The organism is Kitasatospora sp. NPDC057738, from assembly GCF_042798815.1.
GTDB lineage: Bacteria > Actinomycetota > Actinomycetes > Streptomycetales > Streptomycetaceae > Kitasatospora > Kitasatospora lactacystinica.
On sequence record NZ_JBHVJT010000011.1, the window covers coordinates 74,401 to 127,852 of the forward strand.

General features: G+C 74.1%; 43 protein-coding genes. 23 read left to right on the forward strand and 20 right to left on the reverse strand.

Annotated features, from left to right (window positions below; genetic code table 11):
• Nucleotides 1-192: 192 nt before the first annotated feature.
• Both ACFVGO_RS08480 and ACFVGO_RS08485 read right to left on the reverse strand, forming a co-directional pair.
• Nucleotides 193-7,758 (reverse strand): LamG-like jellyroll fold domain-containing protein, encoded by a 7,566-nt coding sequence (locus tag ACFVGO_RS08480; protein ID WP_380631161.1) that lies wholly within the window; start codon nucleotides 7,756-7,758, stop codon nucleotides 193-195.
• A gap of 285 nt (nucleotides 7,759-8,043) precedes the next feature.
• Nucleotides 8,044-9,696: a phospholipase gene (locus tag ACFVGO_RS08485; RefSeq protein WP_380631162.1), complete on the reverse strand. Its 1,653-nt coding sequence runs from the start codon at nucleotides 9,694-9,696 to the stop codon at nucleotides 8,044-8,046.
• Nucleotides 9,697-10,162: 466 nt separating this feature from the next.
• Between ACFVGO_RS08485 and ACFVGO_RS08490 the strand changes: the two genes are divergently transcribed.
• Entirely contained in the window at nucleotides 10,163-10,657 is a 495-nt protein-coding gene (locus ACFVGO_RS08490) for a universal stress protein (protein ID WP_359903112.1), read from the forward strand.
• A gap of 226 nt (nucleotides 10,658-10,883) precedes the next feature.
• Here the strand turns inward: ACFVGO_RS08490 and ACFVGO_RS08495 are convergent, their stop codons facing one another.
• The 3 genes from ACFVGO_RS08495 to ACFVGO_RS08505 form a co-directional block, all read right to left on the reverse strand.
• Nucleotides 10,884-12,221: an MFS transporter gene (locus ACFVGO_RS08495; RefSeq protein ID WP_359903115.1), complete on the reverse strand. Its 1,338-nt coding sequence runs from the start codon at nucleotides 12,219-12,221 to the stop codon at nucleotides 10,884-10,886.
• A gap of 135 nt (nucleotides 12,222-12,356) precedes the next feature.
• Entirely contained in the window at nucleotides 12,357-12,713 is a 357-nt protein-coding gene (locus ACFVGO_RS08500; RefSeq protein ID WP_359903118.1) for a metalloregulator ArsR/SmtB family transcription factor, read from the reverse strand.
• Between the two features lie 155 nt (nucleotides 12,714-12,868).
• A complete protein-coding gene (locus ACFVGO_RS08505) occupies nucleotides 12,869-15,640 on the reverse strand; it encodes a SpaA isopeptide-forming pilin-related protein (protein WP_380631192.1) in 2,772 nt (923 codons plus the stop codon).
• A gap of 376 nt (nucleotides 15,641-16,016) precedes the next feature.
• Between ACFVGO_RS08505 and hcp the strand changes: the two genes are divergently transcribed.
• From hcp to ACFVGO_RS08520, 3 genes are all read left to right on the forward strand, one after another.
• Nucleotides 16,017-17,687: a hydroxylamine reductase gene (gene hcp, locus ACFVGO_RS08510; protein ID WP_359903121.1), complete on the forward strand. Its 1,671-nt coding sequence runs from the start codon at nucleotides 16,017-16,019 to the stop codon at nucleotides 17,685-17,687.
• The gene (locus ACFVGO_RS08515; RefSeq protein WP_359903124.1) at nucleotides 17,684-18,733 is read left to right on the forward strand and encodes a 2Fe-2S iron-sulfur cluster binding domain-containing protein; all 1,050 of its coding nucleotides are present in this window, start codon (nucleotides 17,684-17,686) and stop codon (nucleotides 18,731-18,733) included. Before hcp ends, ACFVGO_RS08515 begins: the two co-directional genes overlap by 4 nt.
• A gap of 194 nt (nucleotides 18,734-18,927) precedes the next feature.
• Nucleotides 18,928-20,400, forward strand: a complete 1,473-nt coding sequence (locus ACFVGO_RS08520) for an SPFH domain-containing protein (protein ID WP_380351530.1) — start codon at nucleotides 18,928-18,930, stop codon at nucleotides 20,398-20,400.
• A gap of 382 nt (nucleotides 20,401-20,782) precedes the next feature.
• Here ACFVGO_RS08520 and ACFVGO_RS08525 read toward each other — a convergent pair whose 3' ends face one another.
• The 3 genes from ACFVGO_RS08525 to ACFVGO_RS08535 form a co-directional block, all read right to left on the reverse strand.
• A complete protein-coding gene (locus ACFVGO_RS08525) occupies nucleotides 20,783-21,100 on the reverse strand; it encodes a beta/gamma crystallin domain-containing protein (protein ID WP_380351537.1) in 318 nt (105 codons plus the stop codon).
• A 525-nt stretch (nucleotides 21,101-21,625) separates the two neighbouring features.
• Nucleotides 21,626-23,086: a PTS transporter subunit EIIC gene (locus ACFVGO_RS08530; protein ID WP_359903133.1), complete on the reverse strand. Its 1,461-nt coding sequence runs from the start codon at nucleotides 23,084-23,086 to the stop codon at nucleotides 21,626-21,628.
• 31 nt (nucleotides 23,087-23,117) lie between these two features.
• Nucleotides 23,118-23,723, reverse strand: coding sequence for a MarR family winged helix-turn-helix transcriptional regulator (locus ACFVGO_RS08535; protein WP_380631163.1), 606 nt, complete (start codon nucleotides 23,721-23,723; stop codon nucleotides 23,118-23,120).
• A gap of 190 nt (nucleotides 23,724-23,913) precedes the next feature.
• Between ACFVGO_RS08535 and ACFVGO_RS08540 the strand changes: the two genes are divergently transcribed.
• The 6 genes from ACFVGO_RS08540 (at nucleotide 23,914) to ACFVGO_RS08565 (ending at nucleotide 29,906) form a co-directional block, all read left to right on the forward strand.
• The gene (locus tag ACFVGO_RS08540; protein WP_380631164.1) at nucleotides 23,914-25,113 is read left to right on the forward strand and encodes a cytochrome P450; all 1,200 of its coding nucleotides are present in this window, start codon (nucleotides 23,914-23,916) and stop codon (nucleotides 25,111-25,113) included.
• A 93-nt stretch (nucleotides 25,114-25,206) separates the two neighbouring features.
• Entirely contained in the window at nucleotides 25,207-25,404 is a 198-nt protein-coding gene (locus ACFVGO_RS08545; protein WP_359903142.1) for a ferredoxin, read from the forward strand.
• Nucleotides 25,401-26,600, forward strand: coding sequence for an NAD(P)/FAD-dependent oxidoreductase (locus ACFVGO_RS08550; RefSeq protein WP_380631165.1), 1,200 nt, complete (start codon nucleotides 25,401-25,403; stop codon nucleotides 26,598-26,600). The genes ACFVGO_RS08545 and ACFVGO_RS08550 overlap by 4 nt, the downstream gene beginning before the upstream one ends.
• 202 nt (nucleotides 26,601-26,802) lie before the next feature.
• On the forward strand, nucleotides 26,803-27,393 hold the full coding sequence (locus ACFVGO_RS08555; RefSeq protein ID WP_359903148.1) for a hypothetical protein: 591 nt from the start codon (nucleotides 26,803-26,805) through the stop codon (nucleotides 27,391-27,393).
• A gap of 174 nt (nucleotides 27,394-27,567) precedes the next feature.
• On the forward strand, nucleotides 27,568-29,466 hold the full coding sequence (locus tag ACFVGO_RS08560; protein WP_380631166.1) for an MFS transporter: 1,899 nt from the start codon (nucleotides 27,568-27,570) through the stop codon (nucleotides 29,464-29,466).
• The gene (locus ACFVGO_RS08565; protein ID WP_359903151.1) at nucleotides 29,463-29,906 is read left to right on the forward strand and encodes a MarR family transcriptional regulator; all 444 of its coding nucleotides are present in this window, start codon (nucleotides 29,463-29,465) and stop codon (nucleotides 29,904-29,906) included. The genes ACFVGO_RS08560 and ACFVGO_RS08565 overlap by 4 nt, the downstream gene beginning before the upstream one ends.
• A 148-nt stretch (nucleotides 29,907-30,054) precedes the next feature.
• Here ACFVGO_RS08565 and ACFVGO_RS08570 read toward each other — a convergent pair whose 3' ends face one another.
• Entirely contained in the window at nucleotides 30,055-31,248 is a 1,194-nt protein-coding gene (locus ACFVGO_RS08570; protein WP_380631167.1) for an enoyl-[acyl-carrier-protein] reductase FabV, read from the reverse strand.
• Nucleotides 31,249-31,489: 241 nt separating this feature from the next.
• On the opposite strand from ACFVGO_RS08570, the gene ACFVGO_RS08575 reads away from it, so the two are divergent.
• Entirely contained in the window at nucleotides 31,490-32,509 is a 1,020-nt protein-coding gene (locus ACFVGO_RS08575) for an LD-carboxypeptidase (RefSeq protein ID WP_380631168.1), read from the forward strand.
• Between the two features lie 48 nt (nucleotides 32,510-32,557).
• Here the strand turns inward: ACFVGO_RS08575 and ACFVGO_RS08580 are convergent, their stop codons facing one another.
• On the reverse strand, nucleotides 32,558-33,115 hold the full coding sequence (locus ACFVGO_RS08580; protein ID WP_359903159.1) for a GNAT family N-acetyltransferase: 558 nt from the start codon (nucleotides 33,113-33,115) through the stop codon (nucleotides 32,558-32,560).
• 78 nt (nucleotides 33,116-33,193) lie between these two features.
• Nucleotides 33,194-33,808: a hypothetical protein gene (locus ACFVGO_RS08585; protein ID WP_380631169.1), complete on the reverse strand. Its 615-nt coding sequence runs from the start codon at nucleotides 33,806-33,808 to the stop codon at nucleotides 33,194-33,196.
• Between the two features lie 352 nt (nucleotides 33,809-34,160).
• Between ACFVGO_RS08585 and ACFVGO_RS08590 the strand changes: the two genes are divergently transcribed.
• Complete coding sequence (locus ACFVGO_RS08590) at nucleotides 34,161-35,870, forward strand: cytochrome bc complex cytochrome b subunit (protein WP_380631170.1); 1,710 nt, start codon at nucleotides 34,161-34,163, stop codon at nucleotides 35,868-35,870.
• Here the strand turns inward: ACFVGO_RS08590 and ACFVGO_RS08595 are convergent.
• The 3 genes from ACFVGO_RS08595 to ACFVGO_RS08605 all read right to left on the reverse strand — a co-directional run bounded on the left by ACFVGO_RS08595 (nucleotide 35,836) and on the right by ACFVGO_RS08605 (nucleotide 38,762).
• Entirely contained in the window at nucleotides 35,836-36,231 is a 396-nt protein-coding gene (locus ACFVGO_RS08595) for a cytochrome c oxidase subunit 4 (protein ID WP_380631171.1), read from the reverse strand. The genes ACFVGO_RS08590 and ACFVGO_RS08595 overlap by 35 nt on opposite strands.
• Complete coding sequence (gene ctaD / locus ACFVGO_RS08600; RefSeq protein WP_380631172.1) at nucleotides 36,228-37,943, reverse strand: cytochrome c oxidase subunit I; 1,716 nt, start codon at nucleotides 37,941-37,943, stop codon at nucleotides 36,228-36,230. The genes ACFVGO_RS08595 and ctaD overlap by 4 nt, the downstream gene beginning before the upstream one ends.
• Before the next feature lie 177 nt (nucleotides 37,944-38,120).
• On the reverse strand, nucleotides 38,121-38,762 hold the full coding sequence (locus tag ACFVGO_RS08605) for an L-threonylcarbamoyladenylate synthase (protein WP_359903171.1): 642 nt from the start codon (nucleotides 38,760-38,762) through the stop codon (nucleotides 38,121-38,123).
• Between the two features lie 230 nt (nucleotides 38,763-38,992).
• Between ACFVGO_RS08605 and ACFVGO_RS08610 the strand changes: the two genes are divergently transcribed.
• On the forward strand, nucleotides 38,993-39,346 hold the full coding sequence (locus ACFVGO_RS08610; protein WP_380631173.1) for a hypothetical protein: 354 nt from the start codon (nucleotides 38,993-38,995) through the stop codon (nucleotides 39,344-39,346).
• A 60-nt stretch (nucleotides 39,347-39,406) separates the two neighbouring features.
• On the opposite strand, the gene ACFVGO_RS08615 is transcribed toward ACFVGO_RS08610, so the two are convergent.
• Both ACFVGO_RS08615 and ACFVGO_RS08620 read right to left on the reverse strand, forming a co-directional pair.
• Entirely contained in the window at nucleotides 39,407-39,562 is a 156-nt protein-coding gene (locus ACFVGO_RS08615; protein WP_359903176.1) for a DUF6131 family protein, read from the reverse strand.
• Between the two features lie 164 nt (nucleotides 39,563-39,726).
• On the reverse strand, nucleotides 39,727-41,247 hold the full coding sequence (locus ACFVGO_RS08620) for a threonine/serine exporter family protein (protein WP_359903179.1): 1,521 nt from the start codon (nucleotides 41,245-41,247) through the stop codon (nucleotides 39,727-39,729).
• Nucleotides 41,248-41,531: 284 nt separating this feature from the next.
• On the opposite strand from ACFVGO_RS08620, the gene ACFVGO_RS08625 reads away from it, so the two are divergent.
• Nucleotides 41,532-41,855 (forward strand): plasmid stabilization protein, encoded by a 324-nt coding sequence (locus ACFVGO_RS08625; protein WP_359903181.1) that lies wholly within the window; start codon nucleotides 41,532-41,534, stop codon nucleotides 41,853-41,855.
• A 271-nt stretch (nucleotides 41,856-42,126) separates the two neighbouring features.
• Here the strand turns inward: ACFVGO_RS08625 and ACFVGO_RS08630 are convergent, their stop codons facing one another.
• Nucleotides 42,127-42,789 carry a TetR/AcrR family transcriptional regulator gene (locus ACFVGO_RS08630; protein WP_380631174.1) on the reverse strand — a complete coding sequence of 221 codons (663 nt, stop codon included), beginning with the start codon at nucleotides 42,787-42,789 and terminating at the stop codon, nucleotides 42,127-42,129.
• A gap of 178 nt (nucleotides 42,790-42,967) precedes the next feature.
• On the opposite strand from ACFVGO_RS08630, the gene ACFVGO_RS08635 reads away from it, so the two are divergent.
• From ACFVGO_RS08635 to ACFVGO_RS08645, 3 genes are all read left to right on the forward strand, one after another.
• Entirely contained in the window at nucleotides 42,968-43,636 is a 669-nt protein-coding gene (locus ACFVGO_RS08635; RefSeq protein WP_380631175.1) for an SRPBCC family protein, read from the forward strand.
• Between the two features lie 162 nt (nucleotides 43,637-43,798).
• Nucleotides 43,799-43,972, forward strand: a complete 174-nt coding sequence (locus tag ACFVGO_RS08640; protein WP_359903189.1) for a CsbD family protein — start codon at nucleotides 43,799-43,801, stop codon at nucleotides 43,970-43,972.
• Between the two features lie 77 nt (nucleotides 43,973-44,049).
• Complete coding sequence (locus ACFVGO_RS08645) at nucleotides 44,050-44,250, forward strand: hypothetical protein (protein WP_359903192.1); 201 nt, start codon at nucleotides 44,050-44,052, stop codon at nucleotides 44,248-44,250.
• Nucleotides 44,251-44,391: 141 nt separating this feature from the next.
• Here the strand turns inward: ACFVGO_RS08645 and ACFVGO_RS08650 are convergent, their stop codons facing one another.
• Nucleotides 44,392-45,795 (reverse strand): FAD-dependent monooxygenase, encoded by a 1,404-nt coding sequence (locus ACFVGO_RS08650; protein WP_380631193.1) that lies wholly within the window; start codon nucleotides 45,793-45,795, stop codon nucleotides 44,392-44,394.
• Nucleotides 45,796-45,879: 84 nt separating this feature from the next.
• On the opposite strand from ACFVGO_RS08650, the gene ACFVGO_RS08655 reads away from it, so the two are divergent.
• Nucleotides 45,880-46,530: a TetR/AcrR family transcriptional regulator C-terminal domain-containing protein gene (locus ACFVGO_RS08655; protein WP_380631176.1), complete on the forward strand. Its 651-nt coding sequence runs from the start codon at nucleotides 45,880-45,882 to the stop codon at nucleotides 46,528-46,530.
• Between the two features lie 190 nt (nucleotides 46,531-46,720).
• Here the strand turns inward: ACFVGO_RS08655 and ACFVGO_RS08660 are convergent, their stop codons facing one another.
• Complete coding sequence (locus ACFVGO_RS08660) at nucleotides 46,721-48,721, reverse strand: LamG-like jellyroll fold domain-containing protein (RefSeq protein ID WP_380631177.1); 2,001 nt, start codon at nucleotides 48,719-48,721, stop codon at nucleotides 46,721-46,723.
• A 329-nt stretch (nucleotides 48,722-49,050) separates the two neighbouring features.
• Here ACFVGO_RS08660 and ACFVGO_RS08665 point away from each other — a divergent pair, with 329 nt between their 5' ends.
• From ACFVGO_RS08665 to ACFVGO_RS08675, 3 genes are all read left to right on the forward strand, one after another.
• Nucleotides 49,051-49,815 carry a GNAT family N-acetyltransferase gene (locus ACFVGO_RS08665; RefSeq protein WP_359903290.1) on the forward strand — a complete coding sequence of 255 codons (765 nt, stop codon included), beginning with the start codon at nucleotides 49,051-49,053 and terminating at the stop codon, nucleotides 49,813-49,815.
• Between the two features lie 139 nt (nucleotides 49,816-49,954).
• Entirely contained in the window at nucleotides 49,955-50,401 is a 447-nt protein-coding gene (locus ACFVGO_RS08670) for a DUF6343 family protein (RefSeq protein WP_359903201.1), read from the forward strand.
• Between the two features lie 129 nt (nucleotides 50,402-50,530).
• Nucleotides 50,531-50,755 carry a hypothetical protein gene (locus ACFVGO_RS08675; RefSeq protein ID WP_359903204.1) on the forward strand — a complete coding sequence of 75 codons (225 nt, stop codon included), beginning with the start codon at nucleotides 50,531-50,533 and terminating at the stop codon, nucleotides 50,753-50,755.
• 98 nt (nucleotides 50,756-50,853) lie between these two features.
• On the opposite strand, the gene ACFVGO_RS08680 is transcribed toward ACFVGO_RS08675, so the two are convergent.
• A complete protein-coding gene (locus ACFVGO_RS08680; protein WP_359903206.1) occupies nucleotides 50,854-51,090 on the reverse strand; it encodes a DUF6296 family protein in 237 nt (78 codons plus the stop codon).
• A gap of 146 nt (nucleotides 51,091-51,236) precedes the next feature.
• Here ACFVGO_RS08680 and ACFVGO_RS08685 point away from each other — a divergent pair, with 146 nt between their 5' ends.
• Together ACFVGO_RS08685 and ACFVGO_RS08690 are read left to right on the forward strand one after the other, a co-directional pair.
• Nucleotides 51,237-52,400: an AI-2E family transporter gene (locus tag ACFVGO_RS08685; RefSeq protein WP_380631178.1), complete on the forward strand. Its 1,164-nt coding sequence runs from the start codon at nucleotides 51,237-51,239 to the stop codon at nucleotides 52,398-52,400.
• A 249-nt stretch (nucleotides 52,401-52,649) separates the two neighbouring features.
• Nucleotides 52,650-53,384 (forward strand): sigma 54 modulation/S30EA ribosomal C-terminal domain-containing protein, encoded by a 735-nt coding sequence (locus tag ACFVGO_RS08690; protein ID WP_359903212.1) that lies wholly within the window; start codon nucleotides 52,650-52,652, stop codon nucleotides 53,382-53,384.
• Nucleotides 53,385-53,452 lie beyond the last annotated feature (68 nt).

The window sequence follows — 53,452 nt, forward strand, 5'->3', positions numbered from 1 at the left end:
GGGGTGTAAGGAAGGCGTTGTTGCAGGAGTAGCCACCGTTACCCATACCACCCCCGCCAGATGGGAAGCGGGGGCCGGGCGGAGGGGGGCAGGGGCGCGCCATCGACCACGCGCGGGCGCGGCGGACGGACCCGGGGTCCGGTCCTGGTGCGGGCGCCGCGGAACGGGCCCGCCCGCACCAGGACCTCGGGCTCAGGCCTCCACGCCGTAGTACTGGGCGAGGAACCCGATCACGTCGTCCGCGTGCGGGAGCAGCTCGGGCAGCTCCCGGGCGAGCGTCGTGCGGGTGGCCTCGGCCAGTTCGGGCAGTCCGGTGGCGGCGGACTTCACGTACGGGTCGAGGCGGCGGACGAGTTCGTAGTTGCTCTCCACGTCCAGCTGTCGCATGGCCTTCTCCAGCGCCGGCGCGTCGGCCGGCGGGATGTCGGGCAGGACCCGGCTGACGAAGGTGACCCGGTGCAGGACCCGCCAGCACGGCGGCTTGCGGTCGGCCTGTCGGGCCTGGCGCAGCGCCGCCGCGTTGGGGTCGTGTCCGTTCTCCAGCCAGACCGGGTCGACGACCTTGTGGAAGAAGCTGTCGAAGTGTTCGCTGTCCTCCCCGAGGTAGAAGCTGAGGAAGCGGTAGGCGTCCACCTTGCCCGGCACCTTGACGGGGTTGCCGTCCCGGTCGAAGACCGGGTTGCGGTCGGTGTCGTAGCTCTGCAGGTTGCCGCTGGGCGCGACCTCCACCTCCAGTCCGAAGGAGCGGGTGGCCTCCTTGCCCCGGGCCCGGGTGGCGGTCATCCCGCCGCCCACGGAGGCGTCGAGCTGGGCGCCGACGCCGATGCCGGCGATCTGGAAGGAGGTGCCGATCGAGGTGCCCACGGAGCCGGAGAGCGAGTACGAGCCGGCCGTGGTCTCGCTGACCACGTCGGTGGTCTCGGTGGTCTCGGCGAAGAAGCCCCCGGCGGCCGTCCACACGTAGGTGTTGACCAGGTCGCGCCGGGAGAAGCCCTGTCCGGTGGCGCTGTCGGCGGTGTCCCGGCCGCGGGCCGGCGAGGCGTCCGCGCCGATGGCGCCGCCGAGCACCCGGCCGGCCCGCTGGGCGAGCGGGTCGGGGGCGTGGGTCTCGGTGGAGACGCTGTCGTAGTAGCTGTGCAGGCGCTGCTGGTCGCGCTGGATGCGGCGCTTGAGCGCGTACGCCTCGCGGGGCTTGAAGTAGCTGTACTCGCCCCGTTCGCGGGCGCCCCGGTAGTCCGGGTCGGCGACCTTGCCGCGTTCGTCGAAGCCGACGGTGCCGTCCAGGGTGCCCTGCTTGGTGTAGCGCGGGTTGATCGGGAAGGGGACGACGTTCCAGTCCTTGGGGATGTCCGGGTTGGGCTGGATGCGGTAGGCGACGAGGGAGCCGGTGTGCGCCAGGCGCAGCGCGAAGACGTCGGCGGTCTGCGACTGGACGACGGCGAAGCCGGTGTTGGCCGGGACGTACCGCCGCCCGGCGGTGGGGTTGAGCACCCGGCCCGGGTCCTCCCAGTGGCCGGTGAGCGCGACCTTGGTGGTCCGGGCGGTGTTCTCGCCCTGGGAGACGGAGGTGTCCTCGGCCCAGCTGTTGGAGAACTCCAGGTTGCCGCGCACGCTCGCCGAGACGCCGCCCTTGGCGATGGACTTGGCGATGCCGAAGCCGAGCGGGGCGGTGATCATCCAGACGTCGACGTCGACCTCGTTGGAGAGCGCGAAGCCGAAGGCGGCGTCCACGCTGCGCTCCTTGGCGGAGGACAGCGAGCGGACGACCTGTTCGGCCTCGGTGAGTTTGACGGTGGAGGCGCCCTCGAAGGTGTCGCCGCCGGGGTCGGTCAGGCCCGCGGTGAGGTTCTCCGAGGGGATCGGCGGGGCGCCCTCGACGTAGCCGATCAGCTGGGGGTCGAACTGGATCTGGCTGACCCATTCGCTGACCAGTTCGCCGACCTTGTAGCCGGTGATCAGGTGCCAGCGGCCGTCCTGGAGGTAGCTGTAGGCGCGCTTGAGGACGCCGAACGCCTCGCCGCGCGAGCCGTACTGCATGTCGGCGTACTCGGCGACGGCCGGTGCGGCGCCGATGCTCTGGTGGAACGGGGTGCGCAGGCCGGCCAGGGCGGAGCGGACCTGGGCGGCGTCGTTGGAGACCGGCGCGCTGGACAGCACGGTGCGCGGGCGGGTGGCCTCCGGGCCGAGTTCCAGGTGGTTGCCGCGCAGGCCCTCGTCGCGGACCTGGGCGGCGCCCGCCTCGGTGGAGTCCCGGTCGAACGGCCAGTAGGCGACCAGGTCCTCCTTCTCGCCCTTGAGCCGGGTGAACAGGTTGTCCAGCAGCTGCTCGTGGGTGCGGGCGGTGCGCCAGATCCGCACCTCCTCCAGCACGCCGGCGAACGCCTCGGCGGGCTTGCCGTCCTTGAGCACGGCGCCCAGGGTCAGCTGCGGGTCGCCGGCGGCGGCGAAGGCGGTGGTGTCGGGCAGGCCAGGGGTGCCGTCCGGGTCGCAGGCCACGGCGACGCCGTTGCGGTACAGGCGGAAGACGCTGCCGCGCGGGTCGGGGTTGCGCACCCAGCGGGCGCCGCGCAGTCGGGCCGGGTGCGAGCCGGTGGCGTCGGCCGTGGTGCCGCCCGCGTTCTCCTCGAAGCGCCAGTGCGCGACCAGGCCGCGGTCGCGGGCGGTGACGGGGGTGCCGAGCCGGGCGGCGTCCCGGGCGGCGCCCCAGATCCGGACCTCGGCGAGCACCCCGGTCAGCTGCTGGACGGTGGCGCCCTCGCGGGCCCGGCCGAGCTCCAGCGGCGCGTCGTTGCCGCGCGGCCCGGAGCCCTCGTAGCGGCCGGCGCCGATCTCCCGGCCGTCCAGGTGGAAGCGGATGTCCTGCCACTCGCGCACGGCGAGCGACTCGACCAGCTCGACGCTCCGGGTGACCGGCTTGCCGTCGGCGCCGGTGGCGGTGATCTGCTGGGTGCCCTTCTGCTCCTGCATGGAGCGGCCGCCCTTGCGGACCACGGCGATGCGGTGGAAGCGCCCGGCCGTCACGCCCTCGGTGGAGGTGAAGCGCACGGCGCGGCCGTCGGGCTCCTCGAAGGCGAACTCCAGCCGCCCGTCCGGGAGGACGGCCAGCCGGTACGGCACGCTGCCGCCGACGCCGTCGGCGGTGCGGCCCTTGGAGAGCAGGCCCTGGGTCTCGCCGAGCCGGTCGACGCGGGCGAACACCTCCAGGGTCAGGTCGTCGGCGATGTCCAGCGCGTCGTCGTCCGGGACTTCGAGGTGGGCGTCGCCGGTCAACTCGACTGCCCAGGACTGCTGGTAGGCCAGGGCGAGGTGGCTCCACTCGCGCAGCGGGAAGGTCTCCCGGCTGACCACCCGGCGGTCGCCGACGGCCGCGACGGCCCGGTAGCCGCCGTCGGCGACCGGTGAGCGGGCCGGGACGGGGGTCGGCATGCCGCGCAGCTCGGCGTCGCGGTTGTTGCCGGAGCGGTCGGCCAGGACGGGCTGCGCACCGGAGGCGGGCGCGGAGTACGTCCAGTAGCCGAGCAGTCCGGACTCGGTGCCCTTCAGCCGCTTCCCCTGGTCGGCCCGGAGCTCGTCCCCGCCGCGGGCCCTGGACCAGAGCCGGACCTCGTCCAGCCGGACGGAGGCGAACTCGCGGGGCCAGCAGAGCACGGTGCCCAGCGAGAGGCGGCCCTGCCCGCGGTACGGGGCGTTGGCGGTGCGCCGGGCGATCTCCCGGCCGTCCAGGTGGATCACCTGCTGGCGGGTCTCGCGCTGGAAGACGCAGGCCCAGTGGTGCCACTTGGTGTCGCCGAACACCTGGGTGGTGTCCAGGTCGTCGCCGTAGAAGGCGAAGGTGAAACGGCCGTTCGAGCGGAAGCCGATGTGCAGGCTCTCGTCGGCCCGCCCCTGGTCTCCGCTGTGGCCGAGCACGAAGTGGTCCCGGGAGTCGATCATGGTGCGCTGGGCCCAGAACTCCACCGTGAAGTCGCCGTCGCCGAAGCCGAAGGCACCGGGCACCACCGCGGCGTCGTCCGTGCCGTCGAAGACCAGCCCGGACGTCCCCCGGGTGCCGAGCAGCCCGAGGCCGTACGGGGTGTCCCCGGCGTTGGCGTGCAGCAGCCGCACCGGCCCCTCGACCCGCTCCGGGTTGATCCAGGCCTCCAGGGTGAGGTCGCCCGGGGTCGTGGCCCGGGGCAGCTGCCCGGCGGGCAGGGCGAGGAAGCGGCCCTTGCCGTCGAAGGCGTAGGCGCGGCCCGGCATGTCGGCCCGCCAGCGCCCGCTGTGGCCGCGCACCAGCCCGTCCGCGCTGCCCAGCGGCAGTTCGGCCAGGCCGCCGGGGTCGACGGTGATCAGCCGGGAGCCCTCGGCGAGGGTGCTGCCGGGCTGCGAGGACTCGGACCAGCGGTGGTCGTAGCGCACCCGCTGCACGCTCATCCCGGGCGTCAGCAGGGTCGGCTCCGCACCCGCGCCCAGGCGCAGCGACTTCGACCCGGCCGGGTGGCTGCCGTCGAAGCGGAAGCCGTGGCCGCCGACGGTCACGAAACCGGGGCCGGCCAGCGGGGCGAGGGTGCCCTCGGTGAACTGCACCACGTCGCCGTCGATCCGCAGCACCGTGCCGATCGTGACGGGCTGCTCGGCCGCGCCGTTCACCACCGCGGCGAAGTCCTCGGCCCGGCGCGGCAGATGGGACCACTTCTCGGTCTGCCCGTCGTGCCGGATCGTCAGGGTGACCTGCGCCGGCCCGTCCCCGGCTTCGACGGTGATCCCGGTCGGGCCGAGATCGGTGGCCGCGTCCCGGGCCGTGAAGGAGACCGTCCGTCCGCCGGAGGGCAGCTGCCGGGAGGAGCGCAGCACCTGGGTGTCGTAGTAGGCGGCGAAGAACTGGCCGTTCCCGCCCCGGAAGTAGAGCACCACGTTGCCGGTGGCGCTGTCCAGCAGGAACGGGCGGTCGGCGGCGCGGGCGAAGCCCAGCAGCGCGCCGGACCCGCTCAGCCCGGTGCGGTCGACGGTGAGCTGGGGCACCGGCAGGGCGATGTCGTCGGATCCGCGCACCCCGCCGGTGAGCCGGCCCAGCTCCTCCTGCTTGGCCGCGAGTCCGGCCTGCTGGGCGGCCAGGTCGCGGCGCAGCTGGGCGAGCCGGTCCTGCTTGACGGCGAGCAGTTCCAGGCGCCGGCCGAGTTCGGAGATCCGCTGGTTCAGCCGGTCGGTGGCGGGGCTGGTCCTCAGCGAGCTGTCGATCCGCTCCAGGGCCAGGACGCCCTCGCCGGAGGCGTTCGCCGTCGAGTAGTCGTACTGGACGATGCGGTCGCCCTGACTGTCCCGGGCGGCGACCAGCCTGCTGCTGCGGCGCACCACCAGGCCGGTGCCGTTCCAGGTGTCGAGCGCGAAGTGGGTGGAGTCGTTGTCGGCCTCCCGGTCGTACTGGATGATGCGGGCGTCGTTGCCGGTCTCACGGCCCGCGACGTTCATGTCGAGCCCGGAGTTGGCGTTCCGGACGAAGTAGCAGGTGACGCCGTTGAGCGTGGTGCCGGTCGGCTCGAAGGTCCAGATCGTCGACGCGGCCTGCCGGTCGGCGGTGCGCACCAGCGGGGCGACGGCGTCCTTGCGGTTGCCGTCCACCGCGAGGTACTGGTCCTTGCCGTCCCTCTGCAGCTTGAACCGCAGCCGGTAGCGCCAGTTGGTGACGTCGTTCTCCAGCGTGGCGCGCGCCTCGGCCCGCTGGCGCTCGATGTCCGGGATCTCCGCGGTCTCCAGCTGGAGGCGGGTGATCTCGGCCTCGGTGCCCGCGATGTCCCGGGTCAGCCGGGCCACCTGGGCGTCCACCTCGCCGGCCGCCTCCACGTTCCCGCTGGACTCCGGAGCGGCCAGCACCGGCAGGGCCAGTTCCTCCGGGACCTGCGCCAGCCGGCCGTCCCGGCCCACGCCCAGGTCGACGGTGGCGACGTAGGCCTCCTCGGTGGCGGCGCCGGTCACCGGGTCGGGCCCGCCGGTGGTGCAGGCGAGCAGCACCCTGGCCTGGCGCTTGACCGGCTTGGCCGTCCGCTCGTAGCCGGCCGGCGCGGTCTCCTGCTGGTGGTGCAGCAGCGCGGACAGGCCGGAGACCACCCGGCGCCCGGTGAAGGCGAAGCTGCTGCGGCTCACCCCGGGGTCCTCGCCGACCGGGGCCTCGGAGGTGACCCAGGCGGGTCCGCCGCTCAGCGCGGCGTGCCGGGCGTGGTCGGTCTGGTCGTGCAGCGTGGCGCCGGAGCCCTCGTCGAAGCGGTAGTAGGCGGCCAGGCCCGGCTCGTTGCCGATCAGGCGCCGGCCGCGGTCGGCGGCGATCTCCGCACCGCCGCGCGGGCGGAGCCAGATCCGCACCTCGTCCAGTTCCGCGCGCCCGAACGACCGCGCACCACGCCCCAGGGTGAGCCCGCCGAGGCCGGCGTACGGCATGTCCGTGGTGCGGCGGCCGAGTTCGACGCCGTCGCGGTAGACGATCTGCTCGCGGGTGTCCCGGACGAAGACGCAGGCCCAGTGGTGCCAGTCGGTGTCCGTCCAGCGCTGCGGCAGGTCCAGGTCGTCGTGGAAGAAGGCGAAGGTGAAGGTGTCGTCCGGGCGGAAGCCGATGTGCAGGGTGCGCAGCCGGACCCCCTTGGAGGCGCCGTGGCCGATCAGGAAGTCCTCGCGGCCGCCGGTGGCGGTGCGCCGGGCCCAGAACTCCACCGTGAAGTCGCGGTCGGCCAGGTCGAGGGCGCTGCTCGGCAGTTCGGCCACGTCGTCGACGCCGTCGAAGCGCAGCGCCGTCCCGGCGCGGCCGCCCTCGCCCGCCGCGGGCACCAGCGGCCTGCCGGTGAACGGGCAGGTGCCGGGCGCGCCCTCGTGGACGGCGCTGCGGTAGCGCGGGTCGGGGCTGGTCCAGGCCTGGGTGCCCTGGGTGTTGAACAGGCCGTCCCGGCTGCGCTCGACGCTGAAGCCGTCGATCCGGCCGGTGGCGTCGTTGTGCGCGAAGACCTGCCAGCGCTCCCGGCCGTGCACGGCGGTGGGGACCAGCAGGGCGGTGAAGCGGCCCTCGGAGAGGTTGCGGACGAAGGACAGTTCCTGGGTGGGCTCGACGAACGGCTGCCCCTCCATGTCCTGGGTGCCGAGGCTGTCCTTGGCGGAGTCCGGGCGGCCCTTGTGCCGGCTGCGCCGGTAGCGGACCTCCAGCACCGGCTTCAACTCGCCGCCGGCCAGGACGAAGCGGTCGCACAGCAGGGTGGCGTCGACCACCGGGACCTTGGCCTCGCCGCCCTTGGCCAGGTGGTCGGTACGCGCCGGGTCGCCCGAGGAGCCGGCGCCGTCGGCGAGCCGGAACACCGCGTCGGGGTGGTCGGCGCGCACCGACTGGCGCAGCACGTACAGGTGGGTGCCGTCGGAGAGGACGTGGAAGGGGGCGGCGGCGCCGAGCCGCGCGGTGCTGGACAGGAACCGGTCCAGTTCCTGCTCGTCCAGCCGCTCCGCCGCGTCCGCCTCGACCCGCCCGCCGCGCTTGACGACGGGCATCCGCACCGTGCCCGCCACCGCGTAGCCGACCCGCGCCACCTCGGAGGGGAAGCGCAGTTGCAGCGGGTCCTCCGACCAGTACGCCGCGTCGGCCTCGCCCTTCGCCTCGTCGTGCTGCGACAGGTCCAGGACGCTGTAGACGATGCGCCGTTGGTCGTCCATCGCGAACGCGACCGTGCTGCCCTGGTGCCGCACGGTCGTGGTGTGCACGTAGGCGCGGTCGCTGTAGACCTTCGCCAGGTGCTGCGTCTCCGTCAAGCTTCCACCTCACACCCGGTGGCCGCGGGGTCACCGGCGGCCACACGATCAACACGGATCGTGTCCACGCTCTCACCGGCCGTGACGGTCCATCAAGATGCTTTCGCGCCATGACACACGGGTGATCACGCCACCGCTCTTCCACCTCTCGAACGGGAAGTCGAATCACCGCTCGTCGCCCGCGGCGCGCGACCGCGGAGGGCGGGCCCCCGCCCCGGGATTCCGGAGCGGGGAGCCCGCCGGCCGGACGGCAGGCATCAGGCGTCAGGCATCAGGCACCGGGCGTCAGGCGCGGCAGGTCCCGGTGGACCAGTCGACGGTCGCGGCGGCCTGCGAGTACTGCCACTCGGGCCCGAGCAGGTCGCGGTCGAGCTGCGCGGCCGCGTCGCGGCTCTCGACGATGTAGCCGAAGTCCTGCAGCCAGGCCGGGTACAGGTTCTTCGAGCCGATGTAGAAGGCCGAGTCGTCGACCGAGACCAGCTTGTGGTGCAGCGCGTACGGGTGCCCGTCGGCCCAGGTGGCGGTGGGGGCGGCGCGGAAGGAGGCGAGCTGGAGGTTGCCGCAGAGGGCCGCGGCGGCCTTGCCCTGGTCGCCGGTGAGCGAGGTGAGCCGGGCCTTCAGGACGTCGCTGATCTCGGCGAGGGACTTCATCTGCGAGTAGCCTCCGCTGCCCACGGTGCCCCGGTTGGCCGGGTCGCTGACCACGATCCGCACCTTGACGCCGGCGGCCAACTTGGCGGCCAGCGTGTCGTAGAGCCGGGAGTCGTAGCGCGAGAGCGGCGGACAGGTGCCGTTCAGGTCCTGCTGGGAGATCTCGACGTGCCGCTGGGCGCTGCCGACCAGGGCGCGCAGGGCGTTCTCCTCGGGGTTGACGGTCTCGTAGTCGCGGTCGGCGTTGGTGTTGTCGTGCAGGGTCAGCGGGCCGCACTTGGCGTCCGCCGCCCCGGGGACGGGACCGGGCTGGTAGCGGGAGGAGGGGTCCGCGTCCTTGATGCCGACGCCGAGGCCGCCGACGGCTATCACCGGGACGTTCCCGGCGGCGGGGGCGGGCGGGTTGAGCTCGCGTTCGATCGAGGGGCGGCAGGCGCCACCGTCCGAGGAGGCGAACCACGCGTTGTCGAGCAGGCCGGTCCGGCCGCAGGTCCACTCCCACAGGGTGTCCAGGTAGCGGCCGGCGGAGGTCGCGGCGGGGCCGGTGAGCGCGAGGTCGACGTCCGAGACGGGGTGCGCGGTGTCGAGGTAGTCCTTGCTCCAGCCGTTGATGCCGCCGGTGAGGACGGTGCGCCCGTCGACCACCAGGAGCTTGGAGTGGTTCCAGGAGAAGGCGGTGCGCGAGGCGGTCATCGAGGCGATGTTGAGGCTGACCGAGGAGGCGGCCGGTCCGAGCTCGGCGACCAGCTCGTCCCGGTAGCGCGACGGCAGCACGTTGGCATTGTACAGCGGCGCCGCGCCGACCAGGATGCGCACGACCGGGCGGTGCCCGGCGGCGACCGAGGCCTTGAGCCCGGCGACCAGGGCCTCCTCGAATCCGCCGTCGGGGAACGGCGCGAGGCTGGAGACGTCGACGGTACGGGTGGCGGCGGAGACGTCGGCGGTCATCTTCGCGAGCAGCGCGCGGGTGCCGGGCCGGTCGGCACAGGTGGCGTCGCCCCAGCAGGCGGGCGTCTGGAACAGCCAGCCGGCGGGGCCGCCGGCCCGGTCGGCGCCGGCCAGGGCGTTGCCGTCGGTGCGCTGCCAGACCGTGCCCTCCAGGCCGGGCGACACCTGGCGCAGCACCCGCTCGACGGCGTCGAGGTGGGCGGTGTCCGTGCCCTGCGCGGGCGCGGGGTCGGCGTGGGACGGCGCGGCCGGCAGGACGGTGAGCAGGGTGCTGGCCGCGACGGCGGCGAGGGCACCGCGCAGAGCGCGGCGGGGTCGGCGGGAGCCGGGACGGTACACGTGAGGATCCTTCAGAACATGGCAGGCGTCGTGCTGTTCGCCTACGAGACACCCAGAGACTACCGGCTGGTAACAGGCCGTCAAACTTGGGCATGACAAGAGCGTGGACGGGGCCGGCCGACCCCGGCGGGATCCGGCCCACGCCCCTGAGCTGCACCGACGCCGCCGGCCGAGCAGCCGAGCAGCCGTCCGGCAGCTGTTCGCCGCCCGGGGAGATCACGCCGCGGGCGGCGGTCGGCGCGCAGCGCGGTCCGGCCCGGCCCGGCCGACGGAGGAGCACGGACATGCCGCCGCGCCGTTGCTGGAGGATCATGAAAGCAGTGGACGCGCCGGTCTCCGCGCCTCCCCGGATCCGCCGATTCACCGAGTCGCCGAGTCGCCGATTCACCGATTCACCGATCCACCGATCCACCGGATCCGCCGAGCCTGTCGGTCCGCTGCCAGGCCTCACCTCCTGGAGGTCCCCGTGAACAGCTCACCCGCGTCAAGTCCCGCCGGGCCGATCGTCGTCGGTACGGACGGCTCGGAGCACGCCCGCAGGGCCGTGCTCTTCGCCCTTCGCGAGGCACAGCTGCGGAGAGTGGGCGTACGGGCCGTCTGCGCCTTCGGCGGCCGACACGCCGATCCGCCGGACCGGGCCATGACGGGCTGGTTCCGCCCGAGCGGCGATCCGGAGCCGCATCTGCACGACGCCGTCGCCCGGGAGGTGACGGACCTGGTCGAGGAGCTTCGACAGCAGGTCGGCGAACCGTACGTCGAGGTCGAGGTGCGCTGCGAGCACGGCCGCCCGGCTCAGGTCCTGCTGGAGGAGAGCCGGGACGCCGGCCTGCTGGTGGTGGGCACCCGCGGTGCCGGCCGCTGGGGCCGGCTCGCCCTCGGCTCGACCAGCACCGAGATCGTCCACCACGCCCACCTCCCCGTCGTCGTCGTACCGCCCGAGCCCGGCACCGCGCCCGGGTGAACCCCTGCGCCCGGCGTCCCGTCGAGGGCCCGCACACGTGCGCCGGGGAAGGCCGGCGTCTCCGTGGTCACCGTGCGCGGGGTGGCGTTCGCCGGGTCGCGGAGCACCCGGTGCGACCGCCCCGCCACGAGATCGATCCCGCCCGCGGCCGTCACGCCGGACGGCGAGGCGCTGCCCGCCTTCCAGGACACGCGGGTCGGCACCGGCACACCAGGTGTCCGTCCGGTCAGCCGGGGACGGTGGCGCCGCCGCGTTTCCCGCTCGCCGCCACCGCGGCCGGGCCCGTCGTCCCGGGCACCGCGCGCCAGGCGCGGGCGGCGAGTACACCGGAGGCGAGGGCCACGGCGCCGAGGGCGACGGAGGCCGCGGTGAGGCCCAGGGTGGCGCCGAGCCAGCCGGCCAGGGGGTAGGTGAGCAGCCAGCAGCCGTGGGAGAGGGAGAACTGGGCGGCGAAGACGGCGGGAAGCTCCTCGGCGGCCACCGAGTCGCGCAGGACCCGGCCGGTGGGGGTGAGGATCAGCGAGCCGACCGCGCCGAACGCCGCCCAGACGGCGAGCAGGACGGGCCAGCGCCAGGCGCCCGGCCCGGCGGCGGTCAGCGCGGCGAGCAGGGCGAAGAGGCCGACGATGCCGAAGGCCGCCGGGAGCATGACGGTCCGGTCCGGCAGCCGGTCCAGCACCCGGGGCAGCAGCAGCGCCACGACCATCGACCCGGCCCCGTAGGCGCCGAGCGCGATCGGGACGTCGGTGGCGGGGCGGCCGAGCGGGCCGCGGACGTAGACGACGGTGTTGACGATCACCATCGCACTGGCCGCGGCCGCCGCGAGGTCCAGGGCGAGCATCGCGCGCAGCCGGGGCACGGCGAGGAACAGCCGGGTGCCGCGGACGGACCGGGCGAGGACGCCCCCACCGGGCCGCGCCCGGTCCCGCTTCGACCGGTCCCGCTTCGACCGGACCGGCTCCGGGCCGCCCTGCCCGACCGGCTCCGGCCGGACCCGCTTCGGCAGGGCGGCGGAGAGCACCAGGACGGCGGAGGCGAGGAACCCGGCGGCGGTGCCCCAGAACAGCCAGTTGTAGCTGATCAGCGCGAGCAGGGCGGCCGCGAGCACCGGGCTGACCAGGCTCTCGGTGTCGTAGGCGAGCCGGGACAGCGACAGGGCGCGGGTGTACGCGCGCTCCTCGGGCAGCACCTCGGGGATCACCGACTGGAAGGCCGGGGTGAAGGCCGCCGAGGCGGATTGCAGCACGAAGATCAGGACGTAGACCTGCCACACCTCGGTGACGAAGGGCAGGGTGAGGGCGACGCCCGCCCGGGTGAGGTCGGAGGCGGCCATCAGGCGTCGGCGCGGGATGCGGTGGGCCAGCGCGGTGACCACCGGGGCGATGCCGACGTACGCGAGCATCTTGATCGCCAGTGCGGTGCCGAGCACCGATCCGGCGTCCGCTCCGGCGAGGTCGTACGCGAGGAGGCCGAGCGCGACGGTGGCGAGGCCGGTGCCCACCAGGGCGACGATCTGGGCGGCGAACAGGTGCAGATAGGTGCGGTTGCGCAGCACGGACAGCATGGAGGACCCCGCTCGGACTGGGCGCGGCAGGACGACACGACCAGGATAGGTCAACATGTGCACGCATGTGCACATGTTGACGAAAAGGCGGCCCGCACCCCGGAGGGCACGGGCCGCGGAGCCGGAGGGTACGGGTCAGTCGTGCGGGGGGAGCTCGCCGAGCTGGTGGTCGGCGACGCTCAGCGCCTCGTCGACCAGCCGGCGCAGGTGGCCGTGGCGCAGCGCGTAGACGACGCGCCTGCCGTCCTTGCGGGTCGTGACCAGGCCGGCCAGCCGGAGCTTGCCGAGGTGCTGGCTGACCGACGTCCGGGGGGCCCCGGTCGCCTCGGTCAGCGTGGTCACGTCGGCTTCACCGGCGCTCAGCCGCTGGAGCAGGGCGAGCCGGGTGCGGTCCGCGAGCAGCGCCAGGATGCCGGCCGCGGCCTCCAGCCGCTCGTCGTCCCGATGCTCCTGCGCATGGTGTGCACCTGATATCCGAAGGCTCCCGCTCATGGCGCCATCGTAGGGCCCCGGGCCGGCCTGCCGAAGCGCCGCGACACCGGCCCGGGCACCGCCCGGCCGGAGGGGCCGCCATGGGCTCCTCCGGCCGGGTCGTCGTCTCACGCGGTCACGAGCTCACGCGATGACGAGCTCGCGCGGTCACGAGCTCACGCGTTCATGCCCCACAGGAAGCCCGGCACGGGCGTGTAGCGCACGTACGGACTCCACTCGTCGCCCGGCGGGCAGGGGGTGGGCGGGCACGGCGGCGGCGGGCACTTGCTGTCCTCCACCGTGATCGCCACGCACGGGCAGTCCTTGCTCAGCCCGACCTCGGTCACCGGGTGCTGCGGCAGGCTGTAGCCCTCGGGCGCGGAGACCTCCTGCCAGTAGTACGTGCCCAGCGGGAGACCGCTCGCGGAGCAGACACCCGACGCCGGCGTGACGCACGGGGAGCCGACGGCCGTGTCGGGGTTGGCCCCGGAGGTCTGCAGACCGGGCACGCCGTTGCTCTCGCGCCACAGCTGGAAGACCGCGCCCGCCAGCGGCCGGCCCGTACCGGCGTCGACCTTGGTGACGGAGGTCGACCCGTTCGGGGCGGGCGTCCTCCCGTCCCGGACGGTCACCTGGATGTTCTGCCCACCGGTGTCGAGGACCACCGTCGTCACCGCGGGCCGCGGCAGGTCGTAGCCGGGCGGAGCCGCCGTCTCCTGCCAGTAGTACGTCCCCAGCGGCAGGCCGTCCGCAGAGCAGACGCCCGACGCCGGCGTGACGCACGCGGAGCCCACGGCGGTGTCGGGGTTGGCCCCGGAGGTCTGCAGACCGGGCACGCCGTTGCTCTCGCGCCACAGCTGGAAGGAGGCACCCGCCAGCGGCTGCCCGGTGGCGGAGTCGACCTTGGTGACGCCGGTGGTACCGGTGGGAGCGGTGGTCTGGGTGTCGGCGACGCCGACCGGGGTGTGCTGCCCGTTCATGTCCAGCACCACGGTGGTCACGTTGAGCTCGGGCAGCTCGTACCCGTCGGGCGGCGAGACCTCCTGCCAGTAGTAGGTGCCCAGCGGCAGGCCGTCCGCCGAGCAGACGCCCGACGCCGGGGTGACGCACGGGGAGCCGACGGCCGTGTCGGGGTTGGCCCCGGAGGTCTGCAGACCGGGCACGCCGTTGGTCTCGCGCCACAGCTGGAAGACCGCGCCCGCCAGCGGCTGCCCCGTACCGGCGTCGGTCTTCGTCACGGTGGTGGACCCGGTGGGGGCGGTGTTCGGGGTGTCGGCGACGTTGACCGGGGTGCTCTGCCCGTTGGTGCTCAGCACCACGGTGGTCACGTTGAGCTCGGGCAGCTCGTACCCGGGGGGCGGCGCCGTCTCCTGCCAGTAGTAGGTGCCCAGCGGCAGGCCGCTCGCCGAGCAGACTTCCGACGCGGGGGTGACGCAGGCGGAGCCCACGGCGGTGTCGGGGTTGGCCCCGGAGGTCTGCAGACCGGGCACGCCGTTGGTCTCGTGCCACAGCTGGAAGGTCGCGCCCGCCAGCGGCTGCGAGGTCGCCGAGTCGATCTTCGTCACGCTGGTGGAGCCGGTCTCGACGACCGGGCTCCGGGTGTCCCGGACGGTGACCGGGACGTTCTGGCCGTTGGTGTCGAGGACCACGGTCGTCACCGCGGGCTGCGGCAGGTCGTAGCCGGGCGGAGCCGCCGTCTCCTGCCAGTAGTAGGTGCCCAGCGGCAGGTCGGCGGTGGTGCAGAGGCCGTTGCTCCCGGTGGTGCAGGGGGCGCCCACCTTGGTGTCCGGGGTGGTCCCCGAGGTCTGCAGGCCCGCGACGCCGTTGGTCTCACGCCACAGCTGGAAGACCGCGCCCGCCAGCGGCTGCGAGGTCACCGAGTCGACCTTCGTCACGCTGGTCGAGCCGGTGGGAGCCGGGGGGTTGCCGCAGTCCGGGAGGTCGCCGTTGAAGGGGTAGGCGTGGAACTCGGTCCCGGTCATGCCCGAACCGGAGTTGTGCAGCAGGGTGCCGGTGGTGAAGAACCGTCCGTTCAGGCCGGGCAGGTTCATCGTGGCGGTGCTGGCCGGGTTGCCGACCAGCACGCTGCCCTGGAACTGCCCCGATCCCGTGAGGGTGACGGTCGTCGCGGTGGGGAAGTTCCACAGCAGTCGCTCGCGCAGCTGGTTCCAGGGGTCGGTGTCCTGGAGGCTTCCGCTGTAGGTGTTGATGGTGCGGGCGCCGCCCACGAGGTTGACGAGCACGGTCGCGTTCGCGGGGATTCCGGCGAACGCGACGCCCTGGGTGGAGCCGCCGCGCCCGACGATGTCGAAGTCGACGTTGAAGACCTGGAGGGCGGAGGTGCCGTCACCGGTGAACAGGGTCTGGAACCCCTGGTTGACGGCGGTTCCGGTGGCGGGGCGGGGCGTGCCGACCCCGGCGTAGCAGGCGCTGGCCGTCTGCAGCTCGCCGCGCAGCGGCGTGTAGGCGGCCACGGCCCGCGGGTCCTGGACCTTGGTGCCGGTGATGGTGCCGGTGGTCGTGCCCGCGTAGCGGACGACGCCTCCCTCGGCCAGGAGCGACTGCCCCGGGGCCACGGTGACGTTGCCTCCGGCGGTGAGGAAGTCGGCCCCGTCCGGCGGGGGGACGCGCGAGCCGACGCCGACGATGCCGATGTTGTAGACGGAGCTGACTCCGGCGGCCTTGTTCATGCTGAAGGAGCCGAGGGTCACCACGTGCCCCTCGGCCTCGGCGGCCGAGCCGCTGACGTTGAAGTCGCCGCCGACGAAGATGTTCACGCCGGCGTCGCGCCCCGCGAAGGGCCCGTTGTTGACCGGCGGGAACGTCGCCGGGCAGTCCGCGCCCAGGCAGGGCCCGAGGCCTCCCGGGAGGCCTGCCGCGTAGGCGGCCGTCGGTGCGACGAGCGACATGCCGAAGGGGACGAGCGTCAGGGCCAGGGCGGATCCCATCACCCTGCCTAGTCTTCGTCCCCAGCCGACGGCGGTCGTCGGATGCTGACTGGGCTTCACGTCAGTCCTTTCATCACATGAACATAAAGACAACCCTCGGAGTGTTCTCCTCGAAGCCCCGAGCGGCGGCGACCCACCGGTGTTTTCGTCTGAACGCTGCGTCAGGTGCACCCGATCGGACGCGCACCCAAGGACCCGCGGACCCGGCGGACCCACGGACACGGCAGGCCCGGCGCCGGTGCACCGGCAGGGTCTCCCGGCCCCGGATTGGGGTCCTCCGACCCTGATGCGCCGTCAGCACTGACCCCATCCTGGACGCGTCGAGGCCCACCCGCCGCCTCGCCCGAACGACACCACGAGTCCCCGGAGGACCCGCATGTTCTGCTTCCAGTGCGAACAGACCGACCGCACCGGCACCACCCCCGGCTGCGCCGGTCCGATCGGCAACTGCGGCAAGGATTCCCCCACTTCGGACCTCCAGGACCTGCTCATCCACGCGGTCAAGGGCATCTCCCAGTACGCCGCCAGGGCCCGCGCCCTCGGCGCCCCGGACGACGAGGCCGCCGCCTTCGTCCTGTACGCGGTCTTCACCACGCTCACCAACGTCAACTTCAACCCCACCCGCTTCGCCGCCCTGATCCAGCTGGCCGTCGGCGTCCGCACCCGGGCCAAGGAGCGCTACGAGCGGGCCGCGCGCGCCGCCGGCCAGGAGCCGCAGACGCTCACCGGGCCCGCCGCCTGGACCCCCGGGGCGGACCCGGCGACGCTGGTGGGCCAGGCCCCGGACGTCCGGGTGAACCTCGGACTCCCCCTCGTCGGGCCGGAGGTCGTCGGGCTCCGCTCGCTCCACCTCTACGCGCTCAAGGGCATCTGCGCCTACGCCCACCACGCCGACGTGCTCGGCCGCCGCAGCGCCGAGGTCCTCGGCGGCGTCGAGGACGCCCTCGCCTACCTGGCCGGCGAACCGACCGACCCCGCCGAACTGCTGGAGCGCGCCGTCGGCCTCGGCCGGCTGAACCTCGCCGCGATCGAACTGCTCGACGCCGCCAACACCGGCACCTACGGCCCCCAGCAGCCCACCACGGTGCGCACCACCCCCGTCGCCGGAAAGGCGATCCTGGTCAGCGGCCACGACCTGCGGGACCTGGAAGCCGTCCTGGTGCAGACCAGGGACCAGGGCATCAACGTCTACACCCACGGCGAGATGCTCCCCGCCCACGCCTACCCGCTGCTCAAGGCCCACCCGCACCTGGCCGGCAACTACGGCGGCGCCTGGCAGGACCAGCAGCAGGAGTTCGCCGCCTTCCCCGGCCCGATCCTGATGACCTCCAACTGCATCATCGAACCGCACGTCAGCTACCGCCGCCGGATCTACACCGCCGGACCGGTCGGCTGGCCCGGCGTCCGGCACCTCGCCGACCACGACTTCCGTCCGCTGATCCAGGCCGCCCACGCGCTGCCCGGATTCCCGGAGACCGCCGCCGAGGAGGAGGCCGTCACCGTCGGCTTCGGCCGGGACGCCGTGCTCGCGGTCGCCGACCAGGTGGTCCACGCCGTGCGGCAGGGCACCATCCGTCACTTCTTCCTGATCGGCGGCTGCGACGGCCCCACCCCCGGACGCGACTACTACACCGACTTCGCCCTCGGCGCGCCCCGGGACAGCGTGGTGCTCACCCTCGGCTGCGCCAAGTACCGCTTCAACCGGCACGACTTCGGCGAGATCGCGGGCCTCCCCCGGCTGCTGGACCTCGGCCAGTGCAACGACACCTACTCCGCCATCCGGATCGCCACCGCGCTGGCCGACGCCTTCGAGTGCGAGGTCGACGACCTGCCGCTCACCCTGGCCCTGTCCTGGACCGAGCAGAAGGCCGTCGCCGTACTGCTCACCCTGCTCGCCCTGGGCATCCGCAACATCCACCTCGGCCCCTCGCTGCCCGGCTTCCTGACCCCCGCCCTGGTCGACGAACTGGTGAAGCGGTTCGACCTGCGGGTGATCGGCGACCCGGCGGCCGACCTGGCCGCGGCCCTCGAACGGACGGCGTCATGAGCACCGCCGACCCGGCGGAGGCGACCGGCCCGCACCCCGTCACCCTCACCACCAGCGACGGCGGCCGGCTGGAGTTCGACTGCGCCCCCGGCCGCAGCGTCCTGGAGGCCGCGGCGGAGGCCGGCGCCGCCCTCCCGGCCTCCTGCCGCCGGGGCACCTGCGGCTCCTGCCACGCCTCCGTCACCGACGGCCCGTACGAACTCGGCCCGCACAGCGAGCAGGCCCTCCCCCCGGGCGAACGCGAACACGGCGAGGTGCTGCTCTGCCGCACCTTCCCGCGCGGACCGCTGACGGCCGCCCTGCCGTACGAGCAGTCCCGCATCCTGTACGGCGGCATCCCGGTCCGCGAAGCCACCCTCACCGCGGTGGAGCCGGTGACGCCGGACACCGTACGGCTGGAGCTGCGCCTCGACGACCCGGACTGCCAGTTCGACCCGGGCCGGTTCATGGAGCTCCAGGCTCCCGGCAACGAGGTCGGGCGCGCGTACTCCCTCGCCAACACCGGCAACTGGGAGGGACGCCTGGAGTTCTTCGTCCGGCTGCGGCACGGCGGGCACTTCTCCACGTACCTCGCCGAGCGGGCCCGCCCCGGCGACCGGCTCACGGTACGCGGCCCGCAGGGCGCCTTCGGCCTCCACGAGACCGGCCTGCGGCCACGCTGGTTCGTGGCCGGCGGCACCGGCCTCGCCCCGCTGCTGGCGATGGTCCGCCGGATGGCCGAATGGCAGGACCCGCAGCCCGCCCGACTCCTCCTCGGCGTCAACGAACCGCAGGACGTCTTCGGACTGAACGAACTGGCCGCCGTGGCCGCCGAGTTGCCCGGCTTCCGGTACGACATCTGCGTCCGGAAGCCGGGCCCCGACTGGTCCGGACCGACCGGCACCCCGGCCGACCTCCTGGCCGCCGCCCTCCCCGAACTCGGCACCACCACACCCGACCTGTACGTCTGCGGCCCGCCACCCCTGGTCGACGCCGTCCTGCACACCGCCGCACTCGCCGGCGTACCGTCCGACCAGATCCACCGGGAACGCTTCCTGGCCACCTGACCCCCGCCGCCCCCGCCCCTCACCCGCCCGGGCCGCCACCGACCTGATCGGCGGCGGCCCTCGACGTCCGTGCCGGCCCTGGTGGCGGTGAACGCAGGTCCGCCGTGGGGTGGATCTGGAAGACTGCTGCCCGGCGCGAACCGGTGTCGGAGTCGGGGAGCCGGATGGGTAGGAGAGCCGCTGTGGAACCGGTCTTGATCGTTCTGATCGTTCTGGTGCTGTTCGTCCTGAGTGCCCTGGGGAAGGCGATCCGGATCGTTCCGGAGGCCAGCGCCGCCATCGTGGAGCGCTTCGGGCGCTACACCCGCACACTCGCCCCCGGCCTGCACTTCGTCGTCCCGTTCATCGACACCCTTCGGTTCCGGGTCGACCTGCGTGAACAGGTCATGGCGGTTCCGCAGCAGCAGGTGGTCACGCACGACAACCGGCGCGTCGACATCGACATCGCCGTCTCCTACCGGGTGTCCGATGCCAGGGCCGCCACCTACGACGTCACCAGCTACGTTCAGGCAATCGAGCAGCTCGCTGTCGCCACGCTGCGCGGCATGGTCGATGGCATGGACCTGGAGCGGGCCCTGACTTCCCGCGAGGAGATCATCACGGCCCTGCGCGGTGCGCTCGACCGGGACACGGCCCGCTGGGGTGTCCGGGTCCACCGCGTCGAGTGCAAGGTGGGCGCGCCGCCCGCCTCCCTCCAGGGCCCGACGGTGAAGCGGGTCGGCGCCGACCGGCACGGGGGTCCCGTCGTCCCGGCCGGCGAGAACGGAGGCGCGCGTGGCACACCGCGGTCGCCCGTACGGGCCGGACTCGCCCCCGGGCACCGTCCGCTCCGGCAGGATGATCCTCGCCGTATCGGCCGCTACCACCTGACGGCGGTGCTGGGCCAAGGCGGGATGGGCACGGTCTATCTCGGCCGGTCGCCCGGGCAGCGCCTGGTGGCGGTCAAGGTCATTCGGTCGGAGCTCACCGAGGATTCGACCTTCCGGAGGCGGTTCGCCCGCGAGATCGAAGCCGCGAGCCTCGTCGGCGGGTTCCACACCGCGTCAGTGGTCGACGCCGATCCCCACGGCGACCCGCCCTGGCTGGCCACCGAGTACATCCCCGGCCCGTCACTGCACGACGTTCTCAGGCAGCAGGGCGCCCTGCCCCCGAGGACCCTGCACACCCTCGCGGTCGGCGTTGCCGAAGCACTCGAACGCATCCATGCCTGCGGCATCATCCACCGCGACCTCAAACCCGGCAACATCATCGTCTCCGGCGCAGGACCCCGCATCATCGACTTCGGCATTGCCCGGGCCCTCGACAGCACCGGACTCACCAGTACCAACTATGTCGTCGGCACCCAGGGGTTCCTCGCCCCGGAACAGCTCATCGGCGGACCGATCACGCATGCCGTGGATCTCTACGCCTTCGGCATGGTGCTGTGCCATGCCGCCGGAGCCGCCCCGCTCCCGGACGGCGAAACCCTGGCATCCGCCCTCAGCCTGCTGCCCTCCCGGTTCGTCGACGTCATCACCCTGTGCCTCGACCACGATCCCCGGCGCCGGCCGACGGCCACCGACGTACTCGAACTGCTCTCCCGGAACCCGTCGACCGGCGACTGGTTGCCGCTCCCCGTACGCACGATGGTCGACCTGTACAACCCGGCGACCGGCTCGACACCCTGATCGCCGCGGCCGGGACATGGCTGCCACGGCATCTCCTCGCCGGCCCGACCAGCCCCAACATCCGGGCCTGGTCGGGCCGGTCGCCAGTCGGGGCGGCTTCGCCTGAAACCGCAGGACGCACGCGGTGTCCGCGAGGACGAACTGCCGCCGCGGTCCGAAGTGCGCTGGTGCGGCGGCGATCCGGCGCCGCTCCGCGCGGGCGGAGCGGACACCGGGGCGCCGCTCGCGACCCGGGCCAGGAGCGGGCCACCTCCACGGTCGCGGGGCCAGGGTTGGAACACGGTCGGCCGCGAAGTGGCCGACCTGCCGCACGTGCCGATGCCGGTCACGCCCGGAGAGGCGTGACCAGCATCGGCGTGTGGAGCGACCGGCTGCCCCCGTGTCACCCGATCTGGATGGCGGCGACCCTCGGCGGTCGGTTCGGGAAGGTGATGTCGGTCCAGCGTTCGATCCTCACGGAGTCACCGTTCACGTCGTAGTACGTCAGGTCGTTGTTGCCCGTGGAGATCCGGTCGACCCACCACCCGCCGAAGTCGGTCCTCCCCCCGTTCGCGTAGCAGTCGACGCTGTCACGGCCGTCGAGGTGCGACCAGATCTTCAGGAAGTCATTGCGGCCCCCGTCGCACTGGACGTGGTCGATGGCGAAGGCGTCGCCGCTCGGCAGGCCGACGGTGGCCGTGGCGGCTGCGGCGAACGCCATGGCCATGGAACAGATGGCCCTCTTGGTCTTCGAGATCACGGATTCTCCCTCGTACGAGGCCCGGGGCGCGGCCCGGCGCTGTCAGTGGCGTCATGTCATGACGGAACGGTGCTCGGCCGATTCGGTGAACGGCCGACCCGCGCACCGGTCCAGCTCCTCCCGGCCGTGCCTGTCGGTGACACGGCCGCATGACCCGGACCTCAACGTAGTGACCCCCGTCCCCCGTCCGGCCGCAACACTCCGAATGCGAACCGGCGGGCCGAGACATCACCCGATCGTGGCGCTCACGTGCGCACGAGGGGCCGGGAGGGGGCTGCTCCCCCTCGGAGGTGCTCGCCCGAGCGGGGAGGGTGTCGGTGCCGGGGGTGTCCCCGCCTTCCTGAACTCCGCCGGCACCGTGCGGTCGCAGGTGCTGCTCGGGGCGCGTGACACGGCCTCGGTCCGACCGCCCGGCGCGGGCCGGTCGGGAGGCGTCCCGGCGGGCGCGCGCCGTTCCGGGGCTCGTCGGGAGCAGGGCGGACCGGGCTACTCCGCCGTCCGGTCCGGCTCGGCGGCCGGGGCGTCGTACTCGGCGAGGGTCTCGCGGGTGAAGCCGAAGAAGTAGGTGGCCAGGAAGCCCGCGAGGTAGCCGGTGAGCAGTCCGCCGCCGTAGACGGCGGCGCCCGCGAGGAGTCCGTGCGGGCCGGCCAGCAGGGGGAAGAGGGCCCAGCCGGAGGGGCCGATGGCGGTGGAGCCCACCGTGCTGCCGAGTTGGCCGGCCACCCCGACGAAGGCGCCGCCGGCCGCGCCGCCGACGCAGGCGGTGATGAAGGGGCGCCCCAGCGGCAGGGTGACGCCGTAGACCAGGGGCTCGCCGACGCCGAGCAGGCCCGCCGGGAGGGCGGACCTGATGGTGGCCCGGATCGAGGCGTTGTGGCGCAGCCTCAGGTAGACGGCCACGGCGCAGCCGACCTGCCCGGCGCCGGCCATGGCGAGGATCGGCAGCAGGACGGTGGAGCCCTGCTGCTGGATCAGGGTGGTGTGGATCGGGATCAGCGCCTGGTGCAGGCCGAGCATGACCAGCGGCAGGAAGAGGCCGCCGAGCACGAGTCCGGCGAGCAGGCCGCCGTGGGCGAGCAGCCAGGTGGCGGCGCGGCCGATGGCGGTGGAGATCTCCCCGGCGACGAACATCAGGCCGAAGAGCGCGGCCAGCCCGCCGAGCAGCACGGTGACGGTGGGGGTGACCAGCACGTCCAGGGCGGCGGGCACCAGTCGGCGGGTCCAGCGTTCCAGGTGGACGGCCAGCAGTGCGGCGCCGAGCGCGCCCACCACGCCGCCCTGCCCGGGGGTGAGGTGGTGGCCGAAGGCCTCCACCCTGGTGACCCCCGCGTAGACGATCACGCTGGCCACGGCTCCGCCGAGCACGGGTGTGCCGCCGAACTCCTTCGCGGTGTTGTAGCCGACGAAGACGGCGATCAGGGACATGAACCCGGAGGAGACCGGGCCCAGGGCGGTGACCAGCGCCGGTGCCCAGCCGAGGTTGGCGAGGGCCCCGGCGAGACCGGCGACGATCCCGCATCCGATCAGGGCGGGGATCAGCGGGACGAAGATGTTCGCGATCCGGCGCAGCGCCAGCTTCACCGGGGTCGCGTTGCGTACCCGGGCCTGGGCCCGGATGCGCTCGCCGCGCCCGGCGAGGTCCTCGGCGGTGGGGGCGGCCGCCGGCCCGGCCGCCCCGTCCTGCGGGCCGGGGGGCTCCAGGAGCAGGCGCAGCCGCGCGGTGACCCCGGCGACGGCGGCGGGCCCGAGCACGATCTGGTAGGTGTCGTCCTCGACCGTGCCCAGGACCGCCGGCAGCGCCCGGAGCGCCTCGGTGTCGACCAGGGAGCGGTCCGCCAGGCCCAGCCGCAGCCGGGTCATGCAGTGGGCGACCGAGCGGATGTTGGCGGCGCCACCGACCAGCGGGAGGATCGCCTCGGCCACGGCGCGGTTCTTCTCGTCCGACATGCCGGGTGACGTACCCGGGTGCTCCCCCGGCTCAACCGCCTTGGTACGCGGCGGTTCTGGGCCCCGTGGCCGGAGCCGGTGCGCCGGCGGCGCCGTCCGTCCGGTCCGGGAGCGGGTCGTCGTCGGTTCCCGTGGTGCGCACCCGGTGCACGTACCGGTCGATGAGGTGGCGCAGCACGGTGGCGGTGGTGACGACGTCCGTCTCGGGGACGCCGTCCAGCGCGTCGGCGAGCCCGATGATGTTGGCCTGTTTCAGACGGTCCAGCACTTCCCGCCCACCAGGGGTGATGGCGACCTGGCGGGCCCGCCGGTCCTGCGTGTCATGGCTGCGTTCCACCAGTTGCTGGCCCTGGAGGCGGTCGATCTGGCGGGTGACGTGGGAGGGTTTGACCATCAGGCGGTCGGCCAGGTCGCTCACCCGGCTGGCCTCCGCGCGCTCGGCGAGCGCGCGCAGCAGGTAGACGTCCGAGCGGGCGGCGGTGATGCCGGCCTTGGCGGTGCGGCGCTCGTGCTCCTGTGACCGTGTCAGCAGGTAGGCCAGGGTGGCCAGGACGTCTTCCAGGCCGTCCAGGCCGTCCGGGCCCTGCGGCCCGCGGGCGGTGGTCCGGTCGTCTTCGGCGTCTTCTTCGTCCGACATGGGGGAACTGTAGCGAGACGGTGCGGGCGGCGGCCGGGGCGGGCAGCCGGCGCCGGATTTCGGACAGATTCGGCCGTCACCCGATCCGCCCTTCCACCACCACGGAACGCGAGTTAGCGTGACTTTCAGTTAGTTGCTTTGGGCACGTAACTAGGTGCCCGCGGCTCGACTCCCGGAAGGGGATCCACCGATGGCCACCGCCGAGAAGACCCCCCGATTCACCCACCCCGCCGCCCGCGGCACCTGCCCGTTCGCCCCGCCGCCCGCCTACGACCAGGCCCGGCGGGAGGAGCCGGTCGGCCGCGTCACCCTGTGGGACGGCTCCACCAGCTGGCTGGTCACCCGCCACGAGGACGTCAAGGCGGTCCTCTCCGACGCCCGGTTCAGCTCCGACTCCACCCGGCCCGGCTACCCGTTCATCAGCGCGGGCGCCCGGCAGCTGAGCACCGGACGGCCGACCATCATCCGGATGGACGCCCCGGAGCACACCCACTTCCGCCGGATGCTGACCGGCGAGTTCATGATCAAGAAGGTCGAGGCGCTGCGCCCGGAGATCCAGCGGATCGCCGACGAGCTGCTGGACCGGATGACCGACGGACGCTCCGGCGCCGACCTCGTCCACGAGTTCGCCCTGCCGCTGCCGTCCCTGGTCATCTGCCTGCTGCTCGGCGTCCCCTACCAGGACCACGACTTCTTCCAGGAGTGCAGCCGCGTCCTGCTGCGCCGCGACTCCAGCGCCGAGGACGTCGCCGACGCCCAGGCCCAGCTGATCGACTACCTGGTCGGGCTCACCGAGACCAAGCGCACCCACCCCGACGACGGCATCCTCAGCCGCCTGGTGGAGCGCGGCGAGCTGAGCACCCAGCAGATCGGCGACATGGGCCGGCTGCTGCTGATCGCCGGACACGAGACCACGGCGAACATGACCGCGCTCTCCGTGCTCGCCCTTCTGCGCAACCCCGACCAGCTCGACCACCTGCGCGAACACCCCGAGGCCGTGCCCGGCGCGGTCGAGGAACTGCTGCGCTACCTGACCATCGTGCACTCCGGCGTGACCCGGGTCGCCACCGAGGACGTCGACCTGGACGGGGTGCGGATCGCGGCGGGCGAGGGCGTCATCTGCATGGTCAACACCGCCAACCGGGACGAGCGGGAGTTCCCCGGCGGCGACGAGCTCGACCTGACCCGCGACGCCCGCCGTCACCTGGCCTTCGGCTTCGGCATCCACCAGTGCCTGGGACAGCCGCTCGCCCGCCTGGAGTTGCAGATCGCGCTGGCCACCATCCTGCGCAGACTGCCCGAACTGCGCCTGGCCGTACCGTTCGAGGAGGTCCGCTTCCGCGGCGAGATGCTCATCTACGGCGTCCACGAGCTGCCCGTCGCCTGGTGACCCGGGCTCCCCCGCGAGCCGCCAGAACCACACCAACCCACGTGCCCCTAAGCGGAGTTCACCTCCCCGGGGCACCCCTCCGAAAGGAAGACCATGCTCGTCCGGATCGACCAGGAGAAGTGCTGCGGCGCCGGGCACTGCGTGCTCGCCGCCCCCGACGTCTTCGACCAGCGCGACGAGGACGGCATCGTCGTCCTGCTCGACGCCGAACCGCCCGCCGAACTCCACCGGGCCGTCCAGGACGCCGCCGCCGTCTGCCCGGCCGCGGCGATCCACCTGGAGCAGGTGTGACCGCACTGCGGGAGGTGGCCGTGGTCGGCGCCGGCGCGGCCGGGCTGCACGCCGCCGAGGCGCTGCGCAGGTCCGGCTACGACGGCCGGCTCACCCTGATCGGCGCCGAGCCGGAGCCGCCGTACGACCGGCCGCCGCTGTCCAAGCACCTGCTCGGCGGGCAGTGGCAGCCCGACCGCCTGGCCCTGCGCGGCCCCGAGGCGCTGGCCGAGCTCCGGCTCGACCTGCGCCTCGGGGTCCGGGCCGAACGCCTGGACCGCCGGGAGCGCACCGTGCGGCTCTCCGACGGTAGGCGGGTGCGCTGCGAGGCCGTCGTCGTGGCCACCGGCGTCCGCCCGCGCCGGCTGCCCGGCGCCGACGCACCGCGGCCCGGGGCGCACGTGCTGCGCACCCTCGCCGACGCCCTCGCCCTGCGCGAGGAACTGCGGCCGGGCACAAGGCTGTTGGTGGTCGGCGGCGGACTTCTCGGCGCCGAGGCGGCGGCCACCGCCGTCGGGCTCGGCGCCGAGGTGACCTGGCTGACCTCCACCGCCACGCCGCTCGCCGCCGTCCTGGGCACCGAGACGGCCGCGCTGCTGGCCGGCCTGCACCGCGAGCACGGGGTGCGGCTCCACCGGGGCGTGGCCACCGGGCTGCTCGAACGGCGCGGCCGGGCCGCCGGCGTCCGACTGGCTGACGGGACCGAACTGGCCGCCGACGCCGTGCTGATGGCCGTCGGCTCCGAGCCCGCCACCGAGTGGCTGGCCGGCAGCGGCGTCCCGCTGGACGACGGCGTGGTCTGCGACGCCTACTGCGCCGCCGGCCCCGGCGTCTGGGCGGCCGGGGACGCCGCCTCCTGGCCCGACCCGCGCACCGGCCGCCACCGGCGCCTCGAACAGCGCACCAACGCCACCGAGCAGGCCATGCACGCGGCCCGGAACCTGCTGGCCGGACCGGACGGCGCCCGGCAGGCCTACCGGCCGGTCCCGTACCTGTGGACCGACCAGTACGGACTGCGGGTGCAGGTGTTCGGCCGGCCCGGCGGCGCCGAACGGTTCGAGGTCGTCGACGGCAGCCTGGAGGAGCACCGCTTCGCCGCCGTCTGCGTCCGCGACGGCCTGGTCACCGGCGCGGTCGGGATCGCCTCCGCCAAGGCGCTGCGCGGGCTGCGCGCCCAGGTGGCGGCGCACGGCCCGTGGCCGCCCGAACCGGCCTGAGCCCCAGGCCGGCCTGAGCCCCGAGCCGGGCCGTCCCTGGGCACGGGGACGGTTCCGTCCTCGGGCACGGGCCCGGGTAGGGTCCGCCGGCCGCTGCCGCCCGCCAACCGGGCGAGGCGGCGGGCGGACCGGCATGGTGCGGGGCCCCGGAGCGACCGCGCCTGGAGACTGGTGGCCCGCATCCGGCCAGGGGAGCAAGCGCATGGACGACCGCAGCCGCCGAGCCGGCCCGGGGCCCGCTCCGACCCTCGCGGTGAGCCCCCGGGCCGGTGTCCTGGGCACCGCGCTGGCCGCCGTGCTCGCCTTCTCGCTCTCCTCCGGCTCGTGGCAGTGGTTCTCCACCTACCTCGGGCTGACCCTCCTCGCGGTGGTCCTCTCCTCCACCCGCCCGCCGACCCGTGCGACGGACGCGGGAGCCGGCTACGCCCGGAGCCTGGCCGCCTACGCGCTGGTCATCGGCCTGACCGCGGCCCTCGCCCTGGCCCCCGCGATGCAGCGCTGGTCCTGGCTGTTCCCGATGCCCGGCACCCGCCGCGACTGCCCCCACCTGGGCGACTACGCGCGGCTGCAGGCGCAGGCCGCCCTCGGCGACCTCGCCGCCGGGGACGGCGCCGCGCTCGCCACCGCCCAGGACGAGCAGGCCCGGCACGCCGTCGCCGACTGCCTGTCCGCCACCACCACGCTCTGGCTGCCGGTGTACGCGCTGGCCGCGGCCCTGCTGGCCGTACTCCTCGTCCTGCTGCTGGACCGGGTCCGCGGCCGGCGGCAGCCGTCCGGGACGGCGGCGGGCTGACGGGCGCGGCCGCGCGCGCCCACCTGCCTCCCGCCGTACCGCTCCCCCGCCGCTCCGCCGCCGACGGTCTACCGATCGAACAGCCGTCGGACTATCGTTAGTTGGCGGAAGCTATCGAATTCCCACTCCGACCCGCCGGCCGGCCCCGGCCCGGTCGGCCGGCAGGAGGCAGCGGTGGCGACACGACTCTCCGGCGGCGGCAGGACCGGGCGGCCGCGCCCGGCCCGTACCGCCGTGGAACCGGATCACCCCCGGTACAAGTGGGTGGCCCTGTCCAACACCACGCTCGGTACCCTGATCGCCACCATCAACGCGTCGATCGTGCTGATCTCGCTGCCCGCGATCTTCAACGGCATCGGTCTGGACCCGCTCCGGCCGGGCAACGTCAGCTACCTGCTGTGGATGCTGATGGGCTACATGCTGGTCACCGCCGTCCTGGTGGTCACCCTCGGCAGGCTGGGCGACATCCACGGCCGGGTGCGGATCTACAACGCCGGTTTCCTGATCTTCACCCTCACCTCGGTGGCGCTCTCCCTCGATCCGCTGCACGGCGGGGCGGGCGCGCTCTGGCTGATCGGCTGGCGGGTGGTGCAGGCGGTCGGCGGCTCCATGCTGATGGCCAACTCGGCCGCGATCATCACCGACGCCTTCCCGGCCGACCGGCGCGGCACCGCGCTCGGCGTCAACATCGTCGCGGGCATCGCCGGATCCTTCATCGGCCTGGTCCTCGGCGGGCTGCTGGCCGAGTGGAACTGGCGCTCGATCTTCTGGGTCAATGTGCCGATCGGCCTGCTCGGCACGGTCTGGGCCTACCGGTCGCTCCGCGACACCGGCGTACGCAGGCCCGCCCGGATCGACTGGTGGGGCAACGTCACCTTCGCCGTCGGCCTGACCGCCCTGCTCGCCGCCATCACCTACGGCATCCAGCCGTACGGCGGCCACACCATGGGCTGGACCAGCCCCTGGGTGCTGGCCGGACTGTTCGGCGGGGTGGCGCTGCTGGCCGTCTTCTGCCTGGTCGAGTCCCGGACCGCCGAGCCGATGTTCCCGCTCTCGCTCTTCCGCGACCCGGTCTTCACGGGCGGCAACGCGGCCACCCTGCTGGGCTCGATCGCCCGCGGCGGGCTGCAGTTCATGCTGATCATCTGGCTCCAGGGCATCTGGCTGCCGCTGCACGGCTACGACTACGCCGACACCCCGCTGTGGGCCGGCATCTACCTCGTCCCGCTGACCGTCGGCTTTCTGGCCGCCGGACCGATCGCCGGCTACCTGTCGGACCGCGCCGGGGCCCGGTTCTTCGCCGCCGGCGGGCTGGTGGTGATGGCGTTCTCCTTCGCCGGGCTGCTCCTGCTGCCCACCGACTTCGGCTACCCGTGGTTCGCCCTGCTGGTGTTCCTCAACGGCCTGGGCGGAGGACTGTTCGCCGCCCCCAACACCTCGCTGATCATGTCGAGCGTGCCGGCCGCGGCCCGCGGCGCCGCCTCCGGCATGCGGGCCACCTTCCAGAACGCCGGCATGGTGCTGTCCATCGGCGTCTTCTTCTCCCTGATGGTGGCCGGTCTGGCCGGTTCGCTGCCGCACACCCTCACCGCCGGACTGACCGCCCAGGGCGTGCCCGCCGCCGACGCCCGCACCATCGCCTCACTGCCGCCGGTGGGCACCCTGTTCGCGGCCTTCCTCGGCTACAACCCGATCCAGCAGCTCCTGGGCCCGCACGTGCTCGGCCAACTGCCGCCGGACAACGTCCGGACGCTGACCGGCCGGGAGTTCTTCCCGCAGCTGATCTCGGGGCCCTTCCACGACGGGCTGGTGGTGGTGTTCTGGCTGGCGATCGCGATGTCGCTGGTCGCCGCGGCCGCCTCGCTGGTCCGCGGTCGGCCCCGGCCCGCCGCCGTGGACGCCACCGGCTCCGGCGCCCGGTCCGCTTCCGCGGCGACTGCTTCCCCGGCTCCCGCCGGCGGGTCGACGGCCGCCGGGCCGCGAGCGGCGGCGGAACCACCGGCCACCGCCCCTCGGGCCCCGCGGACGCCGACCCGACCCGCCACCCCTCCGACGAAGGAGCACGGACCGTGAGCGCCGACGGTGACGGGCTCTCCGCCGAGTCCGTGGTCCGGCTCCGCCTGGCGATAGGCCGGCTCAACCGCCAGCTGGTCCGTGCCTCCGGGGACCAGGACCTCACCGCCGCCCAGCTCTCCGCCCTGGCCCGGGTGGAGCAGCACGGGCCGCTGCGGCTCGGCGAACTCGCCGCCCGCGAGGGCGTGGCGGTCCCGTCCATGGTCCGCACCGTCGCCCCGCTGGTCGCCGACGGCCTGGTCGCCAAGAGCCCCGACCCGCAGGACGGACGCTCCCAGCTGCTCGCCCCCACCCCGCTCGGGCTGGAGACCCTCGCCCGGATCCGCCGCGAGCGCACCGCCCTGCTGGCCCGGCGCAGCTCCCGGCTCACGCCCGAACAGTGCCGTGCGCTGGAGGCGGCCCTGCCGCTGCTGGAACTGCTCCTGGAGGAACCCGGCTGATCCACCGCCGTCGGCACGCCCCGGCCCGGGCAAGCACCCCCGGCCCGGCGGGTGGCAGGCTGGCGCGATGACTTCCGCTGTGCGGCGAACCCGTCGCCTACGAGCAGCTCCCGGAGCACATCAGGGCCGCCGTGGACGCACCGTCGGGTCACTCGGGCCAGGGCACCGAGGTCTCGACGCCGGTGGTGTAGTCGACGCCGGGGACGTCCCAGCCGTACAGCTGCCGGAACTGGTTGTAGAACCAGGCGGCGCCGTCCGGCTGGGCGGCCAGCGCGCCCGCCGGGTCGGCCCACAGCTCCCGCACCCGGTCCTGCACGGCGGGGTCGAGCTCCCAGCCGTCCAGGCGGATGCGGCCCTGCCCGTCCAGGGTGAGCTCCTTCGCGCCGGTCAGCTGCTCCCACAGGTCCACGGCCTGGTCGTCGGTGGTGCGCCAGCCGTCCTCGCCGAGGACGATGCGCAGCAGCGAGGTGTAGAGGGCGATGGAGGGGATGGCGGTGGACGCCTGGGTGACGGCCGCGCCGGCGACGACGGTGAACGCCCGGCCGCGGTCGGCGAGCAGTTCGGTCTGCAGCTGACGGGCGGTGGCCTCCAGGTGCTCCTTGGCGGCGCCGATCGTGCCCTGCCGGTAGACCGGCGCGGTGATCTCGGAGCCGACGTAGGACAGGGCCACGGTGGTGAAGCCGGGGCCGAGCAGGTCCTGGTCGGCCAGCGCCCGCACCCACAGCCGCCAGTCCTCGCCGCCCATCACCTTGACGGTCGCCGCCCGCTCGGCCTCGTCGGCCGGGGTGAGGCCGACGGTGCCGATCTGCGGGGCGCCGTCCTCGAAGAGCAGGGACGGCGAGGTGTACGGCGAGCCGAGGGGCTTGATCACCGAGTGGTGGACCTCGCCGGTGGCCGGGTCGGTGCGCCGGGGCGAGGCGAGCGAGTAGACGAGGTAGTCGACCGGGCCGTAGCGCTCGGCGAGGAGCTTGAGCACCTCGGCGCGGGTGGCGTCCGCGTAGGCGTCGGCGTTGACGAAGGTGAAGTCTCCCCCGCTCCGCTCGACCAGGGCCGAGGTCGCGGCGGTGCGGTACCAGCCGGCGGTGGCGGTGCGCCGCTCGGTGGCGGCGGCCTCGTAGCCGACGCCGATGCCGCGGATGCCCTGGCGGCGCAGCCCGGCGAGCAGCAGCGCCTGGCCGTATCCGGCGCTGGCACCGAGGACCAGGGCGACCGGGGCCCGGCCGGCCGGCGCCGCGGGCGCGATGCGCTGCCACTGGCGGTCGACGGTCGCCGCGCTGCCGGCCGGGTGGGAGTTGACGATCAGGTAGCCCCGCTGCTTGGGGGTGATCTGCTGGATGCTCACGTGCTGGCGCCCTCTCCGATCCGGAGATCGTGATCAAGGTGTCGGTCGTCCGGAGCCTATCCGCGCCGGGGGGCACCGCCTTTGCCATGCCGTCACGGAAGATGCGGCCTCCACTTGTCGGAGGTCGTCATTGCGGCGGTGTCCCGCTTCGGCTAGCAGCCTTCCGGGCGATCCTGCGTGGAGCCGGACGACCGGAGAAAATCGCGTGACCCCGCCCCGGGGCAGCGGCGACACTGACGCCATGACCGGTTCCGCCCTGCCTCGGCTGCTTCGACCGCGTGCCCTGGGGCCCGGAGATCTCGTGGTCATCGCATCGCTGTCCGGTCCGCTGCGGGCCGTTTACGAGCCCAACGTCGAGCGGACGGTGGTCGTGCTCGAACGGATGGGGTTCCGCGTGCGTCGGGCTCCGCTCCTCGAAGCGGGACGCCGCCGTTGGTGGAGCGCGGCCACGCCGGCGGAGATCGCCGGGGAGCTCAACGGTCTTCTGCGTGATCCCGAGGTGCGCGCGATCGTCGCGAGTGACGGCGGCCAGACGGCGCTCGGCTACCTCGACCTGATCGACGTCGAGGCGGTCAGGGCCGACCCCAAGCCGATCCTCGGCTACAGCGACATCTCGCTGCTGCATCTGGTGCTCCACGCGCGCACGGGGCTGGTCGGGTTCCACGCCGACATGGCCGTCCCGGGCTTCGGCGGACACTGGCAGTCCGCGTCCGTGGCGCGCCGAGCGGAACTCGAGAAGCTCTACTCCCGGTTGCTGACCGGCACCGAGGCGATCGGTGCGCTGCCCACGAGCCCGTCGTGGGAGTGCTGGCGTCCCGGTCGTGTCGAGGGGCGGCTGATCGGCGGGCTGATCAATCGCATCGTGCTGGCGCAGGCGACGCCGTTCGCGCTGCCCCTCGAACGGTTCGACGGTGCGGTGCTGTTCTGGGAGGAGATGGGCGGCCTGGCGTCGTACGTGTGGAGCTACCTGCAGGTGCTGCGACACAGCGGCATCCTCGATCGGATCGCCGGCATGGTCGTGGGCGTTCCGCGCGAGATCGGCGGACTCGAACCCGGCGCGTCCCCGACGCTGCGCGAGATCGTCCTCGACGTCCTCGGGGACCGTGACATCCCGGTCCTGGGCAACGTCGATTTCGGGCATGCCGGCCCGAATCTGCCGATGCCGGTCGGCATCCGTGTCGGCCTCGACGCGCAGCAGCGGACGCTGTCGCTGCTCGAACCGGCGGTAGCGCCGCACGCGACGCCGGGGCCGGTCGGCTGAGCACCGCGGCTCGGCGAGCCGGCCCCGGGCAGCACCCCCGGGGCCGGCTCACGCTCCGGTGGCGTCCTGGGGGCGGTTCAGCCGCCAGACCACGGCGGTCCCGCTGCCGGCCGGGGCGAGCGGCAGCGCGGCCGGCTCCCGCCGGAGTTCGGTGAAGCCCAGGCGGCGCGGGACGGCGGCGCTGGCGGTGTTGGCCCGGTCGTGCACGATCTCCAGGTGGTCCACCTCCGGCAGGGTGAACATCTCCTCGGCCAGGGCCGCCACCGCCCGGGTGGCGAGGCCCCGGCCGGTGGCGGCCGGGTGCAGCCAGTAGCCGACGCGCCGGCCGCCGGACTCGCCCGCGCGGACGGCCTGGCACATGCCGACCGGGGCGCCGTCCTCGGTGATCGCGTAGGTGTACACCTCGCCGCTCGCCCACCAGGTGTCGCACCGGGTGAGCAGGGCGCGGGTGTGCTCCTCATCGTGCCGGGCCACCCACGGCTCCCAGGGCCGCAAGTGCGCCAGGGACTCCTCGATCAGCGTGAAGGCCGCCGCGAAGTCCCGTTGTCCCTGCCAGCGCCGCAGCGCGAAGGACCCGCAGTCGACGACGTTCCTCGGTCGCACCATGCCGGCCATGATCCTTTCCCGCACGGTTCGCCGCAACCGCCCACCGTCAACTGCCGTGCGGTGCGCGCCCGGTGGGCGTCAGTGTCCGCCCCGGGGTTCCTCGCAGCCGCGGCCGTCCGGGTAGCCGCCGAACGCCTCCGCCCTGGTGGAGTCGGGGATCATCGTCCCGGTCAGGCACATCCCGGCGGCCTCGACGGTGAAGCCGACCGTGGTCCGCCCGATGCCCTGCACCCGCACCTTGTCCGCCGGGTAGCCGAGGCCGGTGAGCCGGAGGCGGGTGCTCTCCGGGGTGTAGTCGTTGGCCGTGCGCAGCGGTTCGAGCGCCTCCTTGACGCGCCGGACGGCCGCCAGTCCGTCGCAGCGGCTCCGGCCGCGCAACGGGAGGGGCGCCTTGAAGGCGTGGTTCTCGGCGTAGTGGTCGAGCGGCGGCGCGGGCGGGGCGGTGGGGCTCCCCGTACGGGTGGGTGTCGGGGTCGGGGTCGGGGTCTCGCCGGGGCAGGGGAAGTCGACCGGCCCGCCCTGGGCCGTGGTCGCGGCGGTGGTCGCGGCGGTGGTCGCGGCGGTCGTCGGCGTAGCGGCGCCGGTGTCCTGGGCGGTGTCCACGTGCTTCGTCCCGCACCCCGCCGCCAGCACGGCGAGTAGCGCCAGTGCCGGTATGCCGAGGCGGCCCCGCCGGGTCCTGATCGTCGTCATCCCGCGATCATGCCCCGGGCGGCCGACCCGCGCCACCTCCGCGGCCGCACCGGTCGAACCACCCGGCAGCACAGGCGTGTTGTGCGGATTCCGTGCCCGCCGGCCGCGCCGCGGCACACCGGACAGGCGCCGGGCAGGCGCCGGAAAGGGTCGCCGGCCCGCCCGGGCCCACCGCCACCGCCACCGCCACCGCCACCGCCACCGCCACCGCCACCGCCACCGGAGGCTCGTTCGATGCGGACGCCCGGGCACCCGATGCCCGTTCCGCCGTTGGAGTGTTCTGCCTCCGCCCGCCGCGACATCCGCGACGCTCGGCCGCCCCGTGCGCCGCGAGGCCCACTAGGTTCCTGCCGTGGACGAAACCAGGGCTTCGAACGGGCGCGAGCCGTCCGCCGGCGAGCGCGTCGTGACCCGCCTGGACGCACGGCTGCCGGTCACCGAGGCGGGCCGGGAGCTGCTGCGCAAGGTCTTCCCGGACCACTGGTCCTTCCTGCTCGGCGAACTCGCGCTGTACAGCTTCGTGGTGCTGCTGCTGACCGGCGTCTACCTGACGCTCTTCTTCCGACCGAGCATGAACGAGGTCGTCTACCGGGGCGCCTACCTGCCGCTCGACGGCGTACGGGTGTCCGAGGCGTACGCGTCCACCCTGCGGATCAGCTTCGAGGTGCGGGGCGGACTGATGATCCGTCAGATCCATCACTGGTCGGCGCTGCTGTTCGCCTCCGCGATCGGTGTGCACCTGCTGCGGGTGTTCTTCACCGGGGCGTTCCGCCGCCCGCGCGAGCTCAACTGGGTGATCGGGGTGACACTGTTCAACCTGGCGCTGTTGGAGGGGTTCTCCGGCTACTCGCTGCCGGACGACACCCTCTCCGGCACCGGCCTGCGGATCGCCGAGGGCGTCCTGCTGTCGGTGCCTCTGGTCGGCAGCTACCTCACCCTGTTCGCCTTCGGCGGCGAGTTCCCCGGCCACGAGGTCATCCCCCGGCTGTTCACCGTGCACGTCCTCCTGGTCCCGGGTCTGCTGCTGGCCCTGCTCGGGGCGCACCTGACGCTGGTGGTGGTGTTGAAGCACACCCACTGGGCCGCCCCCGGCCGCACCAACCGCAACGTGGTGGGGATGCCGTTCTTCCCCCAGTTCCTCACCCGCACGGTGGGCCTGATGTTCGCGGTGGGCGGCGTGATGGCGCTGTCGGCCTTCCTCGCCGAGGTCAACCCGATCTGGCGGTACGGCTCCTACCGCCCCGACGTGGTCGGCACGGGCGCGCAGCCGGACTGGTACATCGGCTTCATCGAGGGGGCGCTGCGCCTGATGCCGGCCACCGAGACCAGGCTGCTCGGGCACACCGTGTCGTGGAACGTGTTCCTGCCCGCTCTGGTGGTGCCCGGTCTGCTGTTCGCGGCGCTGTACGCCTACCCCTTCGTCGAACGGTGGCTCGACCCGGGGACCGGCGAGCACCACCTGTGCGACCGCCCGCGCAACCGGCCCACCCGCACCGCGCTGGGCACCGCCGGGATCACCGTCTACGCGGTGCTGCTGATCGCCGGCGGCAACGACGTCATCGCGTACGCCTTCGAGCTCTCCGTGAACGCGCTCACCGTGGTGCTGCGGACGGCCCTGGTGGTGCTGCCGCCGGTGGTCTTCGTGCTCACCCGGCGCCTCTGCCTGGCCCTGCAGGCCCGGGACCGCTCCCGGCTGCTGGACGGCGACGAGACCGGCCGGATCGACCAGTCGCACGACGGCGGCTTCTCCGGCCACCGCCGCCCGGTACCCGAGGCCGAGCGGTACGCGCTGCTGGCGCGCTCCGCGGCGGATCCGGTCACGGCCCTTCAGGGCGCGCCGCGGCACGAGCGGGTACGGGCCGCGGCGAGCTCCTGGTTCCACCGCGACCGGGTCGAACTCCCCTCCACCGAGCGGGAGTCGGAGCGGATGGCGGCCGTCCTCACCGCCCCGGCGCACCCCGCTCCCCCGGCCGTCCGGGCGCCCGCACCCGCCCCGGGCGGACCGCTCCGGCGGCTGCTGCGCCGGTTCAGCCCGCGTCGTGGTCGCGGTACTGGAAGATGAAGCCGGCGACGCCGAACGCGAGCACCAGGGCGCCGACGACGATCAGCCACCGGGCGAAGACCAGTCCCAGGGCGAAGACCGTCACACCGACCGCAGCGAGGACCGGAAAGCCGCTGCGGGCCGGGAAGAATCCCACCGGCCCGGCGGCCTCGGCGATCTCGGCCTCCTTGCGGTCCTGCGCCCGGCCGCCGCCCAGCCGCCGGTGCTGGACGAACCAGAACAGCGCGACCAGGCCGGACATCAGGAACGCCACCGCCAGGATCGCCTTGCCGGCCGGCTCCCGGGCCCAGAGGCCGTAGACCAGTCCGGTCACCGCGAAGAAGGCCGTCATGACGGCGAACAGCCATCCTTCCGCCTTCACCGCCCGCTCCCCCGCCCGCCTGAACGGCCCTGCGGCACACCGGCGTTGCCGCTCGACGACTTCTCCGTCGGCACCTCAGGATGGTGCAGGTCGAAGGCCGGCGACTCGGAGCGGATCCGGGGCAGCGCGTGGAAGTTGTGCGACGGCGGCGGGCAGGAGGTGGCCCACTCCAGCGACCGGCCCCAGCCCCACGGATCGTCCTCGGCGACCTTCTCGCCGTACCTGGTGGTCCGCCAGACGTTGTAGAAGAACGGCAGGTTGGAGATCCCGAGCAGGAACGAGCCGATCGAGGCGCAGACGTTCAGGGCCGTGAAGTCGTCCACCGCCAGGTAGCTCGCGTAGCGGCGCGGCATCCCCTGGGCGCCGAGCCAGTGCATCACCAGGAAGGTGGTCTGGAACCCCGTGAACAGGATCCAGAAGTGGACCTTGCCCAGCCGCTCGTCGAGCATCTTCCCGGTGAGCTTCGGCCACCAGAAGTAGAAGCCCGCGAAGGTGGCGAAGACGACCGTCCCGAACAGTACGTAGTGCAGGTGGGCCACCACGAAGTAGCTGTCGGTGACGTGGAAGTCGATCGGCGGCGCGGCCAGCAGCACCCCGCTCAGCCCGCCGAACAGGAAGGTCACCAGGAAGCCGATCGACCAGAGCATCGGGGTCTCGAAGGACAGCGAGCCGTTCCACATCGTGCCGACCCAGTTGAAGAACTTCACCCCGGTGGGCACCGCGATCAGGAAGGACATCATCGAGAAGAACGGCAGCAGCACCTGGCCGGTGGCGAACATGTGGTGGGCCCACACCGACATGGACAGCGCGGTGATGGCGATGGTCGCGCCGATCATGCCGTAGTAGCCGAACAGCGGCTTGCGGCTGAACACCGGGATGATCTCGCTGATGATGCCGAAGAACGGCACCGCGACGATGTACACCTCCGGGTGGCCGAAGAACCAGAACAGGTGCTGCCACAGCAGCGCCCCGCCGTTCGCCGCGTCGAAGGCGTGCGCGCCGAACTTGCGGTCCGCCTCCAGGCAGAGCAGTGCGGCGGTCAGCACCGGGAAGGCCAGCAGCACCATGACGGAGGTGAACAGCACGTTCCAGGTGAAGATCGGCATCCGGAACAGCGTCATGCCCGGCGCCCGCAGGCAGGTGATGGTGGTGATGAAGTTGACCGACCCGAGGATGGTGCCGAGGCCGGCCACCACCAGGCCGAGCGCCCACAGGTCCCCGCCCGCCCCGGGCGAGAACAGCGGCCCGTTCAGCGGCGCGTACGCGAACCAGCCGAACGAGGGCGCACCCCCGGTGGTGAGGAAGCCGCTCAGCACCATCAGCCCGCCCAGCAGGAAGGCCCAGTAGGTGAAGGCGTTCAGCCGGGGGAAGGCGACGTCCGGCGAGCCGATCTGCAGCGGCATGATCGCGTTGGCGAACCCGGCGAAGGTCGGGGTGGCGAACAGCAGCAGCATGATCGTGCCGTGCATGGTGAACAGCTGGTTGTACCGCTCGTTCGACAGCAGCCCGGTGTCCGGCCCCATCAGCTGGGCCCGCATCAGCAGCGCGAGCACGCCTCCTACCAGGAAGAAGCCGAAGGCCGTCGCCAGGTAGAGGTTCCCGATGACCTTGTGGTCCGTGGTGAACAGCCAGCGCAGCAGCGTGCTGCCCTGCCGGACCCGCGCCCGGGTGCGGTCCTGCGCCCGGGGCGGCGCGGTGGACGAAGCGCTCATGGAACCTCCGCAGCGGAGCCGGTGACGCCCCCGGTCGCGGCGCCGACCCCCTCCCCGGCCCGGCGGAGGGCCCGCCCTCGCACGCCATCGCCGACCCTAGCGGCGGCGGCCCCGGCCACCGGGGCGCCACGCGGTACGGCCCTTCGACCGGGCGCGGCGCCGTCCGGGGCTTCGGGCTCAGCGCTCCCGCAGGTCGGGGACCACCTCGCGCAGCCGCTCGGCGCCGAGCGCGCCCGCCCGCAGCAGGACCGGCACCTCGCCGGTGACGTCCACGATCGAGGAGGGCACGGCGGCCGCGGTCGGGCCCCCGTCGAGGTAGACGGCCACCGAGTCGCCGAGCATGCCCAGGGCGGCGTCGCAGTCCTGCGGCGAGTCGTGCCCGGTCAGGTTCGCGCTGGAGACGGCCAACGGCCCGGTGGCGTTGAGCAGTTCGATGGCGACCGGGTGCGCGGGCATCCGCACCGCGACCGTCCCGTTGGTCTCGCCGAGGTCCAGCTCGACCGACTCCAGGTGGCGGGCGACCACGGTCAGCCCGCCCGGCCAGAACTCCTTGACCAGCTGCCGGGCGCGCTCCGTCACCTCGACCAGCCCGTCCAGCGCCTCCGGGGAGCCGACCAGCACCGGCGAGGGCATGTTCCGGCCCCGGCCCTTGGCCCGCAGCAGGCGGTCGACCGCCTCCGGTGCGAAGGCGTCGGCGCCCACGCCGTACACGGTGTCCGTGGGCAGCACGACCAGCTCACCGCGGCGCACCGCGGCCACGGCCTCGCGCAGCCCGGCCGCGCGCTCGGACGGGTTCGAGCAGTCAAAACGACGAGTCATCAGGGGTCTCCACCAGCGGGCCGCCGGCCCGCACCGTTCCTCCGGCCCGGCCACCTCTCCGACCGGACACGTCCTGGTCAGCCTACCCGTCCCGGCCCCGCCGCCCGGCCGCGCCCGGGTCCGGCCGACGGCTCGGTCGCCTCCGCCGCTCGGGTGGCGCGGGGCGGTAGCGCCGTAGCGGGCCGTGGTCCCCGGGGGCGGGCCGTGGCGGGCGGACGTAGGTTGCGGACATGACCAGTGACGAGACCGTCCCGGGCGTGGGAGTGCGCCCGCTGGACGAGGTGTTCGCCGCGATCGACAAGGTCAACCGGCGCCCGCGGCCCTGGACCGGCTTCGAGCACGGCGTGCTCGGCGCCTACCGGTGGGCCGCCGGCGCCCAGGTCGCGGCCCCGGTCACCGCCGCGGCCACGGCCGCCGCGACGGCCGGCACCACCGGTCCGTGCCACGCCCAGCTGCTGGCCGAGTGCCAGGCCGCCGCCGTCCACCTCCACCGGGTCCGCGCCCAGGGGTCGGACCACAGCTACGTGCTCGGCGTCCACCGGGCCCTGGCCTGGCTCTGCGGACTGCACGAGGACCGCCCCTGAGCGGGGCGGTCCGGTGCGTCGGGCGGCCGGCGCACGGCACTGAGCAGGGGTCAGCCCGGGTCAGTAGTAGTGCCGGCGGCCGCCGACGGCGTGCCCGAGTGCCCCGGCGACCCACAGGACCAGACCGATCGCGACCAGCACGATGCCGATGGTCCACAGGATCGAGATGCCGGTGACGAAGCCGATGATGAGCAGGATGACACCGAGGACTATCACGAGGGTCTCCAAGGTTGACGGGTGGCGACGACGGGGGCGGCCTCGTCGGCCGGAACCGGCCTGGGCCTTCCCCGGGGAGCGGGCCGGTCCCGCCCGGCCCGGCTCCACACCCCACGCGTGTACCGCGCCGCCGCCCGGGCAAACAACCGGCCCGTCATTCCCTCTCAGCGCCGGTGGCGGCCGCGCCGGCGGCGGGGCGGCGCGGCCATCCGGGGCGCGGGCAGGAAGAGCCGGGCCAGCTCGCGGCCCAGGTTGACGCCGATGGCGAGGGCCATCGCCATCGCGCCGGCCCGCCCGATGCCGCTCAGCCCCACCTCGGGCTCGCCGCGCACGAAGGCGAGCATCCCGAAGTACAGCACCGAGCCGGGCAGCAGCGGCCCCAGCGCGGCGGTGATGTGCGGCAGCGCCGAGCTGCCCCGGCAGCGCGCCATGAGCTGGCCGGACAGTCCCACCAGCCCCGCCGCCAGGCCGGTGGCCAGGATCGGCTCGCCGCCCGCGTTCACCAGCACCCCGTACGTGGTCCAGCCGGCCGCGCTGTTCAGCAGAACCGCCGGCAGGGTGCCCGGCTCGGTGTTCAGCAGCACCGCGAACGCCAGGGTCAGGAGCACCGCGGCGGCGAGCTGCAACGGCGGGTTCACCGCGCCGGTCGGAACGTCCTGGGCGGCCAGGTCGGCGCCGTTGTTGACGCCGACGTAGAGCACCGTCATCACCCCGATCACCACCCCGGCCATCAGGTACAGCGCTTCGAGCAGCCGGGCGGCGGCGGTGAGGTAGAAACCCGCCAGGCCGTCCTGGGCCGCCGCCACCATGGGCCACCCCGGCAGCACCGCGTACAGCCCCCCGGTGATCACCACCGATCCGCGCAGGTGCAGCCCGTTGAACGACAGCAGGATGCCGATCACGGCGGCGGGCACCGCCGCCACCACGAACTGGTAGAAGGCCGGGAGGTCGTGGCGCGCCACCAGCGCCGAGAGCCGCTCGCCCGCCAGCGCGGCGACGACGGCGCTGGCGAACACCAGCCAGGCCCGGGCGTCGGCCCGGCCGCCGATCAGCAGGGTGGCGGCCCCGGCCATCCCCCCGCAGCAGAGCACGAACAGCCGGCCCGAGTAGCGGCGGCTGTGCCGGCGGGCCGCCACCAGCCGGCCGTGCGCCTCCCGGACGGCCATCCCGCCCACGGTGATCTCGATGACCAGCCGGAACACGGCCGCCAGCCGCGCGTAGTCGACCGCCGGGCGGCGGACCGAGCACTCGGCCGTCAGCGAGGGCTCCGACGGGCCGGGCTGGTACGAGATCGCCACCCGGGTGAAGGTGACCTGCGGGTCGCACGGCTGGAGCCGGTAGGCGTGCGCGACCGCGAGCATGGCCGCCTCGACGTCCTCCGCGGCCTCACCGCTGGCCAGCAGCAGCTCTCCGACCAGCAGCGCGAGCTCCAGCACCTGCGCCGGTTCGACACCCGCCGGCGGCTCCGCGCCGGCCTCCGGCCCGGGCTGCCGATCGGCCGTCGGGGTGCGCAGCAGCGGCAGCATCATGTCGGGCCATGGGGCCGCGGTGCCGTCGCCGTCCGGTCCGGACCGGGCGCTCGTCTCGCGCCGTCCGGGCGCGGGGGCCTGCGGCGGCACCCGTTCGGGCCGGGTGGGCCGCCCTTCCGGGCCGGCGGGCGCGCCGAGCTGCTCGTGTTCCGTCATCGCGACTCCCTGACCCCACCCCCTCCGTCAACAACGTGCAGCCGTTCAACTACCCGGAGTGACGCTGCGGCGAACGCGCCACACCCGGCACACCCGTACGGACCGGAGCACGACCCGCCGTACACGCCCCGTCGCCCCGCGCGTGCCGACCTCGGGGGCGGGGCCGACCGGCCGCCGGGCTCCCGGACGGGCCCGCACACCGCCCCGACCGGCGGATTCGCGGCGGCGTTCGCGGGTACACGCAGCGGCGCTACGACCCCGAGCGAGGAACGGGGGCTCCGGCCATGCCCCGAGGATCCAGCCCCGAGCGGGAGCGCCAGTACGAGCACATCAAGGACAGCGCGCTCGACCGGGGCGAGAGCGAGAAGCGGGCCGAGGAGATCGCCGCCCGGACGGTGAACAAGGAGCGCGCCAGGCACGGCGAGTCGAGGACCGCCAGCCGGAGTTCGACCCACGACATGTCCTCCGGCCGGCGCGGCGGACAGCGCTCGCACCGGGGCGCCCGGGGCCCGACCTACGACCAGCTGTACAACGAGGCCAGGCAGCGCGGCATCAAGGGCCGCTCCACGATGAACAAGAGCCGGCTGGCGCACGCGCTCGGCCGCTGAGCGGCATGCCACCCCAGGAGGTGCCCCGATGACCGTCCCGATGCCCCCGGATCCGGACACCCGGCCGACCCCCGGCCCCGACCCCGCGCCTCGGCCGGGCGAGCCCGATCCCGCGCCGCCGCCGATCCCGCCGTTCCCGCAGCCGGAGCCGCTCCCGGACCCCGACGCACCACCGCTTTCCCAGCCGCACGCCGGGCAGGACTGAGGCCGCGGCGCGGTAGCGCCGGTGCCGGTCGGGGCGGCAGTGGCGGGCGGTCAGAAGCGCGGGCGATCAGAAGCGCGGCGCCAGCAGGCCTTCCAGCTCGGCCTCGAAGAGCAGTGCGGGCCGGAAGCCCATGCCGGTGAAGTGCCCGGCGAGCTCCAGTGACAGCACGCCGTGCAGGCGGGTCCAGAAGGCCAGGAAGCGGTGCAGCACCTCGGGCGGGGCCGGCTGATCGCCCGCCCAGCCCCGATGGCCCAGCAGGTGGGTGGCGAACGGCGCCTGCGGCGTCTCCGGCCCGGCCGGGGCGAGCGCCGCACAGGCGTCGACCAGCGTCCGCATCACCTCGTCGGCGATGGCGGTGGTGTCCTCCGGTGCGCGGTAGCCGGGCACGGGGGCGCCGTAGATCAGGAAGTACCGCTGGGGGTCGGCCAGCGCCCACTCGCGCAGGACGTGGGCGAGCCCGGCCAGGTCGGCGCCCTCGGCGGCGGCCGCGCCGAGGGTGTCGGCGAGGCTCCGGTACGCGTCCCGGACGAGTTCGGTGATCAGCTCGTCGCGGCCGGCGAAGTAGCGGTAGAGCGCCGGGCCGCTCAGGCCCATCCGCTTGGCGATCGCGTTGACGGAGAGCGCCGAGGCGCCGGCCGTGGCGATCTGGTCCCAGGCGTGCGCCTTGATCTCCTCGCGCACCTGGGCCCGATAGCGCTCGCGCGGGGTGTCCGCGCCCGTCCCGGCCATGCTTCGCCCCGCTCCCCGAGTTGCCCGACTACATGTTCACGCTTTCGTTAGAAGGTATCACGGAACCTGTTGACCTCCCAGGACTCGGGGAGTTACAACTTCTAACGAAGGCGTGAGCATCTAGCTCGCGGCGACCGTCGTGCCGTTCCCGACGGCCGACCAGTGAATGGGGAGTTCCATGTCCGGCACCCGCACCACCCGCGTCCGCAGCACCCGCACCACCGGCATCCGCAGCGCCCTGCTGACCGTCCCGCTCGCCCTCGGCCTGCTCGGCGCCGTCGCAGCGCCGGCCGTCGCCGCGCCGGCCGGGGCCGCCACCGCCCACCGCCCCGGCTCCTCGCTCACCTGCCGCGGGGCGGGCGTCGACCCCGACGCCCGGGTCCGCTACCGGACCGGGACCGTGATCCACGCGCCGCTGCGGACCGTCTGGCGGCTCCAGACCGACGTGGAGCGCTGGCCCGACTGGCAGGCCCCGGTGCGGAGCGCCGAGCGCCTCGACGGCGGCCCGCTGCGCCCGGGTTCGGTGTTCCACTGGACCACCCCGCTGCCCCCGAACCCCGCCTCGACCGACCCCGTCCTGGAGATCACCTCCACCGTCCGGCAGCTGCGGCCCGGCTCCTGCATCCGCTGGACCGGCCCGGCGGTCGCGACCGGCCTGCGGATCGACGGCGTGCACGTGTGGAACTTCACCGAGGTGCCCGGCGGCGTCCTGGTGCGCACCGAGGAGACCCACACCGGCCCCCAGGTCGACGCCGACGTCCCCGCCGCCACCGACATCCTCCGCCAGGGCCTCGAAGGCTGGCTGCACGACCTGAAGACCGCCGCCGAGGCCGGCGCCGCCCGATAGCACCGCCGCGCCGGCGAACCGCCGGGCTTCCCCGCGCGGGATCGGGACCCGGAAGAGCCCGGCCGCGCACGGAAGTCCCCGGGCCGCGCATGGAAGCCCCCGACCGGGGCAGACGCCGCCCGGGGCGGACTTCGCCCCCGTCGACGAGAGGAGGAACCCGCTGTGGGTACCGAGAAGAAGCTGCACAACATGGCGGAGAAGGCGAGCGGCAAGGCCAAGGAAACCGCCGGGCGGGCCACCGGCGACCGCTCGACCGAGCTCAAGGGCAAGGCCGAGCAGGTGAAGAGCGACCTGAAGCAGGCCGCGGAGAAGGTCAAGGACGCGGGCAGGCATTGACCCGGCACCCGGCGGTCGCCCCGGGCGGCCACCGGGTGTCCGCCCATCCACCGCACCCCGCAGAGGAGTCGGATCCCGTGAACGACCAGCACGAACCCGTCCCCAGGGACTCCCCGGTCCCGGTCGAGACCCCCGAGTCCCGGATGGCCGGCGAAAGCGCGCCGCGGTCCGGGCACGAGCGGTCCGGGCACGAGGAGGAGAAGAGGCGTCGGCAGGGCGCCGAGTCCGAGACCACCGCGCCGGCCCACGACCCGGACCCGCACGAGCCGCCGGACTGAGCAACCGGGGTGCGCGGCCCGTACGGTGACCACCGGTCCGCCCGCTCCCGCTGCAGCGGCGGTCGTCCTCCGGTGGACCGAAGCCGGGCCGACCGACACCCGGCCGGACCGACGCCCGGCCAACGGGCTCCGGACGCCCGCTCAGGGGGCGAGCAGCCCCTGCCGGCCCGCGTACTCCCCGAGGCCGTCGGCCGTCGCGCCGGCCCAGCCGACGAAGCCGTCGGGCCGGACCAGGAAGACGCCGGTGCCGTACGCCGCGTAGGCCGGGATGCGGACCACCGGGGCGGTGACGGCGGGCAGCGGCGCGTCCGTGCCGACGGTGAGCAGCGTCCAGTGCGGCCCGCGGAAGGCGTCGAACAGCCGGACGCCGCCCCGCCGGCCGTCCGGGGCACGGTCACCGGCCCGCAGCGCGTCCGCCGGGAGGTTCCGGCGGGTCTCCACCGAGAGCGTGGACTCCCGGTAGCCGAGGCCGAGTTGCTGGGTCGCCCGGCCGCGGCGCTCCTCGCCGCGGTGGACCCGGGTGGACAGCTCCAGCATCGCCGCCGCGTTGCTGCGGCGCTCCTCCTGGTAGCTGTCGAGCAGTTCCTCCCCCGCTCGTCCGGCCAGCACCGCGGCCAGCTTCCAGCCCAGGTTGTAGGCGTCCTGGACGCTGGTGTTCAGGCCCTGCCCGCCGGCCGGCGAGTGGACGTGCCCGGCGTCGCCCGCGAGGAACACCCGGCCCGCGCGGAAGCGGTCCGCGAGTGCGGCGCGCGGGCGGAACTCGGAGATCCAGCGCAGTTCGGTGACCTGCGCGGCGGTCAGGTGGGAGCGGGCCGCGACCACCTCGCGCAGTCCGTCGAGGGTGAGGTCGACGGCCCTGCCCTCCGGGAACTGGGCGACCAGCTGGAAGTCCTCGGTGCCGCCGAGCGGGCAGATCGCCAGCAGCCCCTCGGCGGCCCGGAACACGTGCCAGTGCTCGCGGCCCAGGCCGTCGATCCGGACGTCCGCGACCAGCATCCGGTCCGGGTCGACGGTCTCGCCGGTCATCCCGATGCCGAGCAGCCGCCGCACCGTCGAGCGCCCGCCGTCCGCCGCGACGACGTACCGCGCCCGGACCGGGCCGCCGGCGGCGAACTCGGCGGTCACGCCCTCCTCGTCCTGCGTCAGGCCGACCAGCTCCCGGCCGAACGCGACCTCGCCGCCCAGCTCGCGCAGCCGCCCGTACAGCACCTGCTGGGTGCGCCACTGGGGCAGCATCAGCGCCTCGGTGTACGGCTCGGCCTCGGTGGGCTCGATCGGGTCGTACATCCGGTGCTCGCCCTGGGGTTCGCCGTCCTGCCAGATCAGGTTGGGCGGGTAGTGCCCCGCCACCGCGCGGACCCGGTCGAGCACGCCGAAGTCGTCGAACACCTCCAGGGTGCGCGGCTGGAGGCCCTTGCCGCGCGAGCCGGGGAAGAGTTCCGCGCCGCGCTCGACCACCAGCGCGGCGACGCCGTGCCGGGCGAGGTCCAGCGCCAGGGCGAGTCCGGTGGGCCCGGCACCGACGACCAGGACGTCCGTGTGCATGCCGCGAGAAGTCACGGCAACCTCCTTAACGTTGTTAAGTAGCCGTGCCGACAGCCTGCACTTAACGGCGTTAAACTGTCAACCGTGACCCCGCAGAGAACCCCCAAGCTCGACCGCGCCCAGGTCGTCGACACCGCGCTGAACCTGCTGAACGAGGCCGGCCTGGACGGCCTGACGCTGCGCGCCATCGCCACCCGGCTCGACGTCAAGGCACCCGCGCTGTACTGGCACTTCAAGGACAAGCAGGCGCTGCTCGACGAGATGGCGACCGAGATGATGCGCCGCATGACCGGCCGGGCGGGGGAAGGCCCGCCTGCGGGCGACTGGCGGGAGAGCTACCTGAGGACGATGCGCACCCTGCGCACCGAACTGCTGCGCTACCGCGACGGCGCGAAGGTCTACAGCGGCGCCCGGTTCACCGACACCAGCTACGCGGCCGGCCTGGACGCCTCGCTGCGCGTGCTGGTCGAGGCCGGCTTCACCCCGACGGCCGCCACCCGGGCCTGGCAGACCGCCTACAGCTTCACCATCGGCTACGTCATCGAGGAGCAGGCGATGGGCCCCAACCCCTTCGACGGCGCGGAGGGCTACGACGTGGACGCCCGCGCCGAACGCCTGGCCGCCCACCCCCTGGCCGCCGAGTCGGGCCGGGTGATGTTCCAGGACTTCGACGAGGGCTTCGAACAGGGCCTGGCGGCGATCCTCGCCGGGGTCGAGGCCACCCTGCTCGGCTGACGGCTCCGGCCCCGCCGTCACGCACCGGCGCCCGCCGCGCCGTACCGGGAGACGGCACCGCCGGGCCCGCACCGGGGCCCGGCGGTGTCCGTGCTTCGGAGGAGTTTCGACGTGGCGCGGTCGAGCGCGGTCGAACGCGGTCGAGTGCGATCGAACGCCGTCGAACGCGGTCGACCACCGTGGAGCGCGGTCAGGCGGTCATGAACTCGCCCGCCCGCAGCGCCCGCCGCACGATCCGAACATCCCCGACGTACCCGTGGAAGACCTTGTCCAGCACCCCCGCGTACGCGTACCCGCCCAGCATCCACGGCCGCCCCAGGGTGGTCAGCCCGACCGCGGGCGTCGCCGGGTTGCGCGCCACCTCGCAGCCGTCGACGTACATCCGGCTGAGCTTCCCGTCATTGACCACCGCGACGTGCCACCACCGGTCCAGCGGCAGCTGGTGGCCCCAACAGGTCGACGCCCCGGTCTGGTTGAGCGGGTAGACGCACCACTGGAGGGCCGGCGCCTCGGAGACGCTGAGCGTGGCGACCGGCTCGTCGGCGTCCGTCCCCGGCCCGCTCCTGCCCGCCTCACCGGCCGTCCCCCACCGGCTGAGCAGGGCGGACCAGCGACTCCGCGCGGAGTCCCAGTCGGCGGGCAGCTTGAAGAAGGCCTCGACGGTGAACCCGCGCTCGAAGGTCTCCCGGTTCAGCGGCGCGGTGGGCACGGTCTGCAGGTAGCCGCCGCGCACCGGCGAGCGGGTGCCCTTGAACAGCAGACTGCCGTGGCCGGGCTGGTCCGGGTGGTGCTCGGCGGACCAGCTGAGCGCGCCCTCGGGCGTGCCGGGGGCACCCTGCCAGAGCAGGTCGTTGCCCTGCCCGCTCAGGTCCTTGACGAACTGCTGCGGGGAGACGGCCGTGCCGTCCCCGCCGCCGCCGTCGAACCGCCAGTAGGCCACCGTGTCGCGCACCAGCAGCTCGCCCGCCCGGCGCGCCGGGCGCTGCGGGACGGGCGCGAAGCCGGCGAACCGGCGGTCGAAGTCGATCGCGAGCGAGAAGCGGTCCACGTCCGAGGTCAGCTCGACGTGCTGGGCCGCCAGCGCGTTGCGCTCCTCGGCCGCGATCTGCTGGATCCACGGCGAGAAGGTCGACACGTCGACGGTGTTGCGGTCGAGATCGAAGCGGTACGCCCGGATCATCGCCGCGCCGCCGTAGTAGCGGTCCTGGTAGTTGGTGATGTGGACGTGCACGTCGTGGCCGGCCTTGTTCTTCAGCACGGTGCGGCCGGGCGGCCAGTAGTGCCCGTTGACGGTCAGGAAGATCTGGTCGTTGCCGTCGACCAGCCGCTCCCAGAGCCGCTTCCCGTTGTCGGACAGCTCGGCGCGGCCGCTGTCGTCGGCGTACGCCAGGTCGTGGGTGGTCAGGATCACCGGGACCTTCGGGTTGGCCGCGATCACCCCGTTCGCCCAGGCGAAGCCCGCGTCGGAGAGCCGCCAGTCCAGCGAGAGCACCATCCAGTCGCGGCCGGCCGCCCGGAACACGTGGCAGGTGTTGTAACCGTCCGGGCTGGACCCGCGGTACCCGGCGGTGCGGGCGGCCCTGGCCTTGCTGAAGGTCTCCAGGTACGGGGTGCTGCCGCGCTGGTCGTCGGTCGAGGAACGGACGTCGTGGTTGCCGGCGAGCACCCCGTAGGCCGCGCCCGCGTCGTCCAGCAGGCCGAACACCTTGGTGACGGCGGCGAACTCGACGGCCAGGCCGTTCTCGGTGACGTCCCCGAGATGGGACAGGAAGACGATGTTGTCGTCCGTCCCGTCCTCCCGGTTGACCCCGCCGTCCAGCACGTAGCGGACCGAGGCCTCCAGCGGCGCCGGGTGGATCCGGTCCTGGTCGAACAGGTACTGGGTGTCCGGCATGACCACGACGGTGAACTGCCGGGCGTCCGGGTCCGGCTGCCAACGCCCCTTCCCCGCGGCCTTCTTCGGCTTCTTCCCGGCCCCGCCGGCCTGCTCGGCCCCACCGCCCTGCTCGGGCCCGGCCGCCTGCGCGGGCACCGCACCGAGCAGGCCGAGACCGGCGGTGCCGACCCCGGCGCCCACCAGACCGGCCCCGCGCAGGAATCGGCGCCGACTGGCCGCGGCCGTCCCCTCCCCGTCGAGGTCGGCGGTCCGCGGGCAGCCGCACTCGTGCTCGGTCGCCTGGATGTCGTGCATGTTCGCTCCCGGAAGTGGTGTGGGCCCCGACGGTAGGCACCGGGAGCAGTCGTGGATCATCGGCCGGGCCACGCCCCGTTGAACAGCGGCCGAATCCACCGGGCGCCGGCGCCGCGATGATCCCGCGCGGGCACCAGCGCGACCGCAGCCCGGCGCTCGGCCGGGCCCCGCAGCCCGCCGGCCCCGGGGCCGGGTGTCGCCCGAAGGCCGGGAGCGAAAACCTTTGCAGCACCCTTATTCACTCGGCGGTCCCGCTTGTGGGTGAGATCGTGCCGGACATGAACGAGACAGGACATACCGCGTCCGACGATTCCGACCTGTTGGCCAGGATGGAGCAGAACCTGGCCGAACACGCCTGCCACCTGCACCGCCGCACGAAGCACTCGACCGTCACCGAGACGGCCGATCTCGTGATCGCCGACAGCGGGCTCGACGACGACACCTTCAACATCGTGGCGGCCGCGCGTTTCACCGACGACACCGCTCGCGACCGGGTGACGGAGACGGTCCGCACACTGACCGCGACCGGCCGGCCCTTCTCCTGGTGGGTCGGCCCCGCCACCGCACCCCCGGACATCGCCGCGCTGTTGACCGACGTCGGCCTCAAGGCCTCCGAGACCGAGACCGGCATGTGGATGGATCTGCGCACCGCCCCGCCGGAGCCCCACGCCGACGGCCTGGAGATCCGTCCCGTGACGACTCCCGAACGACTCGCCGACTACGCGATGGTCCTGGCCGCGAACTGGGACCCGCCGGCCGCCACCGTCCGCCGCTTCTACGCCGATGCGACCGAGCGGGCCCTGGCCCCCGACTGCCCGGCGCGCTACCTCATCGGCTACGCGGACGGACGACCGGTCTGCTCGGCCGAGGTCTTTCTCTTCGCGGGTGTCGCCGGGATCTACAACATCGCGACCCTCGCCCCCGACCGCCGCCGCGGGTACGGCGGAGCCATCACCCTGGCCACCCTGCGCACGGCCCACGACGCGGGCTACCGCACCGCGGTCCTGCAGGCGTCATCGGACGGGGAACCGGTCTACCGCCGTCTCGGATTCCAGGCCTGCGGCCGGTTCACCGAGTACGCAGTCACCCCCTGAGACCTCCGGCCGGGCCGACGGCCGGCGGTCCGGCTGCGGCTCGACCAGCGCGGGTGGGCACCCGCCGACGTGTACCGGCGCCGGGCGCGGGTAGGCGCACCGACGGAACACCACCGATCGACTCCGTTCGGGGGTCGTCATGTCCGTACAACGCAGACCGAGCGTGCAGCACGGCGGCGGGGCCCGTCGCCGGAGCGGCGAGCGCCACGACTTCCCGCACACCTCGCAGGGCCCCGGCCGGACGACGCCGCAGCTGCGGCCCGAGGAATCGGTGCGCCGGGGCACCGAGCCGGTGACCGCCCGTTCGGACCTGGAGCTGCGGCGGCTGCTGTCCCGGGTCTTCCTGGTCCTGTTCGTCGGCGGGACGGTGGCCTTCGCCGTGCTGGCCGCGCTGGCCGGCCCGGGCCCCGCGCCCAACCGGGGGACCTACGCCTTCTTCGCCGCCCTGTGCGCCGGGTTCGCCGCCCTCGCCGGACTCGACCTGCTGGTGATCCGGCGCCGCCTGGCCGCCGGCCAGGGCCGCGACCGGACCGGTGCCCCGGGGCGCCCGGGCGCCGAGCGTCGGGGCTCCGACCGCCGGGAGTGAGCCGGTGCCCGCGCCGGGCCTGACCACCACCGGCCCACAACCATCCCACCGGGTCTGGCCCGGTGGCCGTTCGGCAGAGCCCGGGTTTGCATGGACTCACCGAGCCCCCAGCGATCCGGAGGTAGCGCCGTGTACGAGATGTGGGCCGAGCACGACCCGGCGGTCTCCCCGCCCGCCGTGGTGTGGCACGTGGTGGCGAAGGACGACGCGTCGTCCTCTCTCTGCGGGCGGTTCCTGGAGCCCTCCCAGCGCGTCGTCCCGGCAGCGGACGGTGCCGGTGCGGCCGGGCCGGACCGGTACTGCGACCCCTGCCTGGTCACCGTGCGCGAGGCCTTGGCCGCCACCACGCGGTGACCGTCCGTCGCGACGCCCGCCCGCGTCGCCTCCGCTCCTCCATCGCCTTCGTTGCGGCACGCATCGCCTTCGTTGCGGCACGCGTCCCGGCCGCGTGCTCAGGGCAGCGGCACCGCCATCAGGCACGGGTGCCGGCTGCCGGCTCCGGGAGAATCCAGGACAGTGGCCACCCCGCTGGCGATCTCCACCCGCAGGTCGCCGTCCGCACTCTCCCAGACCAGGCCGCCGTCGGGCCCCACGATCTGCGTCTCGTGCACGACGACCGAGCACAGTGGGGCGTGCCCGCCGATCGGGCCGGGGAGCGTCACCGCGTAACGGCGCGTGAGGCTTCTCATGTCTGCCTCCTTCTCCCCCCACCCTGCGTCATCGATTCTCCCCACATCCGACCGCTTGTACACGGAGGACCACTGTCCTCCCGAGGGAGACCAGTGCCGCTTCGCGCCTGCCCCGGCCCCGCGCGTTTACACCCGGCAGATCGCCCGTGGGAGTGAACGGCGCCGAACCGGACCGGCGGCCCGGGCCGCTGGGCAGCCGCCGTCCCCGGGTGCCGGCCCGCCGGACCCGCGCGGGGGCGCCGGCCCGGGGCCCGTCCCCGTCCGGGGAACACGTCCCCTCCGGCCTGCGGACGGCGGCCGGGTACACCTGGCGGCTGGCGCTGCTCGGACTCTTCGCCTACCTGGTCGTCGACGTCCTCGCCAGGCTCCAGCTGGTGGTCGTCGCCCTGTTCGTGGCCCTGGTCATCACCTCCGTGCTGCGCCCGCTGGTCGACCTGCTGGCCCGGCGCACGCCGCGCTCGCTCGCCGTCGTGATCGCCTTCCTCTGCACCCTCGTGCTCGTCGGCGGGGTGCTGGCGCTGGTCGGCACGACCGTCGCCGACGAGTGGACCCGGCTGGGCAACGAGCTGCGCGGCGGGCTCTCCCGGATCGACCGCTGGCTCACCGGCGCCCCCTTCCACCTGCGCCCCGGCACCGTCACCGACCTGCGGGCCAAGATCGGCGCGTTCGTCTCGGCCCACCGCTCCGCCCTGGTCAGCACCGCGCTCAGCGGCGCCGGCCGGATCGTCGAGCTGGTCACGGGGCTGGCGCTCGCGGTCTTCTGCTCGGTGTTCTTCCTGCACTCCGGCGACCGGATGTGGTCCTGGGCGCAGCGGCAGATGCCGGCCCGGAGCCGGTCGGCCTGGGACCGTGCCGGTCGTACCGCCTGGCGCACCTTCGCGGGCTACACCCGGGGCGTGCTGATCGTGGCGGCCTCCAACGCCGTGCTGGTGGGCATCGCGCTGGCGGTCCTGCGGGTGCCGCTGGTCATGCCGCTGATGCTGCTGGAGTTCGTGGCGACGCTCGTCCCGCTGATCGGCTCCCCGATCGCCCTGGCGATCGCCTCCGTGGTCGCGCTCGCCGCCCGCGGGCCGGTGATCGCCCTGCTGGTGCTCGCCCTGATCGTGGTCATCGGCCAGATCGAGGGCCACCTGCTGCATCCGCTGGTGCTCGGCTGGTCCGTCCGCATCCACCCGGTGGCCATCGCCGTGTCGGTGGCCGGCGGCACCGTGCTGGCGGGAATCCTGGGCGCGGTGGTGGCCGTGCCGGTGGTGTCGGTCGCCTGGGCGGTGCTCGGCGAGCTGCGCTCCCGCGGCGCACCCGGCGGCTAGGACGTGTCCGACCATTCGCGTCGGATCAGGGCGCGGCGTCGGCGCGGCGGGTGAGTGCCCGGTGCTCCGCAACGGGGCCGCCCCCACTCCCCGCCTGGCCCCGCCACTCCCCGCCCCCGACGGCCCGCCCCGGGACCGCGGCTGGTCCGCCCGGCCCTCGCGGTGGGGCCGTTGGGCCCTGGCCGCGCGGAACGGGGGCGGGAATCCTGGTCGCCGGTATTGCGCCGGCTGGGAGTGGAAGGGCCTGGGATGGGCGAGTTGGTCACGGTGAGGGCGTTCGAGGGGCTGACCTGCGAGGTCCTGGCCGAGGCGCGGGCCCGGGTGGGCGCCGCGGCGGCGGCTCCGGGAGTGGGGACGCTGGTGGAGGCCCTGCGGGTACGGCTCGCGGCCGTGGCCGGGGGCGTGCTGGCGCAGGTGAACGCCGAGGTGGACGGCCGGCGGATCCGCGTCCAGGAGGCCGCGGCCGGGCTCGGCGACTCGCTCGACCGGGTGAGCGACGCGCTGCGCGGCAGGATCAGGGCCGTCACCGGGGCCTGGGCGCCGCGCCCGTGGCCGGGCCACCGCGCCGCGGCCCCCACCGGGCCGGCCGGCGGCGAGCTCCGCGAGCTCCGGGTGGTCCGGCACAAGGAGCCCTCGCTGGTCTGGTGCTCGCCGGAGGCCGCTGCCCGGACCATGGACGCGATGGACTACGACATCCACCTGTTCACCGATCCGGCGACCGAGACCGACGCCGTGGTCTACCGGGTCGGACCGACCGGCTACCGCCTCGCCCGTACCGTCCCGGCCGGACCGGCGGGCCGCCGGACCTCGCCGATCACCCTCAGTCCGTACGGCGCGCCCCGGCTGACGCAGGCGCAGGCCGTCGACCGGCTGGCGGGCGCGGAGCTGCCGTTCCTGTTCTTCGCGCACCCGGTCACCGGTCGGGGCCGGGTGCTCTACCGTCGCTTCGACGGTCGGCTCGGCCTGATCGCCGGGCACGTCTGAGGGGCCCGGACCGGAGCCCGGGGGCCGCTCCTGCCGATCGGCCCGGAACCGGGGGGGGGGGGGGGGCA

Bases quoted from the DNA above. Each gene is read 5' to 3' on its own strand.
- ACFVGO_RS08495 (WP_359903115.1), bottom strand. From the start codon at position 12,221: ATGCTGTCCGTGCTGCGCAACCGCACCTATCTGCACCTGTTCGCCGCC.
- ACFVGO_RS08500 (WP_359903118.1), bottom strand. From the start codon at position 12,713: ATGAGCGGGAGCCTTCGGATATCAGGTGCACACCATGCGCAGGAGCAT.
- ACFVGO_RS08505 (WP_380631192.1), bottom strand. From the start codon at position 15,640: ATGGGATCCGCCCTGGCCCTGACGCTCGTCCCCTTCGGCATGTCGCTC.
- hcp (WP_359903121.1), top strand. From the start codon at position 16,017: ATGTTCTGCTTCCAGTGCGAACAGACCGACCGCACCGGCACCACCCCC.
- ACFVGO_RS08515 (WP_359903124.1), top strand. From the start codon at position 17,684: ATGAGCACCGCCGACCCGGCGGAGGCGACCGGCCCGCACCCCGTCACC.
- ACFVGO_RS08525 (WP_380351537.1), bottom strand. From the start codon at position 21,100: ATGGCGTTCGCCGCAGCCGCCACGGCCACCGTCGGCCTGCCGAGCGGC.
- ACFVGO_RS08530 (WP_359903133.1), bottom strand. From the start codon at position 23,086: ATGTCGGACGAGAAGAACCGCGCCGTGGCCGAGGCGATCCTCCCGCTG.
- ACFVGO_RS08535 (WP_380631163.1), bottom strand. From the start codon at position 23,723: ATGTCGGACGAAGAAGACGCCGAAGACGACCGGACCACCGCCCGCGGG.
- ACFVGO_RS08540 (WP_380631164.1), top strand. From the start codon at position 23,914: ATGGCCACCGCCGAGAAGACCCCCCGATTCACCCACCCCGCCGCCCGC.
- ACFVGO_RS08545 (WP_359903142.1), top strand. From the start codon at position 25,207: ATGCTCGTCCGGATCGACCAGGAGAAGTGCTGCGGCGCCGGGCACTGC.
- ACFVGO_RS08555 (WP_359903148.1), top strand. From the start codon at position 26,803: ATGGACGACCGCAGCCGCCGAGCCGGCCCGGGGCCCGCTCCGACCCTC.
- ACFVGO_RS08575 (WP_380631168.1), top strand. From the start codon at position 31,490: ATGACCGGTTCCGCCCTGCCTCGGCTGCTTCGACCGCGTGCCCTGGGG.
- ACFVGO_RS08580 (WP_359903159.1), bottom strand. From the start codon at position 33,115: ATGGTGCGACCGAGGAACGTCGTCGACTGCGGGTCCTTCGCGCTGCGG.
- ACFVGO_RS08585 (WP_380631169.1), bottom strand. From the start codon at position 33,808: ATGACGACGATCAGGACCCGGCGGGGCCGCCTCGGCATACCGGCACTG.
- ctaD (WP_380631172.1), bottom strand. From the start codon at position 37,943: ATGAGCGCTTCGTCCACCGCGCCGCCCCGGGCGCAGGACCGCACCCGG.
- ACFVGO_RS08605 (WP_359903171.1), bottom strand. From the start codon at position 38,762: ATGACTCGTCGTTTTGACTGCTCGAACCCGTCCGAGCGCGCGGCCGGG.
- ACFVGO_RS08610 (WP_380631173.1), top strand. From the start codon at position 38,993: ATGACCAGTGACGAGACCGTCCCGGGCGTGGGAGTGCGCCCGCTGGAC.
- ACFVGO_RS08620 (WP_359903179.1), bottom strand. From the start codon at position 41,247: ATGACGGAACACGAGCAGCTCGGCGCGCCCGCCGGCCCGGAAGGGCGG.
- ACFVGO_RS08625 (WP_359903181.1), top strand. From the start codon at position 41,532: ATGCCCCGAGGATCCAGCCCCGAGCGGGAGCGCCAGTACGAGCACATC.
- ACFVGO_RS08630 (WP_380631174.1), bottom strand. From the start codon at position 42,789: ATGGCCGGGACGGGCGCGGACACCCCGCGCGAGCGCTATCGGGCCCAG.
- ACFVGO_RS08635 (WP_380631175.1), top strand. From the start codon at position 42,968: ATGTCCGGCACCCGCACCACCCGCGTCCGCAGCACCCGCACCACCGGC.
- ACFVGO_RS08650 (WP_380631193.1), bottom strand. From the start codon at position 45,795: ATGCACACGGACGTCCTGGTCGTCGGTGCCGGGCCCACCGGACTCGCC.
- ACFVGO_RS08660 (WP_380631177.1), bottom strand. From the start codon at position 48,721: ATGCACGACATCCAGGCGACCGAGCACGAGTGCGGCTGCCCGCGGACC.
- ACFVGO_RS08665 (WP_359903290.1), top strand. From the start codon at position 49,051: ATGGAGCAGAACCTGGCCGAACACGCCTGCCACCTGCACCGCCGCACG.
- ACFVGO_RS08670 (WP_359903201.1), top strand. From the start codon at position 49,955: ATGTCCGTACAACGCAGACCGAGCGTGCAGCACGGCGGCGGGGCCCGT.
- ACFVGO_RS08680 (WP_359903206.1), bottom strand. From the start codon at position 51,090: ATGAGAAGCCTCACGCGCCGTTACGCGGTGACGCTCCCCGGCCCGATC.
- ACFVGO_RS08690 (WP_359903212.1), top strand. From the start codon at position 52,650: ATGGGCGAGTTGGTCACGGTGAGGGCGTTCGAGGGGCTGACCTGCGAG.